The sequence below is a fragment of the Bradyrhizobium arachidis genome, from assembly GCF_024758505.1.
Lineage (GTDB): Bacteria > Pseudomonadota > Alphaproteobacteria > Rhizobiales > Xanthobacteraceae > Bradyrhizobium > Bradyrhizobium manausense_C.
On the sequence record NZ_CP077970.1, the window covers coordinates 6,018,110 to 6,075,780 of the forward strand.

At 65.9% G+C, this 57,671-nt stretch carries 40 protein-coding genes and 2 riboswitches (2 of these 42 running past the window's edge); of the genes, 14 read left to right on the top strand and 26 right to left on the bottom strand.

What is annotated here, in order from left to right; all coding sequences use genetic code 11:
* Together KUF59_RS27950 and KUF59_RS27955 are read right to left on the bottom strand one after the other, a co-directional pair.
* Positions 1-14,924, bottom strand: partial view of a leukotoxin LktA family filamentous adhesin gene (locus tag KUF59_RS27950; protein ID WP_258767250.1) — the 5' portion only. 1,936 nt of this gene lie to the left of the window's left edge; 14,924 of the gene's 16,860 nt are visible here — the first part of the coding sequence; its start codon is at positions 14,922-14,924; the stop codon falls past the left edge of the window.
* A 15-nt stretch (positions 14,925-14,939) separates the two neighbouring features.
* On the bottom strand, positions 14,940-15,707 hold the full coding sequence (locus KUF59_RS27955; RefSeq protein WP_212455419.1) for a hypothetical protein: 768 nt from the start codon (positions 15,705-15,707) through the stop codon (positions 14,940-14,942).
* A gap of 300 nt (positions 15,708-16,007) precedes the next feature.
* On the opposite strand from KUF59_RS27955, the gene KUF59_RS27960 reads away from it, so the two are divergent.
* The gene (locus tag KUF59_RS27960; protein ID WP_249139967.1) at positions 16,008-17,045 is read left to right on the top strand and encodes an ABC transporter substrate-binding protein; all 1,038 of its coding nucleotides are present in this window, start codon (positions 16,008-16,010) and stop codon (positions 17,043-17,045) included.
* The gene (locus tag KUF59_RS27965; RefSeq protein ID WP_212455420.1) at positions 17,042-19,717 is read left to right on the top strand and encodes a hybrid sensor histidine kinase/response regulator; all 2,676 of its coding nucleotides are present in this window, start codon (positions 17,042-17,044) and stop codon (positions 19,715-19,717) included. The genes KUF59_RS27960 and KUF59_RS27965 overlap by 4 nt, the downstream gene beginning before the upstream one ends.
* A 6-nt stretch (positions 19,718-19,723) precedes the next feature.
* Here the strand turns inward: KUF59_RS27965 and KUF59_RS27970 are convergent, their stop codons facing one another.
* The 3 genes from KUF59_RS27970 to KUF59_RS27980 form a co-directional block, all read right to left on the bottom strand.
* Positions 19,724-20,449 carry a response regulator gene (locus KUF59_RS27970; protein WP_309500869.1) on the bottom strand — a complete coding sequence of 242 codons (726 nt, stop codon included), beginning with the start codon at positions 20,447-20,449 and terminating at the stop codon, positions 19,724-19,726.
* Positions 20,450-20,657: 208 nt separating this feature from the next.
* Positions 20,658-22,079 carry a PepSY domain-containing protein gene (locus KUF59_RS27975; RefSeq protein WP_212455422.1) on the bottom strand — a complete coding sequence of 474 codons (1,422 nt, stop codon included), beginning with the start codon at positions 22,077-22,079 and terminating at the stop codon, positions 20,658-20,660.
* A gap of 9 nt (positions 22,080-22,088) precedes the next feature.
* Positions 22,089-24,449 carry a TonB-dependent receptor gene (locus KUF59_RS27980; protein WP_212455423.1) on the bottom strand — a complete coding sequence of 787 codons (2,361 nt, stop codon included), beginning with the start codon at positions 24,447-24,449 and terminating at the stop codon, positions 22,089-22,091.
* Between the two features lie 115 nt (positions 24,450-24,564).
* Positions 24,565-24,779, bottom strand: a riboswitch (cobalamin riboswitch).
* Positions 24,780-24,902: 123 nt separating this feature from the next.
* Between KUF59_RS27980 and KUF59_RS27985 the strand changes: the two genes are divergently transcribed.
* A complete protein-coding gene (locus KUF59_RS27985; protein ID WP_212455424.1) occupies positions 24,903-25,475 on the top strand; it encodes a histidine phosphatase family protein in 573 nt (190 codons plus the stop codon).
* A 10-nt stretch (positions 25,476-25,485) separates the two neighbouring features.
* Here KUF59_RS27985 and cobT read toward each other — a convergent pair whose 3' ends face one another.
* The 8 genes from cobT to cbiE form a co-directional block, all read right to left on the bottom strand.
* A complete protein-coding gene (gene cobT / locus KUF59_RS27990; protein ID WP_212455425.1) occupies positions 25,486-26,538 on the bottom strand; it encodes a nicotinate-nucleotide--dimethylbenzimidazole phosphoribosyltransferase in 1,053 nt (350 codons plus the stop codon).
* A gap of 33 nt (positions 26,539-26,571) precedes the next feature.
* Positions 26,572-27,321, bottom strand: coding sequence for a precorrin-6A synthase (deacetylating) (gene cobF / locus KUF59_RS27995; RefSeq protein ID WP_212455426.1), 750 nt, complete (start codon positions 27,319-27,321; stop codon positions 26,572-26,574).
* Between the two features lie 45 nt (positions 27,322-27,366).
* Positions 27,367-28,044 carry an energy-coupling factor ABC transporter permease gene (locus KUF59_RS28000; protein ID WP_212455427.1) on the bottom strand — a complete coding sequence of 226 codons (678 nt, stop codon included), beginning with the start codon at positions 28,042-28,044 and terminating at the stop codon, positions 27,367-27,369.
* An 81-nt stretch (positions 28,045-28,125) separates the two neighbouring features.
* The gene (gene cobA / locus KUF59_RS28005; RefSeq protein WP_212455428.1) at positions 28,126-28,857 is read right to left on the bottom strand and encodes a uroporphyrinogen-III C-methyltransferase; all 732 of its coding nucleotides are present in this window, start codon (positions 28,855-28,857) and stop codon (positions 28,126-28,128) included.
* Positions 28,854-30,164 (bottom strand): cobyrinic acid a,c-diamide synthase CobB, encoded by a 1,311-nt coding sequence (locus KUF59_RS28010; RefSeq protein ID WP_212455429.1) that lies wholly within the window; start codon positions 30,162-30,164, stop codon positions 28,854-28,856. The genes cobA and KUF59_RS28010 overlap by 4 nt, the downstream gene beginning before the upstream one ends.
* On the bottom strand, positions 30,161-30,946 hold the full coding sequence (cobM, locus tag KUF59_RS28015; protein ID WP_212455430.1) for a precorrin-4 C(11)-methyltransferase: 786 nt from the start codon (positions 30,944-30,946) through the stop codon (positions 30,161-30,163). The genes KUF59_RS28010 and cobM overlap by 4 nt, the downstream gene beginning before the upstream one ends.
* Positions 30,943-31,311 carry a cobalamin biosynthesis protein gene (locus KUF59_RS28020; protein ID WP_212455431.1) on the bottom strand — a complete coding sequence of 123 codons (369 nt, stop codon included), beginning with the start codon at positions 31,309-31,311 and terminating at the stop codon, positions 30,943-30,945. The genes cobM and KUF59_RS28020 overlap by 4 nt, the downstream gene beginning before the upstream one ends.
* Positions 31,308-32,489, bottom strand: coding sequence for a precorrin-6y C5,15-methyltransferase (decarboxylating) subunit CbiE (gene cbiE, locus KUF59_RS28025; protein WP_212455432.1), 1,182 nt, complete (start codon positions 32,487-32,489; stop codon positions 31,308-31,310). The genes KUF59_RS28020 and cbiE overlap by 4 nt, the downstream gene beginning before the upstream one ends.
* 1 nt (position 32,490) lies before the next feature.
* Between cbiE and KUF59_RS28030 the strand changes: the two genes are divergently transcribed.
* The gene (locus KUF59_RS28030; RefSeq protein ID WP_212455433.1) at positions 32,491-33,234 is read left to right on the top strand and encodes a cobalt-precorrin-6A reductase; all 744 of its coding nucleotides are present in this window, start codon (positions 32,491-32,493) and stop codon (positions 33,232-33,234) included.
* On the opposite strand, the gene cobJ is transcribed toward KUF59_RS28030, so the two are convergent.
* From cobJ to KUF59_RS28065, 7 genes are read right to left on the bottom strand one after another with little or no spacing between them, the layout of a single operon-like run.
* Positions 33,210-33,944: a precorrin-3B C(17)-methyltransferase gene (cobJ, locus tag KUF59_RS28035; protein ID WP_212455434.1), complete on the bottom strand. Its 735-nt coding sequence runs from the start codon at positions 33,942-33,944 to the stop codon at positions 33,210-33,212. The two genes, KUF59_RS28030 and cobJ, sit on opposite strands and share 25 nt — an antisense overlap.
* Positions 33,941-34,669 (bottom strand): precorrin-2 C(20)-methyltransferase, encoded by a 729-nt coding sequence (locus tag KUF59_RS28040; protein WP_212455998.1) that lies wholly within the window; start codon positions 34,667-34,669, stop codon positions 33,941-33,943. The genes cobJ and KUF59_RS28040 overlap by 4 nt, the downstream gene beginning before the upstream one ends.
* 2 nt (positions 34,670-34,671) lie before the next feature.
* The gene (locus KUF59_RS28045) at positions 34,672-35,301 is read right to left on the bottom strand and encodes a precorrin-8X methylmutase (protein ID WP_212455435.1); all 630 of its coding nucleotides are present in this window, start codon (positions 35,299-35,301) and stop codon (positions 34,672-34,674) included.
* Positions 35,301-36,449 carry a precorrin-3B synthase gene (cobG, locus tag KUF59_RS28050; RefSeq protein WP_258767251.1) on the bottom strand — a complete coding sequence of 383 codons (1,149 nt, stop codon included), beginning with the start codon at positions 36,447-36,449 and terminating at the stop codon, positions 35,301-35,303. Before cobG ends, KUF59_RS28045 begins: the two co-directional genes overlap by 1 nt.
* A complete protein-coding gene (gene cobN, locus KUF59_RS28055; protein WP_212455437.1) occupies positions 36,446-39,691 on the bottom strand; it encodes a cobaltochelatase subunit CobN in 3,246 nt (1,081 codons plus the stop codon). The genes cobG and cobN overlap by 4 nt, the downstream gene beginning before the upstream one ends.
* A complete protein-coding gene (gene cobW, locus KUF59_RS28060) occupies positions 39,691-40,725 on the bottom strand; it encodes a cobalamin biosynthesis protein CobW (protein WP_212455438.1) in 1,035 nt (344 codons plus the stop codon). The genes cobN and cobW overlap by 1 nt, the downstream gene beginning before the upstream one ends.
* Positions 40,722-41,096 (bottom strand): DUF1636 family protein, encoded by a 375-nt coding sequence (locus tag KUF59_RS28065; RefSeq protein WP_212455439.1) that lies wholly within the window; start codon positions 41,094-41,096, stop codon positions 40,722-40,724. The genes cobW and KUF59_RS28065 overlap by 4 nt, the downstream gene beginning before the upstream one ends.
* Before the next feature lie 93 nt (positions 41,097-41,189).
* Positions 41,190-41,410, bottom strand: a riboswitch (cobalamin riboswitch).
* 40 nt (positions 41,411-41,450) lie between these two features.
* Between KUF59_RS28065 and cobO the strand changes: the two genes are divergently transcribed.
* Positions 41,451-42,095 (top strand): cob(I)yrinic acid a,c-diamide adenosyltransferase, encoded by a 645-nt coding sequence (gene cobO / locus KUF59_RS28070; RefSeq protein ID WP_212455440.1) that lies wholly within the window; start codon positions 41,451-41,453, stop codon positions 42,093-42,095.
* 11 nt (positions 42,096-42,106) lie between these two features.
* The gene (locus KUF59_RS28075; RefSeq protein WP_212455441.1) at positions 42,107-43,555 is read left to right on the top strand and encodes a cobyric acid synthase; all 1,449 of its coding nucleotides are present in this window, start codon (positions 42,107-42,109) and stop codon (positions 43,553-43,555) included.
* Positions 43,556-43,557: 2 nt separating this feature from the next.
* Here the strand turns inward: KUF59_RS28075 and cobD are convergent, their stop codons facing one another.
* Together cobD and cbiB are read right to left on the bottom strand one after the other, a co-directional pair.
* The gene (gene cobD, locus KUF59_RS28080) at positions 43,558-44,523 is read right to left on the bottom strand and encodes a threonine-phosphate decarboxylase CobD (RefSeq protein WP_212455442.1); all 966 of its coding nucleotides are present in this window, start codon (positions 44,521-44,523) and stop codon (positions 43,558-43,560) included.
* An 11-nt stretch (positions 44,524-44,534) separates the two neighbouring features.
* Complete coding sequence (cbiB, locus tag KUF59_RS28085; RefSeq protein WP_258767252.1) at positions 44,535-45,476, bottom strand: adenosylcobinamide-phosphate synthase CbiB; 942 nt, start codon at positions 45,474-45,476, stop codon at positions 44,535-44,537.
* A gap of 129 nt (positions 45,477-45,605) precedes the next feature.
* Here cbiB and cobU point away from each other — a divergent pair, with 129 nt between their 5' ends.
* Genes cobU through bluB form a run of 3 tightly spaced genes read left to right on the top strand, consistent with a single transcriptional unit; the run spans position 45,606 to position 47,520 of the window.
* Positions 45,606-46,109: a bifunctional adenosylcobinamide kinase/adenosylcobinamide-phosphate guanylyltransferase gene (gene cobU / locus KUF59_RS28090; protein ID WP_212455443.1), complete on the top strand. Its 504-nt coding sequence runs from the start codon at positions 45,606-45,608 to the stop codon at positions 46,107-46,109.
* Positions 46,109-46,888, top strand: a complete 780-nt coding sequence (cobS, locus tag KUF59_RS28095) for an adenosylcobinamide-GDP ribazoletransferase (RefSeq protein ID WP_212455444.1) — start codon at positions 46,109-46,111, stop codon at positions 46,886-46,888. The genes cobU and cobS overlap by 1 nt, the downstream gene beginning before the upstream one ends.
* Complete coding sequence (gene bluB / locus KUF59_RS28100) at positions 46,888-47,520, top strand: 5,6-dimethylbenzimidazole synthase (protein WP_212455445.1); 633 nt, start codon at positions 46,888-46,890, stop codon at positions 47,518-47,520. Before cobS ends, bluB begins: the two co-directional genes overlap by 1 nt.
* On the opposite strand, the gene KUF59_RS28105 is transcribed toward bluB, so the two are convergent.
* From KUF59_RS28105 to hutI, 4 genes are read right to left on the bottom strand one after another with little or no spacing between them, the layout of a single operon-like run.
* On the bottom strand, positions 47,517-48,800 hold the full coding sequence (locus tag KUF59_RS28105) for a cystathionine gamma-synthase family protein (protein ID WP_212455446.1): 1,284 nt from the start codon (positions 48,798-48,800) through the stop codon (positions 47,517-47,519). The genes bluB and KUF59_RS28105 overlap by 4 nt on opposite strands.
* 60 nt (positions 48,801-48,860) lie before the next feature.
* Positions 48,861-50,531 carry a urocanate hydratase gene (gene hutU, locus KUF59_RS28110; RefSeq protein ID WP_212455447.1) on the bottom strand — a complete coding sequence of 557 codons (1,671 nt, stop codon included), beginning with the start codon at positions 50,529-50,531 and terminating at the stop codon, positions 48,861-48,863.
* Positions 50,528-52,105 carry a histidine ammonia-lyase gene (gene hutH, locus KUF59_RS28115; protein WP_212455448.1) on the bottom strand — a complete coding sequence of 526 codons (1,578 nt, stop codon included), beginning with the start codon at positions 52,103-52,105 and terminating at the stop codon, positions 50,528-50,530. The genes hutU and hutH overlap by 4 nt, the downstream gene beginning before the upstream one ends.
* The gene (gene hutI, locus KUF59_RS28120) at positions 52,102-53,316 is read right to left on the bottom strand and encodes an imidazolonepropionase (RefSeq protein ID WP_212455449.1); all 1,215 of its coding nucleotides are present in this window, start codon (positions 53,314-53,316) and stop codon (positions 52,102-52,104) included. The genes hutH and hutI overlap by 4 nt, the downstream gene beginning before the upstream one ends.
* Before the next feature lie 84 nt (positions 53,317-53,400).
* Here hutI and KUF59_RS28125 point away from each other — a divergent pair, with 84 nt between their 5' ends.
* The 5 genes from KUF59_RS28125 to KUF59_RS28145 all read left to right on the top strand — a co-directional run.
* A complete protein-coding gene (locus KUF59_RS28125; protein WP_212455450.1) occupies positions 53,401-54,759 on the top strand; it encodes a formimidoylglutamate deiminase in 1,359 nt (452 codons plus the stop codon).
* The gene (gene hutC / locus KUF59_RS28130) at positions 54,756-55,493 is read left to right on the top strand and encodes a histidine utilization repressor (RefSeq protein WP_212455451.1); all 738 of its coding nucleotides are present in this window, start codon (positions 54,756-54,758) and stop codon (positions 55,491-55,493) included. The genes KUF59_RS28125 and hutC overlap by 4 nt, the downstream gene beginning before the upstream one ends.
* A 122-nt stretch (positions 55,494-55,615) precedes the next feature.
* Positions 55,616-56,560 (top strand): ABC transporter substrate-binding protein, encoded by a 945-nt coding sequence (locus tag KUF59_RS28135; protein WP_212455452.1) that lies wholly within the window; start codon positions 55,616-55,618, stop codon positions 56,558-56,560.
* An 83-nt stretch (positions 56,561-56,643) separates the two neighbouring features.
* Positions 56,644-57,417, top strand: coding sequence for an ABC transporter permease (locus KUF59_RS28140; protein WP_258770037.1), 774 nt, complete (start codon positions 56,644-56,646; stop codon positions 57,415-57,417).
* Positions 57,414-57,671 carry the 5' end (the start) of an ABC transporter ATP-binding protein gene (locus tag KUF59_RS28145; protein ID WP_212455453.1) on the top strand. It continues 528 nt past the right edge of the window, so 258 of the gene's 786 nt are visible here — the first part of the coding sequence; its start codon is at positions 57,414-57,416; its stop codon lies beyond the right edge, outside the window. The genes KUF59_RS28140 and KUF59_RS28145 overlap by 4 nt, the downstream gene beginning before the upstream one ends.

The window sequence follows — 57,671 nt, forward strand, 5'->3', positions numbered from 1 at the left end:
GCGAGGATGAAGCCATTGTCGGCCGTGACGTCGATGTTGCCGGCGTCAAGCGTCGCACCGGTCGTGGTCAGCGCCTTGAACGTGACGTTCTGGCTGGCATGGACGGTCTGCGAGCCGCTGCTGTCGGCGGTGCCGATGACGATGCTGCCGCCATTGGTGACCGCACGGAAGCTGCCGGAGGCCCCGCTCGCCGTGCCGGCCAGCACCTGGTCCATCGTCAGGCCTGACGTGCCGAGCATGTCGACATTGCCCTTGACCGCCGAGAGCAGCGTCGCCTCGGTCCCGGTCAGGGCCTTGAGGTAGATGCCTCCATCGCTCGTGCTTGCCGATAACAGCGCCGCGTTGAAGTCGAGCCGCCTGGCCGAGCTGCCGATGCCGTTCGACGCCGAGAGCGAGAGACCGGCGCCGGTGCCGGACGCGATGAAGCTGGTCTGGCCGTCGCCGTTGCCGAGGATCGCACCCGGCGCACTGACGCCACCCGCGCTGACGACGATCGACGGCGCATTGCCGGCCGCGGCATAGGAGGCCTGCGAGTTGAGCTGGCCGATGGTCGCATCGCCCGTGGTCGCGACCGAGATCACGCCCGCGGCATCGATCGCCGACCAGGCGCCCATCGACAGCGTCGCCGAGGCCAACGTCACCGCGCCCGTGCTGCTGGACGCCACCACCGGCGCTGCGTTGGTGCCGGCTGCGAACGTGATGGCGCCGTTCGCCAGCAACTGCATCAGGCCGACGCTGGAGACATCGGCGTTGATGGCGAGCGCGCCGACCGTCACGTTCAGCGTCAGCGCGCCGCCCGCCGACAGCGTGCCCCAGGTGCCGGTCGCACCGATCGTGAGATCGCCCGACGGCGCCAAAATGCTGACGTTGCCGACGGCGGAGCCGGTGACGGCGCCTGAGATTTGCACCTGCAGGGGTTGAAAGGCCGAGCCGTTGAAGCCGATGCTGCCGCCGGCGCGCAGATCGAGCTCCGAACCCACCATATGCACCGCCGTGCGGTCGGTGAACCCGGCCTCGGCATAGATGCTACCGGTCGCCGTCAACTGGATCGCGCCGCTCGCCGAGATGTTGCCGAGGATGAGATCGCCGGTTGTCTGCTTCAGATAGATGCCCTGCCCGGCCGAGACCTGATCAAGCCGATCCGTCGTCGGGTTCGTGAATGCGACCTGGAGCGCGTTCGCGTTGGCCGCGGGGTCGCTGCCGGCGGTGCCCGCGCTTCCGATGTTGCCGTGCTCGGCGATCAGGGTCAGGTTGGGAATATCGCCCGAGATCACCGGCACGCCGGTCACACCGTTGGAAATGCTGCCGACGACATTGAGCTTGACGTCGCCGGTGCCGGTGACCTGGACGCCATTGGCCTGTGCGGCGCTCATCGAACCGTAGTTCGACGCCGTGATGCCGCCGAGCGCGAGATTGTGCAGGCTGCCGAGATAGATCTGCGACTGCGCCTTGGCCGAGACCGCCGTCGGGTCGTCGAGCACGACGAGGCTCTGCTGCGACACGCTGACCGAATAGGTCACGATGTGGCTCGTGGGATCCTCGACCGCGTGGACGGTGAGCTGCCCGGGACCGGCCGAGGCAAGCAGCCCCTTCTGCGCCGCCGTGAGCGACGAGGAATTGACGCTGGTGAAGCTGAAGGTCTCCGGCAGGGCCAGATTGCCGATCGAGCCGTTCGGCGCGTAGAGCATGACCTGGCTCGCCTGGATGTTCGGCTTGAGATCGTCGATCGGCGGCGGCGTCGCGCCGACGGCAGACGACGAGACCGTATAGGCGAGCTGGTCATGCGTCCACTGCGAGCCCGCCGTGATGATGGTGTAGACCTTCTCGGTCGACGCCAGCGTGTATCGGTAGTTCGCGTTGTAGCTCCCGAGCGCCGTTTGCAGCGCCGTATTGGTCGGCATGCGCTGATCGGCCGGAGCGACGTTCTGGAACAGATTGGAGAACAGGTTGGTTGCGAGCGTGGCGCCGAACAGGGTCGTCAGCGAGTCCGTGAGCTCGGCCGTTGACTTGATGCCCAGCAGGAACTGATCCCTCTGGAGCCGCGCCATGGCCTCGGCCTGCATGTCGGCCGCCTGGACGTTGGACGGATCGATGCCGAGCTTGGCGGCGACCTGCGCCCGCAGCACGGTCTGACCGATCGCGCTATAGACGCAGTCGGTGGCGCAGTTGGTGAAGACGACGTTCTTGAGCTGGAAGTAGTCATTGTAGGCCGCCGTGACCATCGACTGGTAGCTGTTGACGGCTGTCGTGGCGGCGTTGCCGCTGAGCAGATCGAGGCTGGTCCAGACGCTCTGGAGATGCGCGCTCTGCGCCGCGGTGAGACCGACCGCCGTTTGTCCGTTGAGGATGCTGGCGCGGTTGCCGTCGGAGCCCGCGGCCTCCAGGAAGACCGGGCCGCCGGTCGACGAAATCGTGCCGAGCCGCAGGTCGCCCTTCGACTGCACGATGTAGGTGCCGGTGGCCGACGCGCTGTTGAGAACGCCGCCGTCGACGCTGCCGTCGACCAGCGTCGTGCCCGTCGCCTGGATCACCAGCGGATTGATGTTGGTGAGCACGGTGGCGCCGTTGCTGACGCCGGTCTTCGCACCGATCGCTCCACCGGTGGAGTTGATCTCGATGTTCTTGCCGACCACGACGGGGTTGGCGACGTCGTAGGCGGACGCCGAATTGATGTCACCGGTCGCCGAGATGAAGACGCTGCCCTGCGGCGCGTTGCCGGACACCGTCGGAGCCACCTTCACCTGGTTGATCGAGAGCGCGCCTACCGCTGCGATCGCGATGTCGTTGTCGATCGAATTGGCGGTGAGGCTGCCACCATAGACCTGCACCTGGACGGGAGCCCCGCCCGCGCCGATCTTGCCGATGCCACCCGGAGCGGACAGCGTCACGCTCGTCCCCGATATCACCGGATTGTTGGCATTCGCACCGACCGTGATCGACGAGTTTGCGCCGGTCGCGGCGACCGTGGTCGTGCCCTGGAGATTGTTGATCGGACCGTTGATGACGATGCTGGAGTTCGAATTGACTGCAACCGTACTGGTGCCGCCGCCGTTGAACTGGATGTTGATCGGGTTCGACGCCTTGACCGTGTTGGTCAGGGTCAACGTGATGTGGTCCCAGATCTCCTGGTACCAGTCGTAGTGGCCGTCTGCGCCGCAGCACTTGCCGGCTGTCGTGTTGTAACCGCCGCCGTGATACGAGCCGCTCGCGGTGACGACCTCCTGGAAGTTGCTGCTCTGCAACTGGCCGGTGGTACCGCCACCGGTGGCCTGCTGCACGTTCGAAACCAGACTGTAGGTGCGGACGAAGGAGCTGCCGGTTACGGGATCGCGCGAGGTATAGTGCCAGCCATAGTCGAACTGCGTGCTGGTCGCCGGACGCTCGAGCGTCGCCGTATCGACCCACTGGTAATACATGTTGGCTTGCGGCGTGTATTGCAGGCCCGCCGTGCCGCTGACGCCGGTCAGCATCGAGGCGGTGTACTGGCTCGCATTGACGCTGTTGGTCTGATACGTCGACACCTGCTGGCCGCCGGCCGCGGCCGGATTGTACACGTACCACGTCGTCTGCTGCTTGAGCTGGTCGACGATCTGGATCACGCTGGCGGCGCTGACGCCGGTGTTGATGGTGTTGGTGACGAGCTGGAGACCGGTGGTGTTGTGCACGTTGATCGTGCCGGCGCCGCCGTTGATGATGATGTTGCCCTGCGAGACGTTGTTCTCGGTCGAAGTCGAGATGATCCTGCCGTTCAGGTAGACGTAGCCGCCCGAGCCCTGCACCACGCTGTTCAGTATGATCTGGTCGGTCGCGGCATTGTACTTGGCGCCAACCAGCACGTCGGTGCTGGTGTCCTTCGTCAGATATTGCGTCAGGTCGACATAGTTGCCGTGCTGGGCATTGGTCTGGGCCTGCGCAAAGGCCTTGCTGTCGCCCTTGAGCAAATTGATGGCGTTGAGCGCGGCGTTGTCGATATTGACCGAATAATTGCTGCTCGAGCCGCTCTGGATGGTGCCGTTGACGTTGAGCACCGACGCCGACAGGATGATCGCCTTGCCGACGATGAACGGCGCGTTGGCCGGCGGGCTGATCGCCGTGTTGGCGGTCTTCGGCGTGATTACGTCATTCTGGATGTTGATGACCTGGAAGTAGGCCGCGCATCCCGAGCAATTGAATGGGGTCTGGTAATCGCCGCTGTTGGTATAAACGCCCTGGTTATCGTAGGTCGTCTTCTCCCATGGCGCGGTGCTGATGGTCTGACGCGTCGGCCCCTCGATCGTCGCGAGCGTGCTGGTGCTGCCGACGCTGCCGCCGCCATTGTTCGGCGTACCGTTCCCCGTCGGCAGGAAGATCGCCGAATAGAGCGAACGTCCGTCGTAGTACAGTTCCAGCATGCGCGCGGTAAAGATCGTGCTGTTGGAGGCCGTGCCGGCAACACCCTCACTGCCGGACGCGCAGCAATAATAGAAATACGGGTGATTGCCGCCGCTGGCGATGTGCACGCCGGTGTCATAGGCGCCATAGGCGCCGAGATAGGTCGCCGCTGCCATCACCGCCGTCAGCGTGTCGTTGTCGTCCGGCTTGTACTGGACGTTGGCCCATTGCGAGGCCACGTCGTGGTTGGTGGTGAAGATGCTGCCGACGCCGCCATTGAAGGTGAACGAGCCGTTCGGCACCACCATCTGGATCGTCGCCGCATCGAGCGTCTGCGACGCCACGACGTTGCCAAGGCTGTTGGTGATCTTGAGCAGGCCGTTCTGGTTGGTGACGACGCCGTCGAAATAGATGTCGGGCGTGCGGGTCAGCGTGTTGCCGTTCTGGTCGACGCCAAGGCCGGTGTTGGGGTCCTTGCGGTTGTAGGTCGCGGAGATGTCGATGATCGGCGTCGCGCTGGGCGAGGCGTTGAAGGTGACATTGGAGTGCGAGTCCGGATCGACATGGTCGATCTGCCGGTAGGTGATGTTGCCGCCGGTCACGTTGGTGACCGTGAGGTTGCGCACGGCGACGAAGTCGAGGCCCTGGTTCTCGATCTTGATCATGGGCGAGCTGCGCGCGTTGACAGACGGCGCGGTGTGGCCCGCATCGCTGTTCCCGGTCAGCTTCTGCGCCAGGATCGAGACGTTGCCGGCGGACACCAGGATGTCGCCGAACGCGAAGGCGTTGCCGGACGCGTTGGCGGCGAACGGCGCCTGCTGGATCAGCGTGTTGATCTGGCGCTGGATGTCACCGGTCGGATCGGAGCCGGTAAACATGATCGCGGGCTGCCTCTGGGCGAGCGCGGTTTGAACCTGCGTTGTGGTCAATCCGCTCAGCGAGACGAGCTGGGACACGATCGTCTGGTAGGGATTGAAGCCGCCGACGATGGTATACTGGATCTTCTGGTTGTTCCAGCTCATCACCGGGCTGAAGTGATTGACGTCCTGGACGTACTGCAGTGAGAGCGGATCGTACGGGCTCGTGGTCGACAACGTCGGCGCGCTGGCGCCGAGCGCGATCGTGATGGTCTCGTCATTGTGGATGCCGGCGACCACGAGGCCGTTGAGCGCAACGTCGCCGGTGCCGCTAGTGTGGCTGTGGTTGTCGCTGTTCTTGGCGCTGAAAATGTCCAGGTACGGATTGTAATTGCTGCCATTGCCGGCGGCCGCGACCAGGCCCTGGGTTGCACCCAGAAAGATGTCGCGCGCGCCGAGCACCTTTGAGCTGTCGGCCAGCGTCAGGCTCGTGGTGTCGGCTGCATTGGCCGTGCCGCGATAGAGTGTGGAGATCGGAATCGCCGTGTTGTTGTAGACGACCGTCGTCGCGGTCGCCTGCACGCTGGAGTAGACGGTGCCGTCGCCGGCAAGGCCCGCATACATATTGATCTGGCCCCAGGCCTCGACCGTCGAGCTGGAGCCGAGGTTGACGGCCTGGGTCGCATGGACCCAGCTGTTGGTGCTGGCGCCGACGCCGGCGATCGCGCCGTAGAGGCTGGCATTGGCGTTGTTGGCCGCCGCCATCCGTGAAGCCGAGCCGATATAGATGTTGCCGGCACTGAACAGCTCGCGCGCCTGAATGTTGACCGTGAGCGTGGCATTCGCGGTCATGTCGGATTCGGCGCCGCCGCCGGCGAACAGGCTGGCCGTCGCCAGGCTCGCCGTATCGGTCGTGTTGAGCGTGTTGTAGGCCTCGATGTTGATCACCGCCGTCGACGACCGCGGATCGTCGTTGAGGCTCAAAATCGTGCCGGCGTCGATGTTGGTGTTGACGGTCTGGGTAACGTTGGAGCTGCTGAGCGCGGCAGCGCCCGAGAACGAGCCGCCGGAGCCCGAACGCGCGCCGCCGCCGGCCTGGTTGACGATGTCGTTGGCGATGACGACCATGTCGCCGCCCGCCGAATTGATGATGAGATGGGTCCCCACCTCGGCTGTCGTGGTCGAGGTGACGTCGTTCTGCGCCTTGCCGGCGGAGACGCCCGCCGTAGACGCCTGGTAGGCGTCTCCGCTCGCCGCATAATTCGTCGTGCGCGTGGCCTTGATGCTAAGGCCGCCGAAATAGAGCGTCTGGTCGGTCGTGTCGCCATTGATCATGGCGTCGGTCACGGCCGTGCTGCTGGTCGTCGCGACCGCAGCAGCGCCGGCATAAGTGCCGCCCGCGCCGACGATCGCATTGGCGACGTTGGTATCCGTGCCCGTGGCGGTGATCTGGAGAATGCCAGTATTGGACGCCGACGTGATCGCGTCAGCACCGAGATAGGCGTGGGTGTGGGCGTTGGACGAGGTCTGTGCGACGCTCGCGCCCAGGGCCAGGAACCCGGTCGAGAGGCCGGTCGCCTCGGCGTATTGGCTGCTGTCGTTCTGGGCCGCGATAACCACATCGGCGTTGGGAAGCGTGATCCCGGTCCCGCCATAGGCCTTGACAGTGACGTTCTGCGACGCCCTCGCGTAGCTTCCTTGCGCGCCGATCAGCGAGCCGCCGCCGCCCGCGAGCGACCAGGCGTAGGTGGTCGTGCCGCCGGTCGGAACCAGCGCCATGGCGGTCACCGCAAGTGCGCCGCCGGAGAAGACGGCATTGTCGCCGACATCGGCCGTGACCGTGGCTCCGACCACCGACTGGGCGATCGCAACGCCAACCGCACCGCCGCCGACCGAGACGCCGATCGCGCTGCTCGACAGATCGGGCGTGATCGACGCCGTCACCAGGGTGCCAACATTGCTCGCCGACGTGGTGATCGAGGAATTGGCCCCGATCTCGGCCAGCACGGTCGAGTTTTCCTTGGCCTCGGCATCGGCACCCACGCCTGCGAGGATGCCGCCGCCGAGCGCAGTGGCCGTCGTGGTCAGCTTGCCGGCGCCGGATGCACCAACCGCCAGCGTCGAGGTGTCGACGGTGGTGCCGTCCAGAACCTTTGCCGCGACCGAACTCGACCGTCCGGCCGTGGCGACCGACGCGCCGACAGCTGCGGCACCGCCGGTGACGCCGCCCGTAAAGACGACCTGCGTCGATGAGTCCAGCGCCATGACGGCAATACCATTGCCGCCGGTGCCGGTGACACTGCCGCCGAGCTGGGCCGTCACGGTGTTGGTCACGTTGCCGACAGCCACAGCGGCCTGCGCGCCGAAATAAAGCGCCGCACCGCCCGCAATCGCCTCGGTGTCGATGGTCTTGCCAGCATAAGGGCCGGTGTTGGCGTCCTTGACCAGAGCCGCAACGTTGACGGTCGGCGCGGAGACGATCGCGCTCAGGTTCGCGAGCACGCTGCTGTTGACGCTGGTGTAGCCGATGCCGGCACCGATGCCGACGTTCTTTGCAAAGCCGGCACCGAGCAGGTACATCTTGGCTGCGTTGGCACTGGTGGCGCCGACATTGACCTGCGTGCCCACAACATTGCCGCCCGCGATCTGCGCGGTGACGCCGTCATTGCCGCCGGTCAGCACTGTCGAGACATCGTAGGTCGAGCTGGCATTCGCCGAGCTCGGATCGCCGGACGTGCCGCTCGCCACCGCGTCGCTTCCATGCGTGGTGCTGGTCCTTGAGTTCACCGACGCAATCGTGCCGTTGCCATTCTGGTTGAGCTGGCCGGTCTGCTGCCCCTGCGTATCCGGGTCGGCGGTGTTGGTGCCGATGATGATGACGCCGACGGTCGCACCGATACCGACGCTGCCACCTATGCCGGCCGTCACCGCGTAGGACAGAACTTCCTTGGTGCTGAGCGCGCCGACATTGATCGCGCCGGCCGAATTGAGGTCGCTGTTGCGGCTTTCCGCAATGGTCTGGCTCTTGAAGACGATGACATTGGCTGCGGCACCGACACCGACACCCGCCCCGCTGGCGCCGACCGCGAGCGCGCCCGCGATCTCCTTGATCGCCACGTCCTCGGTCGCATTGATCGTGACCGCGCCGGCCGCGCCGCCCGTCGGCGACTGCAGCGTGGTGTCGTAGACGCCCGCGATCGTGGTGTTGTTGGCGATTTCGATGTTCGCCATGCCGGCGATCGCGGCCGTTCCCGTCGAGAGCGCGCCGCCGATCGCATAGGCCTCGAAGCGGTTCTTCGTGTTGGCCTCGACGTCCAGCGCGCCGCTCAGATTGAGCGCGGTCGTGTGCGCAGCGCCAGTGCCCTGATAGTGGTACTCATCGCCAACATAGGCCTCGGTGCGGTTCGAGGAGACCTGGACCAGGAACGCCGCGCCGATCGCGGCCTGGCTGCCATAGGCGCCGGAACCGTTCGCCGAAAAGATGCCGGTATTGTTGGTGGCGTTCACCGTCAGCGACGCGGCCGTCAACGCGCCGCCGTCGACATAGGCTTCCGTCGTCGCCTGGAACACGTTCAACCCGACCGAGCCGGTGTTGAAGCCGATGGCGATCGAGGACGCATCCTGCTCGGCATTGGCCTTCACCGTGACGGCGCCGACCGTCGCGCTCGACGACTGCACGCCGCCGACCGTGGCGTTGGTGATGTAAGCGAGGGTATCGCGCGCCATCGTCGTCGAGATGATGGTGGCGCCGCCGCCGCCATTGCCAGTGGGCGGGATGATGCCGGCGCCGAACGTGCCGGAATAGGAGAAGCTCGACGCGGCCACCTCGATCTGCGGTGCCAGCGTCGTGGAGGTCAGGCGCGTGTCGATGGATGCGCTGTCGATATAGGCCCGGGTCGCACCGCTCATCACATTGGTGATCGGGTTGATCATGATGGCTATGCCACTGCTCGCCGAGAGCGAGGCGACGTTGGCCACGACCGCCTGGTGCGAGCTCGCGACGACGGCAAGGCCGCGCACGGTGTCCTGGTTCTCGGACAGATCAGGCGTGCTATCGCTCGGCCGCTGCGCAGTGCCGAGATCGAAGGCATGGACGAGCGTGCCGTTGTTGACCGAGAGTGTATCGGTTGTGCTGGTGCCGAGCGCATCGACCTGGGTATTCGCACCGCTGATATAGGCTGCGGTGGTCCCGGTGATCTTGTTGGTCACCAGCGAGCCCGCGCCGCCAGCCGCGCCCTTGCTGATGGACACGGCGCCGGCGAATACGGCCGCCTTGTCGTTGTTGCCGGCGATCACGCCAACGTTGTTGGTTGCGGTGACGTCGGCGCCATTGATACCGTTGGTACCGGCAGCCGTGATGCTGGCGGTGACGTTGGTCCCCATCAGATTGGTGGCGACCGACCCTGCCAGCCCGACCTGCGAGGACATCGCAATACCAAGGGCTACGGTCGAGATGCTGGCGTTCGAGTTCGCGTTGACGGCAACGTTGCCCGATGCGGTCAGCCTGGAGCCGGTGACGCCGGCGCTGACATTATTGGCGATGCTGCTGTAGACGAGCGCAAGGCCCGCGGCGCTGCCCTGGGTTGAGGCGCCCGCGACCGCCGCGGTTCCGGTGATGCTGGAATTGTCGGTCGCGGAGACGGAGATATTGCGGCCCGTAACGCTCGATTGCGACGCGCTGGACAGGTTGTCGCCGATGGCCGCCGAAACGGTATTGGCGATGCTGCTGATCGTCATGCCGCCAACGCCGGCAAACTGTCCGGTGGCAAGGCCAAAGCCGATCGTGACCGACTGGATCTTCGAGGAGTCGACCGCGCTCACGCTGACATTGCCGCTGCCGGTCGACATCAGCACGTTGGCGATATAGGCCGAATGCGTCGTTGCGATAGTGTCGTAGATGATCGAGGCGCCGACATTGTTCTTGCCGGCCTGGATGAGGCCCGCAACGGAGATGATGCTGCCCCCCGGACCGTTACCCGTGCCGTCGTTGAGCGCGGCCGCGCTGAAATCAATACAGTTCTGTCCCCCCGTGCCACCGGCGACCGTGCAGGTATCCGAGGCGAGAAGATTGTTGTTGTTCTTCTTGACGAGGTTTCCGAGCGCCGTATCCAGCGCCGATACTGCGCCGCTGTCCGCCAGCACGGTGACGCGACCGACATTGATGTTCACCGTCGCGTTGCTGCTGATATAGGCCGTCGTGGTCGGCGTGATCTCGTTGACGACGATGGCGCCGGAGAGACCGTTGGCCCCTGCCCCGCCCGACGCCGCGCCGGAGGCGATGACGCTGGCGTTGTCGGCCATCACGAGCAATGTGTCGTAATTGCTGATCGAGGTCGACTTGATATGCGCGTCGGTGGCCTTGCCGTCCGTGGGATCGCCGATCGAGGCATAAGTCATGGCGACGCCGAACCCGGCCTGGCCACCCGACACATACAACGAACCGCCACCCACCGCGATGTTGGTGGTCTGATAGGCGTCGACCTCGAGGGCGCGATTGACGCCGGTCGAGACGCCCGTGATGGTCGAATTCTCGACATAGGCATTAGTGCTGTCGGTGAGGATACCGACCGACAGCGCGATCGAGACGGCATTGGATCGCGGCGCCGCGGCAAGGCCGATGGCCACGGCCATTTCCGATCCGCCGCTCAGCGCCTGCACAGTCACGGACTGCTGGTTGTTCATCGTGCTGTTCTTGATGAAGGCCAGCGTGCTGTTGTTCGAAATCGCCGCGGCGATCGTGCCGTCGACCGCTACGCTCGAGGAGCCGGAGGATCCAGCCAGGTTGGCGGCGGCACCGCCTGACCCGTTGTCGAGGATCGTATTGTTGAGCGCCTGCACCACCGTGCTGGCCGTCAGGCCATTGGTCGTATAGCGATTGACGGTGACGCCGGTGATCGAGGCGCTCGTCGCCAGATTGGTGTCGCTGACGGACGAGCTGCCGGCGATGTCGACCGTCATGCCGTCGCCGGAGGCGCCCGACGACGAGCTGATCTTGGTCAGCGCGCTCGAAATCCCGCTCAGTCCGCCCGTGGCGGCCGCGCCGGCCGCGCTTGCCTTGGTGCCGAAGTCAGAAACCGAAGGCTCCGAGATTGCGGCCGCGATCGACGCCGCTGTGATCCGGCCAGCGGTCGTCGCAGAAATCACCAGCTTGTCGCTGGCGATCGTGCCATTCCCGCCGCCGTTTCCGGAGAACGGATCATCAGCACTGAAGGGGCCAGGCCGGATGTCGGCGTGGTTGTCGCCGACATAAGCGGAGGTATCGGTGGTCGCACCGAGATAGGCGACGGCAAGGCCGACCGCCGAATTGCCACCGGCGGACACGGCGCCCGCGACCGACAGCATCGACAGATCCTGCTGCGCGAGCAGATTGACCGTCGGCGCCGACACATTGGCGCCCATGCCGATCGAGGCATGCGTCGTGTTGTGCACGAGCGCGATCGACGTGATGCCGTTCAGCGCCAGCGCGCCGGCTGCCTTGCCGGAGGTCGGCGCAACACCGAAGAACTGGTCGGTGGTCGACGCGGTGATGGAGATGTTGTCGGACGCACCGACCGAGGCACCCGACGCGACGCCGGCAATGGTGTTGTTCCAGAACTGCACCAGGTTGAGGGCGCCACCGAGCGACGAGCCACCTGACGTGTTGCCCGGAAGGAGGCCGAGCGTGCCGACATTGCCCGCAGCGTCGATCGAGGCCGAATAGGCGTTCGCCGAGATGGATAGTGTCGCGTCGAAGGCCTGCGTCGCGCCCGTATCAAGCGGGGCCGTCCAGGCGCCCGTGCCGCAAGTCGCGATCGAGCAGGTCGACGTCAGGCTGGCCCCGGTCGCAACCCACGCGGTCGTGTTGTTGTGGACCATGAAGTTGTTGACGGAGCCCGCGACGCCGAGCGTGTCGCCGGCATCCGCGGTCGCGTTGGCGTAGCTGGTCAAAATGCTGCCGCCGACGCCGAGATTGCCGTTGAGATGCCGCAGAACGTCGGTGAGCCCGTTCCACTGCAACCAGGTGTTGGTGATCGGCATGTAGGTGTTGGCGACGACCCCGATCTGCGGCGCGTTGATCAGGGTTCCGGCCCCGATATAGGCGTTGGAATTATGCGTGAAGTCGCCCCATGCGACCGCGGCCGCGACGGCTACCGACTGACCGTCGACCGGGCTCGAGGTGATCGCCGAGGCCGTCGCAATGCTGCGCACGCCGACGTCGATCACGTTCGAGATGACCGCGACGTTGCCTGACGTATAGATCGACGGCGCGCCGCCACTGGGATTTTGCGCAATCGCCGCCGTCGCGCTCTCTGTGCTGCGCGCGATCGAAAGGGCCGCAGCCGCCTTCAGATTCAAATCGGCGGTGAACAGCGTGCTCAGCTGCTGCGAGAACAGGCCAGGATTCATCGTGCCGACGACTGCCGCGCCCTGGAGGCCGGCGATCAGCGCCGGCGTGCCGGTGATGGTCGAGGACATCGTCGAGTTCGACGTCGTGTTGGAGGTCGCCTCCACCGTCAGCGCGCCGTTCATCCGGTTCGACGTGCCGGTGCCGAGCGAGCCACCCATCGTCGCGGTCGCCGACGTATTGACGTTGCTGATCGCAACGGCGCCGCCGACGCCACCATTGAGCGAAGGATTGTCCAGCCCGACGGAGGTCGCCGATGTCGAGAAACTGTTGTTGTTCAACGCTCGCAGGGCAAGTCCGCCCGCCGACCTGGTCCCGACGCTCAGGTTGGCGCCGGTCTCGACGTTCGCCGTCGTCGTCACGGATGCGGTCGAATAGGCCACCGTCGCCACGAGAACTGCGCTCGAGGTCAGCGACACCGCAGCGACGTTCATATTGGCGTCGTTGATGGCCTTGATGTTCAGGTAGCCGCCGGCACTGATCGTCGCGTTGTTTGCGATGTTGGTGGATACGTTGCCGGCGATGTTGCCGACCACGACCGCAGCGCCGACCGGCGATACACCCAGGAGCGTCGAGGCGATCACGGGATCTTCGGCTCTCTCCGAGCCGTGCGCGTTGATCGAGATGTCGCCGCTGCCGGAGATGTTGGCATGGCCGTTGATGGCAATATTCGCGGTTGCGCTCGCTGCGACATAGCCGCCATTGAGGCCGAGGATCAGCCCCGGCACGGATTCGCCAACCAGGGCAAAAGTCCCGGCAATCGAGCTGGTGAAGCTCGCCGTGGCGGTCGACGTCGCGTTGATCGAGATAGCGCCGCCGGTGATCTTGCCGTCGACCGTGATGCCGGTGGTCGCATAGGCATGACCGGACAGCAACGTCTGGCTGGCGGTGGCGGTCAGCGTCACATCGCCGTCGACGTAGTTCGTTCCGCCGAAATTGACCACCTGGGCCAGGATCTGCGCACCATTCTTGATGTCTATGTTCGGCGCCTGGATGGTGACGCTGTTGGCGTTACCCGTCGAATGGCCGGAGCCATCGAGACGGCGCGCGTCGATCAGCGCATGCGCAGCCAGCGTAACAGAATCATCAGCCTGGATGAGGTAGTTGGCACCTGCGCTGAGTCCGGCGAGCGCAGCCGCGACAGAGCTGTTCGACAGCGTCACGCCGGTGTCGCCTTGGGCAGCATCACCGACGACCACGTCGGTCGGATCGATCAGCAGCGTGCCCGCCTTGCCGTTCGGCGCGGCTACGTTGACCTTGATGCCTTGGCCGATGTCGATGATGCCGTATGCGCTCAGCTCGACAAGACCGGCATTGCCGGTCTTCGAGCTGGCGTTGAACCGGGCGCCGCCCTTGACGGTCAGGTTCTCGGTGGCCTTGAGGCGGATATCGCCGGCATCGCCCGTCTTGCTGGCGGCGCTGAGTCTGGCGTTCTTGCCGATATCGATGTTCTTGCCGGCATCGACGATGATGGTGCTCGGCGTCGTGGTCTTGCTGCGTGCCGAAAGCCGTCCGTTGACGGTCGCGTTGTTGGCGGCGCCGATATGAATCGAGCCGTTGCGCACGGTGATCGCTGCCGCGCTGCGCAGTCCCTTGGAATTGACCGATGCGGCGAATTTTGCGGCGTGATCGAGATTGGCGATGTCGCGCTGGCTTGCACCGCCGCCGACGAGGACGTTCTGCCCGGTCAGGCGGACGCCATCCTGGGCGTTGATCCGACCGAAGATCCTGATGTTGCCGTCCGGCGAGACCGGGAACGAGCCGGCCATCAGATTGCCGACGGCCGAACCATTGATCTGCCCCTGTGCGCCGATCAGGCTGTCGGTGAACTCTCGCGTCGGCGTCGACACGTTGAGGCTACCGACATTCACTATGCCGCTGCGGCCGACGACAAAGCCCTTGGGATCGGCGAAGAAGACGTTACCGCCGATCTGGCCGTTCATGTAGGAATTGAGCGTGCCGTTGACGTAGACGGGCGCGTCACGGACGATGTTGACGAGGTTTTGCGTGCCGGTCGGCAGTTGCAGGTTGACCGTGTTGCCCTGGCCGACGCTGAACTGCGAGAACGAGTTGAAGGCGTTGACGCCAGAGACCGTCGACGTCGTGACGTTGGTGACGTTGCCCGAGGTCTGCAGGCTGGTGCCGGTGCGGCCGTCCGGGATGATCACATTGGCCGTCTGCGCCTGCAGCCTGACGCTGAAGACGGGCAGAAACACCATCTGCATGGCGCACAGCAGCGCGGTCCCACGCAGGCGCGCGAACGCCCGCAGTGTCAGACCATCATCGTCTCGCGTTGCAACCGGCCCGCGCATTTCAAAGCCTCGTCGTCAGAATTGACCGGGCGGAAGCTTGAAGATGTCGGGGCTCTTGGCGTCGGCGACGTAGAACAGCAAGAGGCCGGTCGGCGTAAGCACGCGCTGATTGTTCTCCTTGGTCTCGAAGGTCCCCTGGAGCAGGAGGATCACCGAGCGATCCTTGGCGTCGCTGCCGCGGAACATCACGATGCCGCCGTTGACGGGCATGTTGACGGCGATGGAGTCGGCCTTGAAGCCTTCGTTGAGGAAATGGGCGCGCAGGATATTGGCGTTGGAGAACAGTTTTTCCGGCGTCATCGCCGCATCCGTCGCCTTCGACCAGACCGCGCCGACCTGGATCAGCGACTTGGACTTGTAGCCGAACACGTAGGAGAGTTCGGCAGTGCCGCCGTTCGGCAGCAACTCCGGCACGGGGAGCAGCACGCTGTGCGTCAGTTCGGCGGGATTGTCCTGGGTCTTGATCGCCTCAGGCTTCGCGGCAAAATCCTTTGATATCGCGGCGCGGACATCGGCTTCGTTCATTCCGAACTTGGCGGAACGGAAGCCATCGATGGCCTTGCCCGCCTTGTCCTCGCCACCAGGCGCTTCCGTGGCTGGTGGCGCGGAGGTCGCCGCGGTGCCGGCACCGGCGGCAACCGCCTTCGGAGCAGGGGCAGCCTTCTGTCTCGGTGCGCCTTGATTCGCCGTGCCCTGGTTTGCCGGTCCCTGTGCGATCGCCGGGCTGACCAAAAGGGACGTCAGAAGGCCGCTCGCGGCCAGCATGGAATGGAGTCTGCGCATCTCAAACCTTTAAAAAACGTCGGCAACCGAAGCCCGAAAGACGAAAATCAAGAAACGGTTGGCTCACCAGGAGCAGCCGTTGGGACCACACAACAAATGCTGCAACGCCACAGAGATCAGGCCGAACGAGAGCCGGTTCAGGCGCGGCGAGTCTTCAGCAACATCGCAGCAACACAGCGATACGGTATTCGGCTCCTCAAAGCTGCGAATGCAGGTTCACATGTGCCCTATTTTCATCAATTGTGATTACCGGGCTTTCAGGCTATGCACGCGGTGAGAAGCCATCGTGCAATCCGTTCCATGACCGAGCCATTCGCTCGCACATCTTCCCCGACAACGGTCGACCGCCGTGCCTTCATCCGCCTCGCCGGCGCCTCGGCGGCGGGGTGGTTCGCACTGGGCGCATCGGAGCGGATGCGAATCGTCGGCTCGCTGGTGGGGCTGCCCTTGTCGGACACATTGACACGCAGGACGCCGGAGAACGTAAACTCGCGGACGAGTGCACTCGTCCAGGGCATGCATGAACGCGGCTGGGTCGAAGGGGTCAATGTCCGCTACGAGATCCGGTCGAGCTTCGGCGGGCCGGAGAACAGGGCGACCGCGATCAAGGAGTTGCTCGATCTCAATCCCGACGTGATCCTGACCTCCTCGACGGTCGAGACTGCGGCGATGATGGCTGCGACCAAGACGATTCCGATCGTATTCGCGACCGCCAACGATCCCGTGGGCAACGGTTTCGTCGAAAGCCTGACGCGTCCCGGCGGCAACGTCACGGGTTTTACCAGCAGCACCCCCGAGATGGGCGGCAAATGGCTGGAGCTGCTGCGCGAGGCTGCGCCGCAGATCGAGCGCGTCGGCGCGCTGTTCAATCCACAATCCACGCCGCGCGCGGGCCGCTTCTATCTCGACTCGATCCAGAGTGAAGCCGCGGCGACGGGCGTGACCGTTACGCCCGTGCCGATCACCGAGCCCAATGCGATCGACGAGGCCATACGCGCCTATGCCGGCGCACCGTCCGCCGGAATGATCGTGCTCGTCGACCCCTTCCTCGTGATCAACCGCCTGGCCATCGTCGACGCGGCGGCGAAATATCGCGTGCCGATGATCTATCCGTTCCACTACTTCATCGACGCCGGCGGGCTGATGAGCTACGGCGCCTCGCTTGAGATCCGCTCGGCCGCCTATATCGACCTCATCCTGCGCGGCACCAGGGCCGGCGACCTGCCGGTGCAGTCGCCGCGAAAATACGAGCTGTTGATCAATCGCAAGGTTGCTGAAACGCTTGGGTTGAAGCTGCCCGCCAGCCTGCTCGCGCGCGCCGACGAGATCCGCGAGTGAACGAGACGAACGACCAGGGACGTGCTACTCCGCCTCCCAGCCGGCTGTTCCGAAAATATCTCTACTCGTTCGTGGCGCTCGCCTTCGCCGCGCTCGCTATCAACACCACGCTCGACGTCTGGTTCTCGTACCGGGAGCAGAAGCAGCTTCTGGCCGCCATCCAGCGCGAGCAGGCGGCATCCGCCGCCATCCAGATCGGACAGTTCATCAGCCAGATCGAGAGCCAGCTCAGATGGATGTCACGCCTGCCCCCCGACCTGTCGGCGCGTGAAGACAACCGCCTGAACGCGATCCGCCTGTTGCGCCTGTCGCCGGCCATCGCCGAAATCGCCCAGCTCGATTCACGCGGCCGCGAGCAGGTCCGCGTGTCGCGCCGCGTAGCGGACAGGATCGGCAGCAATGAGGATCTCTCGGCCTCGCCGACGTTCCGCGCCACACGGGCGAGCGGCGTCTATTACGGGCCGGTGTATTTCGTCGGCGAGACCGAACCGTTCATGACGCTCGCCATCGCCGGCAGCGGAAGCGAACCCGACGTGGCAATCGCCGAGGTCAATTTGCGCTTCATCTGGGACCTCGTCGCCCGGATCAAGGTCGGCAACACCGGCAAGGCCTATGTGGTCGACCGCAAGGGGCAACTGATCGCGCATCCGGATCTGTGGCCGGCGTTGCGTCAGACCGACCTCTCCGCCGATCCCGACGTCAAGAGCGGGCTTGCCGGCATAGCCCCACCCGCAAGCGGGATGGTAAAGGAAGATCTGTCGCACCAGCAGGTGCTGTCGACCTATGCGACCGTCGCCCCGCTCGGCTGGCTGGTGTTCGTCGAGCTGCCGCTCAGCGAAGCCTACGCGCCGATCTACGCCTCGATCGGACGGTCGGCGTTCCTGCTCGTCGTGCTGCTGGGTTTTGCGGTGCTCGCCGCACTCCTGCTCAGCCGTCGCATGGTGGTTCCGATCCGGATGCTGACGCAAGGGGCGAAACGCATCGGCAGCGGCGATCTCGAGCAGCAGCTCGCGATCAAGACCGATGACGAGCTGGAAGCGCTCGGCGACCAGTTCAACCGGATGGCCGCGCATCTGCGCGAGTCCTACGCGACGCTCGAACGCAAGGTGACTGAGCGGACCGCCGAGCTCGAAAAGGCCCGCGACCAGGCGCTTGCGGAGCACAGCGCGGCCGAGCGCGCACGCCGCGCGGCCGTGCACGCCAACGAAACCAAATCGCGATTTCTGGCCGTGGTCAGCCACGAGCTGCGCACGCCGCTGAACGGCGTGATGGGCGTGCTGCAACTGCTCGACGACGGCACCCTCTCGGAGGCGCAGCGCCGCTCGCTGGCGACCGCGGCGACATCGGGCGAAACGCTGATCGCGCTGGTCGACGCGATCCTTGAATATGCTCGCCTCGAAGCGAGCACCGAGGCGCTGGAGCGGCGCGATTTCCGCCTCGACCAGCTGGTCGAAGCCGCAGCCGAGCTGATGCGCCCGCAGGCGCAGGCCAAGGGGCTCGCGTTCAACCTGTCGTGCGATGCGGGCGTCGATGCCTATGTGCACGGCGATCCAGTGCGGCTCAACCGCGTGCTGCTCAACCTGATCGGCAACGCGGTCAAATTCACTCCGAAGGGCACGATCGACCTGACGGCCTCCGTTGCGCCAAATGACGGCGCGCTCCTGCTCCGCTTCACCGTGGCCGATACCGGGATCGGCATTGCGCCCGACATGCACGAGCGCATTTTCGAGGACTTTGTGCAGGCGGACGACAGCATCGCCCGCCGCTTCGGCGGCACCGGGCTTGGCCTCGCAATCGCGCGCCGCCTCACCCGCCTGATGGGCGGCGAGCTGACGGTGGAGAGCGCACCCGGCTCGGGCAGCACCTTCCACCTCACGGTGCCGCTCGCGCCGGCCGAGCATAATGACGCCGCGCACGTTGCGCGCGATCCGTCCCACTCCTTCCGCGTGCTGCTGGTCGACGACGATCCCGTCAACTGCGAGGTCGGCGAAGCCATGCTGCAACGGCTCGGCCATCGCCCGACGGTTGCGCGCAACGGCTCCTCCGCCGTCGCGCTCGCCGCGAGCGAGCCGTTCGACATCATCCTGATGGATCTGCACATGCCCGACATGGACGGCGTGGCGGCGGCAACCGAGATCCAGAAGCTCAAGCTGCAGCCCGCGCCGCGGATCATCGCGCTGACCGCCGATGTCTCAAAAGGCGCGCGCGAACGGCTCGCGGGCGCCGGCATCACCAAAATCCTTGGCAAGCCCCTGCTGCTCAACAATTTGCGGGAGACGATCGAGAGCGACCACGACGAGGCATCGGTGACGGCGCGACCGGCGGCAGGCGCGCTGATCGACCAGACCTATCTCCGCGACCAGACCGAGCTGCTGGGCGCCGCGCAGATCGCAAGGCTGCACGGCCTGCTGGAGCGCACCGGCGCAACGCTCATCGGCGAGATCGCGAAGGCCGCAGAGGCCGGCGACCGTGGACGGCTCGCCCGATCCACGCATCAGCTCGGCAGCGCCGCCAGCGCGCTCGGTCTGGTGCGTCTGTCCGAGCGCTGCAGTGAAGTTGAACTGTCGGCCGCTGCGATGTCGAGCGCGGAATGCCGGACGGCCGCGCTGGAATTGGCCGCGCTGTTCGAGGCCTCGTTGCACGCGCTGGACCGACTGCTTCAGCCGTCCTAGCAACCCTTATTCTTCGAGCACGAGCTTGTAGCCGACGCCGGTGACCGTCGCGATCACCGGACGCTCGCTGCGGCTGATCAGCTTGCGGCGCAGCCGCGCCACCAGTGCATCGACCGTGCGGATGTCGACTTCCGCATGCCGGTTGCTGATGACCTCGATCAGATATTCACGGGTCAACGCCCGCCCGCGCGCGTCGACCAGCGCGGCCAGCAGATCGAACTCGCCGCGCGTCAGGTTGATCTGCATGTCCTCCGGCGCGGTCAGCTCGCGCCGCACGAGGTCGATGGTCCAGTCGCGAAAGCGGATGGTCGAGGCGGCGGCCGGCGCCGGGCCATCGGATGTGCGCCGGCGCAACAGCGAGCGCGACCGCGCCAGGAGATCGCGCAGGTCGATCGGCTTGGTGACGTAGTGGTCGCCGGCGGCTTCCAATCCGCGAATACGGTCCGCGTCCGAGTTGCGGCGCGTCACGAAGATGATGCCGACCTGGCTCGCGGCGCGGATCTCCTGTGCCAGCTCGATGCCGTCGCCGTCGGGCAACTGGATATCGACGAACAACAGATCGGGCGCCCGGTTGCGCAAGAGCTCGCGGCAACGCTTGCAGCTATCGACGACCGTGACGTCGAAAGCATGCTCGGAAAAATAGGCCGCGATCATCTGGCCGGTGACCGGATCATCTTCCAGCACCATCAACTGCTGACGGCGCGTCGGCGCGATGTTTGATAGTGACGACAAGACCTGTCCACTCGACTGGGAGAGCCGCAGGCCCACCGCCCGGAGAGGGCTCGCGGCTTTGCATGCGGGCGATAGCATCATAGCGCAATCCGGGGCGAAGGAAACGGCGCTTCCCCTCCTCAATTTCTTCCGCTTTGTGAATTGGTTACTTGACTTCTGCGGCGCGCATTTCGGCCCGGATTCACGTCCCGCTATCGCACCCGGCGGTTCACCCGCCGAAGGCGTGGCGCAGGCGACGCCAGCCGATCACGATTCCGGTCAGCGAGAACAGCAGGCCGAGCGCGCAGAGGCTCACGATCAAGATGCTGCGGAGGCCCGGATGTGCCAGCAGGATCGGCAAATCCAGTGTATGCAGCGCGCCGTAAAGCCAGCGATAGGCGCGCCGCGAGGCGTCCCATCGCTGCAGCACGCGGCCGTCAGCGCCGTCGACGTCGAACCACACTTCGCCGCACCGCGCGCGATAGACCGGCGCACCCGGCAGGCTCGACTGCGCAGGATAGGCATCGTCTGCCGCCAGTACCGACGGCACGTCGCAGCTGGTCGCGAGACGTGCCACGAATTCCCGAACCCCAAGGGAACTCAGCGATCCCGTTCCATCGCCGAGGTTTTCACCGGCGCTGAACATGATCTGCCCGTCGAGGCTGATCCGATCCCGCCGATAGAACTTTCCGTTGAGCGCAAACCATTCGACCTCACGCGCGGACGGTGACATCGGCGGCCATGCGTTCGACCGAACCGCAGCCCAGTCCGGCAGCAGCGTCATGACCTGGTGCTTGGTCAATTCTCCGCGCGAGAACAGGCGGCCATGGTCCATGGAAAGCCAGCCGCTGAAAATCCAGGTCAGGACGAAGGCCGCTGCGACCACGCCTGCGATGTGATGCAGCGCATGCCAGCCGCGAAAGGGCGAGAGCGCTGCGCCCTGCCCGATCCTGATCCGCACGACGCCCAGCACCGCACCGAGCACTGCTCCGATCAGCGCAAGCAGCGACAGCGTCCACACCACGCGATCCCAGAGCGCCCAGTTGCTCCTGAGGATCGTCGGATAGATCCAGTGCAGGACGCTGCCCGCAAAATTCCAGGCACGTTCGCCCCTGTTGGTTTTGAGCACCACCTCGCCGGTGACGGACGAAACGTAGATTTGCGTTCCCCCGGCATCATCGAACGCGATACGAAACAGTGGACGGTGGCGATCAAAGCCGTTCGGGACGCTCCATTGATCGTAGTCCGCGAGCTGAAGGACAGACGCGCGCGAAGCATCCAGCCCACGCCGGCTGGCGTGGTCTCTGGCTGCAGCGAGCGCCATCTCGGGCGAGTTCACCGGGGCATCGGTGCCATCGGACGCACGGACCGCGCGCAGCAGCGACGATCCTGACACAATATAGGTCGGCCCGTCGCTCCGCTGGATCAGGCGAATTCGTTCAACATTCGCGATCCCGCTGACCCGAACGGCGTCCACTGGGCCGATCGCCGCGCGCGCGGTGTCGATCGGCGCAAGGCCGGCAAAGCGCTCCGCTTCCGAGAGAGACGGAAACGGAACGAAGTGCATGACGATGCCGGTTGCAAACCACATCGCGAACAGCAGGCAGAACGCGATGCCCATCCACCGGTGCAGGAAGACGATCGCGCCCATGCTGCCGTATCACCATTTGAACGCGGCCGACACCTCATAGGTGCGGGGCGCGCCGAGCAAGATCTGGTCGGGATAGAACGGATCGCCCCAAATCGCGTAGCGCTTGTCGGTCAGATTGCGCACGCGGAAGGTCAGCCGCGTCTGCTCGACGGCGGCAAACACCGATTTTGGGATGTCCACGAAGGCGTAGACGTCAGCGACGGTATACGCGTTCATCGTCACGGTGTTCGCATCGGTGTTGTAGCGATCGCCGACGTGACGGCCGACGACGCCGAGTTCGACCGGCCAGGGCGTGAAGAACCGGTAGGCCGCGCCGGCATTGGCAACGATGCGCGGCACGTTCGGCGGCGTATTGCCGGAGAACGAGCCGCCGGCAAAATTGTAGTCGGCATAGCGCGCGTCGACATAGGCGATGTTGCCCCAGAGACGCAGGGCATCGGTGACGCGCACCGCAGCAGCAAGCTCCACGCCCTTCGACTCCTGCCGCCCGGCAATGTTGAGTGCCATGCCGCCGGCCGCCGCATAGACGTTCTTGCGCTGGATGTCGTAGGCCGCGAACGACCACTCCGCCCGGCTGTCCCAGAACAGATGCTTGACGCCGGTCTCATAGGTGCGCGACGTCGTCAGGTCCAGCGGCTGGGTTGGCAACAGCAGGAAGATGTTGTTGGCGGAAACGTCGGCGCCGGTGGCGTACTGGCTGAAGAAGGTCAGGCCGGGCACGGCTTCCCAGGTGTAGCCGAGGCGGCCGGTGACGGGCGCCCAATCCTTCGTGAACGGGAAGCCCGCTTTCACAAGCCCGGCGGGGTCAGTCGAATTGCGATCGAGCCCGATATGCTCGACGCGCAGGCCACCGACCAGCGCGAAAGTCCGCGTCAGCTTCAGCCGGTCCTCAACCGACAGCGCCTCGTTGTCAATGCGCGCTGTCTGCTGCTGGATCGTGAGCGGACCGTAGAAGCCGCGGTCGAAATCGACCAGCGGGACAGAATCGCCAAGAGGTTTGAAGGCACCCGGCCTGACGAAGTCGAGATAGCTCGACGACAGCGTCGTGACGAAACGATTGTCGAAGCCCGCGATGTTCGCATCCCAGGTCAGGTCGGTGATGTTGCCGACCAGGCGCTGGCTGTGCGCCACGTAGAAGCGACTGCGATCGACCGTGTTCGTGGTCGTGTTGAACGCCTCGACCTCGTTGTTGAACCAACTGCGCTCCGCGCCGTAAGCATAGGCTTGGCTCTTCAGCGTCAGGTCGGGCGCCAGTTTCAACTCGAAGCCGCCGCGCAGCCACACCTCTTGCGCCACATTGCGATTGTCGAGCACGTTGTAGTTGGTGTTGAAGGTGCGATCGTCGATGGTGATCGGCCCGAGGTTCGATCCGTTGGAGGCGACATAGGTGCCCGAGACGATCCCCGTCGTCGCATGCGAGCCGCTGAAGGCGATCGGCACCAGTGGCGCGCCCCAATAGGCCTTCGAGCGGTCTTCGCGATATTCGATCGCACCCCAGACCTTGAGGCTGTCGGAGATGCGGTAATTGAGCTGGCCCGACACGTCCAGCGTCTTGGTGCCGGTGTCATCGGCAAAGCCGTTGAGCGAGGAGCGGCTGATGTCGAAGCGGTAGTCGAGCCCCTGAACGTTGGTGCTGCCGCCGGAGCCATAGTAGCTGCGGAACGAATTCAGGGAGTCATAGGAGAAGAAGGCCTCGTTCCGGATCGGTCCGGTATGCGGCTGCTTGGTGACGACATTGACCGCGCCGCCGCTGGCGCCCTCGCCCGACATGACCGAGGCCGGGCCCTTCACGAATTCCACGGCCTCGAGATTGGCCGTGTCCATGATGCGCGACGTCATGTTCTGCGGGCCGATCTTGATGCCGTTGTAGAGCGTGTTGATCTGGCTGTTGGTAAAGCCGCGCATCGAGAACGCAGCGGGCTCGGCCGGATTGTCGCCGGAGGTGACGCCGACCGCGCCCTGCGCGACTTCCGACGTGGTTCGATAGCCCTGCTCGCGCATGGTCTCGGCCGAGATCACCTCGACGGTTGCCGGGATTTCGTGCACGGTCAGGCCGAGCCGCGAGGCGCTTTCGGCAACCACATTCGTGTTGAGCGGCGTCTGCGCGGGCTGGTCGCCCGGCTTCGGGGCCGTCGCCGGCGATGCGGCACGATTGGCTGGCGCGCGCCGTGCGACGCGCTCGTCGCGGTTGGCCGGCCTTGCCTGCTTGCGCTTCTGGTCGGGGCGCGGGGCAATCTCGACGGGTGGCAATTGCTCGCGCGGGCCCGCCTGTTGCGCAAAGGCGGTGGAGATGTCGATGGCAGCAAAGGACGCGAGAACGCCGGATGCGAGCAGAAGGCTGCGCGGCAGGCCGGCATGAAGACGAGACATGGTTGAGACCTCGGTATGACGTCAGTGGCACGTCACAGCGAACCAGGTCTCAGCCTTCGGCCTGTGAAGCCTCAGGAGAAGCCGAATGTCTGTACTCCCCGACCGACATCTTCGCGTGTGACCACGGCTGACGGCAGGTCTCCTGGCTTGCGGGTCGTTACCTTGCATCGCCTTCCCGGGACCGAGATGCCCAGTGGCTATTGACGCAAGATTCTCCGCTCACAGTTGCGGGGGCAGCTACGGCATTGAGGACAAGTCTCTAAAGACTCAGCCTCGCACCGCATTCCCTTTTCATCCCCTTACGGGGAAACCGTCGGAACCATCTAGGATTAAGACAAAGGTGGAGTCAATGTGCAGCTCCAGTTCGTGTCGCAGTGATTGACAACCGGTCGGCCACGGGGGCAATCGCAGAGCTCACGGCGCCGCCGTACTGACATCCATGGAGAGGCAAAAATGGAAGGGGACGCCTTCCTCTGGCTGGTGCGTCATGCCGTTGTCGACGGCGTCGCAGGGACCATCCATGCATCGGACGCACCGGCCGATCTCAGCGACCGGCCGCAACTCGACGCGCTCCGTCGCCATCTGCCGCAGGATGCGGCGAGCTATGCGAGCCCCTCGCGGCGCACCGTCGATACGGCGCGCGCGCTCGGGCTCGATCCGGTCCTCGTCGACGAATTTCGCGAGCAGGATTTTGGCGACTGGACCGGACAGCGCCATGACGATCTCGCCGCGACCGGCGGGCATGAATACGCGACCTTCTGGAACGAGCCCGCCCGCTCGCGACCGCCGCGCGGCGAGAGTTTTGAAGATCAAATCGCGCGGGTTCGACGTGGCCTGGACCGGATCACAGCCGGCCCGGCAACCCTCGTGGTCCATTCCGGCACCATCCGCGCAGCGCTCTCTGTCGCGCTCGACCTCACGCCCGAGGCCGGCTTGCGCTTCGTCATCCAGCCGCTCTCGCTCACCCGGATCGACCGGCTGTCCAAGGGGTGGCGCGTGGTATCGGTCAATCAGCGGCTGGCTTGAGCCATCCTCATCAGGCCGGACGATCCGGCACGTGGGCTTGCGCAAACGTCGCCATGCCGTTGTGCAGGGCGCAGGCGAGGCGCACCAGCGGCAGCGCGATTGCCGCTCCCGAGCCTTCGCCGAGCCTGAGATCGAGACTGACCAGCGGTTGCGCATTCAAGCCACGCAGCACCAAACGATGCCCCTGCTCCGCCGATTGATGTGACGACAAGAGATAAGGCTGGCACGACGGATTGATCCGCACCGCTGCGAGCGCCGCCACCGAGACGATGAATCCATCGACGAGGACCGGAATGCGCCGCTGCGCGGCCGCGATGATGGCGCCCGTGATCGCCGCGATTTCGAGACCGCCGACAGTGCACAGGATTTTTTCTGCGGATGCACCGGCAAGCTCATGACGCGTCAGCGCCGCTTCGATCAGCCGTGCCTTGCGGGCCCGGCCGGCGGCATCGACGCCGGTACCGCTGCCTGCGATCTCCTCCGCGCTCACGCCAAGCAGCGCCGAGGCGATCGCGGCCGATGTCGTCGTGTTGCCGATCCCCATCTCGCCGAAGATAAGAAGATCAGGCGCGCCGGCCTCCGCGCGCAACACCGCGCGCTTTCCGCAGTCTAACGCGAAGGCCAGCTCATCGGTCGTGAGCGCCGGCTCCACGCTGAAATCGCGGCTGCCGCAACGCGGCTTGTCCGTGACGATGCCAGGCAGCGGCGATTGCGCCAGCGTGCCGGCATCGACGACCTCGAGGCTCGAGCCCAATTCGCGCGCCAGCACCGATATAGCCGCTCCGCCACCGGCGAAGTTTGCTAGCATCGCAATCGTCACCTCCTGCGGATAGGCGGAGACGCCTTGCACCACGATGCCGTGGTCGCCGGCAAAGATGACGATCGGGACATGCGCTGCACGCGGTTGCTCGGTCTCCTGCAAACCTGCGAGATCGACCGCAATTTGCTCCAGCCTGCCAAGCGCACCGGCCGGCTTTGTGAGTTGCGCCTGCCTCGCCAGCGCCGCCTCGCGATGGACGGCCGAGGCGTCGGGGCATTCTTGGGTGACCCAATCAGGGAGCATGTCGTTCTGCCTTTATATGACGCGCCGGCCGTCTCACGGCCTGCGCTTGAGAATGTAGCTGTCCATGATCCAGCCATGGCGTTCGCGTGCGGCCTCGCGGGCCGCTACGATGCGCGGGCCCGCCTCAGCCAGCTCGCCGGACATCATGATTTCATCGGGCATGCCGAGATAGGCGCCCCACCAGATCTGCAGCCCCTTTGGCTCCAGCGCCTGAAAGGCCGTGCCGCCATCGAGCATCACCACGACCGTGTCCACACCTGCCGGCCAGCCGCCTTCGCGCAGCCGCCGCCCGGTCGTAACCAAAAACGGCTCGCCAATGTCGTTGAGCGGCAGCGCATGCGCCGCGCACAGGGCCTGGATCGACGTGACGCCGGGGACGACCTCGATCGTCGGCAGCGGATCGAGCCGGCGCGCGATGCGCAGCGAGGAATCATAGAGCGACGGATCGCCCCAGATCAGCAGTGCGACGCGCCCTGCCCCACCAACATGCGATGCGATCTCCCGCGACCAGGTCGCAGCGATCGCATCGTGCCAGTCGTCGACGCCCCTGCGATAGTCCGCATCGCCGGCATCGCGCACCGGCAGATCGAACTCCGCGATCCGCGTCGCCGCGTTGGTCAGCACGTCGGCGCAGATCGCCCGCCGCAACTCCGCGAGATCGGACTTTGCCACTCCCTTGCGCGGAATGAGGATCAGGTCGGCGGCGTTGATGGCACCGATCGCGGCCAGCGTGAGCTGGCCGGGATCGCCGCAACCGATGCCTATCAAAGAGAGCGTCAACATGCTCTGGACGAAGGCCGGCCGTTGGGCCGTCCGTCAGCCTCTTCGCTACGCCGCGTGATGCAGGCGCGGCGTGACCATGCCCTCGGCTGTGACGCCGCGCAGCGATTTCGCCAGCGCGAGCACGGCAAGATCGGCCAGCGGCTCGATCACGATGACCAGCGCATAGGATCCGGCGAAGGTCGCGATGTTGGCGAGATTGGTCGCACCAAAGCCCTGGCCATAGATGGCCCAGAACGCGACCCAGGCCACGATACCGGACTGATAGGCAGTAGAGATCGCCAGCGTCTGGCGATATTGCAGGTCCACATAGGCGGTGTTGCGCGGAATGATACGCTGGGCGAGCGCATGGATCCCGAACAGCGGCACCAGCAGCGTCGTCACGTTCATGCTGTATTGCGGCAGGTCGATCGGCGAGAAGAACACGCCTTGCAGCAACAGGCCGAACGCCAGCCCAAGCGCGGCCGGCGCAGCGCCGAACAAGAGGAACAGCGTCGAGCCGAGGATGAAGTGCACCTCGGAAACCCCGACGCGGAAATGCGGCAGGATCTCGAAGAACGCGAACACCAGCGCGGTCGTCACGACCGTGCGGACGACCAGGGACACAACGCCCTGCTCGCGGACGGTATCCACCGCAAGCTTGAGGGCAACGCCGCCTGCGGCAATGCCGGTTGCATAGCTGAGCGTGAGTTTTGCACCCGTCACGATTTCCGGTTCGATATGCATGGCTTCAGGTCCTTCCTGCCGTCAGCGACGGCCTTCTTCTAGAGTTTGGCTTCAGCAAATTTGCGAGAGTGTATCGCGGCCTCATGACGGATGATCTCCGGCCAGTGGACCGAACAGGATGATGGCCGCGGTCGTCGCCGCGCCGCCGCGCCCGAGCTGCTCGGCGAGCTCTGCAATGGTCGTGCGCACCACGTGCTCGTCGGGCCGGCCCAGCGATTCCGCGAACAGCGCGGGCGTCGTCGGTGCAAGACCATGCTCGATCAGTCTTGCCGCGAGCAACGGGAACGTGCGGCGACCCATATAGACCACGGTGGTCGCGTCCGCGTCCGCCAGCGCCGCCCAATTCAGATCCGTGGGCAACTCGCCGGTGACGTCGGCGCCGGTGATGAACTGGACCCGGCGCGAGGTGTGGCGCCGCGTCAGGGGAATGCCCGCCTGCGCAGCCGCGGCGCTGGCCGAGGTCACGCCGGGAATGATCTCGTAGCTGATGCGTGCCTCACGTAGCGTCTCGATCTCCTCTTCGAGACGGCCAAAGATGCCGGCATCACCCGACTTCAGGCGCACGACGCGCGCGCCGGTCGCGGCGTAGTCGACCAAGAGGCGGTTGACGTGCTGCTGCTTGGTCGAGGGACGGCCGGCCCGCTTGCCGACCGCGACGAGGTTGGCATCGTTGCGCGCAAGGTCGAGGATCGCGCCCGAGGCCAGATCGTCATAGAGCACGACGTCGGCCTCGCGCAGCCGCGCGGCCCCCTTCAGCGTCAAGAGCTCGGGATCGCCGGGACCGGCGGAAATGAAAGTGACAAAACCGCTCACCGGTCCTCCGCAATCAGATGGAAGAAGGTACCAGTTGCGCGGCCGCGCCGCGAGCCCGTTTCGGCGACGATCGCGCCGGTCGCGTCGCGCACGGTGGCGAGCGGCGTGTCCGGCTGGGCAACGATCGTGGAATAATGAAACTCGTGTCCGCGCAGGCGGGCGCCGGCGGCGTGTCCCGGCATCGGCTCGACGAGCTCGGCGAGACGGTAACCCAGATGCATGCGGCGTTTGGCAAAGCTGGTTTCGAGACCGAGCAGGCCGAGCATCTCGTGTCGCATCCCCTCGGCGTCCGTCAGGGCGGTGCCGAGCGCCATATAGCCCCCGCATTCGCCATGCACGGCCTTCGTCTCGGCAAAGGCGCGCAAGCTCCGGTGAAACCGTGAATTGGCCGCGAGCCGGCCGGCGTGCAGCTCGGGATAGCCGCCGGGCAGCCAGCAGATATCGGCGCTCGCATCCGGCCCTTCATCCGCGAGCGGCGAGAACGGCACGATCTCGGCGCCGGCGGCGCGCCAGGCTTCGAGCATGTGCGGATAGACGAAGGAGAATGCCGCGTCGCGCGCGAGCGCAATGCGCTGGCCGGGCGGCGTGACGGTGAGGTTGCGCGAGGCATGTGGCGGCGACCAGGCGCAGGCCGAGCGCAGCACGGCATCGAGGTCGACATGTTCGGTGACGAAGCGCGCGGCCTCGGCGATGAGACCGCCGACCTCCGTCTGCTCCTCGGCCTGCACCAGGCCGAGATGCCGCTTGGGCAAGGCAATCTCGGCATGGCGCGGCAGCGCGCCGAACACGGCAATGCCGGCATCCGCCATGGCGCGGCGCACGAGATCCTCGTGGCGCGGGCTTGCGACGCGATTGAGCACCACGCCGGCAAGGCGGACGCCTTTGCGGAAATCGCGCAAGCCGGCAGCGATCGCCGCCGCGGTCTGCGCCTGCCCGGAGGGATCAATCACCAGCAGCACCGGCCATCCCATCATCTCGGCGATGTCGGCGCTGGCGCCGGTTCCGGCGCGGCCGCGGGCGGCGACGCCGTCGAACAGGCCCATGGAGCCTTCGGCCAGCACGAGATCCGCATCCGCGCCGCGCCCGACCAGATTTGCGATCGTCGCGTCATCCATCGCCCAACTGTCGAGATTGACGGAGGCGCGCCCGGTAGCAACCGCATGAAAGGCGGGATCGATATAATCAGGACCGCTCTTGAAGCATTGCACCTGTAGGCCGCGGTCACGGCAGGCGCGCGCGAGCGCCAGCGTCAGCGTCGTCTTGCCGACGCCGGAGGCCGGTGCAGAGATGACGAGCCCCACCGTCACTTGGTCGTCTCCGGAAAGCGTGGCGCAGCCCCGACCGGACGATAGCGGCGGTCGTAATCCGCTGCATAAAGGCGGCTCTCGGCAAACTCTTCCGAGCCGAGGGTGCGGCCTACCAGAATGAGCGCGGTGCGTTCGAGCTCGGCGCCGACAGCGGCATCGAGCGTGGCGAGCGTCGCGCGCACGATGCGCTGGTCGGGCCAGCTCGCGCGCCAGACGATCGCGACCGGACAATCGGCGCCGTAATGCGGCGTGAGCTCGGCGACGACCTTGTCGAGCAAGTGAATCGACAGATGGATTGCGAGCACGGCGCCCGTTGCGGCAAAGGCTGCGAGCGTCTCGCCCTCGGGCATTGCACTCGCCCGCCCCGGCGTGCGCGTCAGCACCACCGATTGCGCGAGGCCCGGCAGCGTCAGCTCGGCTTCGAGCGCGGCGGCCGCAGCGGAAAACGAGGGCACGCCGGGCGTGACGTCGTAGGGAATGCCGAGTGCGCGCAGGCGCCGCAACTGCTCGCCCATTGCCGACCAGATCGAGAGATCGCCGGAATGCAGCCGCGCGACGTCCTTGCCATCGGCATGCGCAGCGGCGATCTCGGCGATGATGTCGTCGAGCGACAGCGGCGCGGTGTTGACGATCCGTGCACCCGGCGGGCAATGCGCCAGCACGCCCTCGGGCACGAGCGATCCCGCATAGAGGCACACCGGACAGGCCGCGATCAGGTCGCGACCGCGCAGGGTGAGCAGATCGGCGGCGCCCGGCCCGGCGCCGATAAAATGCACCGTCATTCGCCGTCTCCTTCCGCAATCGCCGCGGTCGCCGTTCTATCTCTTGAGACGACTCGTGTTGCAACCAGCCGCGCAGAGCGGCCGGCGGCTGCGAGCGCCACAGCTTCGGCCACCGATCCCGTGCCGAATGTTTCATTGATGCGCTCGGATTGGGTTGGCGTCGCGATGTCGGTCAGTCGTTCCGCCGGAACAGCCCTGATCGGGAGGCCTAGCTCGCGCGCGAGCAACGCCAAAGCATCGTCTTTCGCTTTGTCGCTGACGGTCGCGATGGCCGCGACACCTTCGGCCCCGCCGGCAGCGATGAGCGCCTCGCGTAGCGAAGCGACCGTCACATCGCGCCTGAATCCGAAGCCTGCGACCCTCATCGGACCACGCTCCATTGCACGACCGGCCGCACCGCCTCCCAGGAGCGGTAGCGGCCGAGCGGCGCGGCATGGGCGATGTCGACCCGCATCAACTCGCCGCCATGGCGCCGATGCAGGTCGGTCAGAAGCGTTTCGGTCTCCAAGGTCACGCTATGCGCTACCAGTCGCGCCCCTGTCGCGGAGCGCGACCAGACCACATCGAACAGCGTGACATCGAGGCCGCCGCCGATGAACACCGCGTCCGGCGCCGCGAGACCGGCGAGCGCATCCGGTGCAGTTCCCTCAATCACGGTGATCCGATGCGCGAGACCAAAGGTCTCGGCATTGCGCTGGATGTTTTCGGCGCGGTCAGCGCGCGCCTCGACCGCGACCGCCGTTCCCCCGCACAGCGACCACTCTACGGAGATCGAGCCGGAGCCGGCGCCGATGTCCCACAGGCTTTCGCCGGGACGCGGCGACAGCGCCGACAGCGCCAGCGCGCGCATCGGCCGCTTGGTGATCTGGCCGTCATGGACGAAGAGATCGTCCGATAGCCCCGAGCTGCGCGCGAGCCCCTGCGCCCCCCTCGCCTCCAGCGCGACCGCGACGAGGTTGTCGCCGGTCTCGACTGTGTAGCTGTCGGCCCGATGCTGTCTGATGGATTCGCGCGTGCCGCCAAGCGCCGAGAGGCTCCACATCGACGATGCGCCCCAGCCACGGTCCGTCAGCCATCGTGCGAGATCGCCCGCCGCCTTGCCGTCACGCACGAGACAGATGATTTGTGCTCCGCGTGTCAGATGCGGCATCAGGCGTTCGAAGGGCGCAGCATGCAAACCAAGACACACGGCGTTCTCCAGGCGCCAGCCCAGCCGTGCCGCCACGAGTGAAAATGTGGAGGGCGCGGGGCGCGCGACCCACTCATCCGCTCCCAGCTTCTCCGCCAATACCGCGCCGACGCCATGCCAGAACGGATCACCGGAGGCGAGCACGGCCGTTGGATGGCCGCGACGGCTCAGCACGCAGTCCACATCGAACGGCACGGACCATGCCCGGCCGCGGCTCGTCACGCCCGCGAGCGCGAGATGGCGCTCGCCGCCAAACACGGTTTCGGCGTCGGAGAGTGCCTTTCGACTTGCTTCGGACAGCCCCGCAAGGCCATCTTCCCCGATGCCGATGATGGTCAACCAGGGACTAGCCACGATGCGCGCCCTCATTCTGGGCGGAACGCGCGATGCCAATCTGCTCGCAGACGAGGTTGCGCGCGCTGGACTCGACGCCGTCTATTCCTACGGCGGGCGCACCCGTGCGCCGGCCGATCAGAAGCTGCCGACCCGCATCGGCGGCTTTGGCGGACCGAACGGCCTCGCCAACTACATCCGCGAGGCCGGCATCACGCATATCGTCGACGCGACGCATCCCTTTGCGGCCGAGATGAGCCGCAATGCGGCGGCGGCTTGCGCAGAGACCGGCACGCCGCTGCTCGCGCTCGAACGTGCGCCATGGGCGAGGACAACCGGAGACAACTGGATCGAGGTCGCCGATATCGACGCCGCGGTTGCGGCGTTGCCGGAAACCAGGACGCGCGTGTTCCTCGCCATCGGACGGCAGCATATCGCGCCGTTCAGCGCGAAGCCGCAGCATGCCTATACGTTGCGGTTCGTCGATCCGCCGGAAGGCCCGTTGCCGTTCGACGCCGATGTCATCGTGTCGCGTGGCCCGTTCACGCTGGAGGCCGAGCTCGACATGATGCGCACGCGCGGCATCGCGTGGGTCGTCGCCCGCAATTCGGGCGGCGACGGCGCGCGCGCCAAGATCGACGCGGCGCGCGCCCTGGGACTGCCTGTCATCCTGCTGTCGCGGCCAAAGCTGCCCGAGCGATTGCGGGTGGAAAGCGTTGGCGAGGTCATGCAATGGCTCGGTCATCGGGCCTGCCTCGGCGCATAGACGAAACGGCCGACGCGGCGCGTCGACGAATTGCCGACGATCACCAGCGTCCGCATGTCGGCCATCTCGGGCCTCGCATCACGTAGGGCAACCGTCTCGATCCGCTCATCGGGTGTGCTGACTGCGCGTGCGAAGATCGCGATCCGTTCGCCGCAACCCGCATCATTCAGGATCTCTAATGCGCGACCAAATCCCTCGGGCCGGCTCGCCGAGCGCGGATTGTATAGCGCGATGGCGAAATCGGCTTCAGCCGCAAGCCGCAGCCGCCTCTCGATCACAGCCCATGGCTTGAGATTGTCGGAGAGATTGATCGCGCAAAAATCATGGCCGAGCGGCGCGCCTGCGCGCGCCGCCGCCGCCAGCATCGCGGTCACGCCGGGCAGCACGCGGATCGTAAGCGCCTGCCATTGCGGCTTATGCTCCAGCGCCTCGAAGACGGCTGACGCCATCGCAAAAACGCCGGGATCGCCCGAGGACACCACGACGACGTGGCGACCTTCGGACGCCAGCCGCAGCGCCTCGCTTGCGCGCTGCAGCTCGACGCGATTGTCGGAAGGGTGCAGCGTCAGCCCATCGCGCAGTTGCACGCGAGCGACATAGGGCCCGTAGCCGACGATGTCGGTCGCGACCGCGAGCGCCGCGGTGACCTCGGGCGTGACCATGGCGTCGTCGCCCGGGCCAAGTCCCGCGATGGTCAGCGTGCCCGTCATTCAGTGACCTCGCTCCGCCCCTGCCCGTGCACCAGCACGATCGCAAAATAGGGACAGTCGGCTTCGTCAACGTCGACCAGCCGCGCGACGCGCTCGCCGGGCATGGTGCCGCGCTCGACCAGCCATGCGTCCGGCAACCGGCCCGCCGAGGCGAGCGCACGGCGAACCTTTGCGAGGTTGCGCCCGGTCTTCATGACGACGAGCGCGTCGGAACTTCGCATCCGTCGCTCGAGTTCGTCTTCGGCCAACGTGCCCATCAGCACCGTCGTCACGTCGTCGCCCAGCGCGATCGGCCGGCCGACGGCGTTCCAGCAGCCCGCCATCCCCGGAATCCCTGCGATCACCTCGATCTCGACGCGGCCCTGCAGGCGGGCGTGCAGATGCATGAACGAACCGTAGAAATAGGGATCGCCCTCGCAGAGCACGACGACGTCGACCGCCCGCGCCAGCCGCGCCAGACGTTCCGCCCATTCGTCGTAAAAACCCGCAAGCAGCCGGATGTAATCGGGATGATCGAAAGCGATTTCGGTCGTGACCGGATACTCCATCGGGTATTCTGCGACGTCGGCCGCCAGCATGCCCTCGACGATGCGCCGTGCCTGGCCGGGACGCCCTTTCTTGCGGAAATAGGCGACGTGCTTGGCCGTGCGCACCGTGCGATCGGCGCGCACGCTCATCAGATCCGGATCGCCTGGCCCGAGGCCGCAGCAGATGATACGGCCCATCACTATTCGCTCCGGCTCGCGAGTGCATTGACGGCGGCAACAGTGATCGCGGAGCCACCGAGCCGGCCTTCGACGGTGAGCGCAGGCGCCGGCGGATTTTGCATCAATGCCGCCTTGGACTCGGCCGCGCCGACGAAACCGACGGGGCAGCCGATAATCGCCGCCGGCCTCGGACAGCTTTGGTCCTCGAGCATGTTGAGCAGGTGAAACAGCGCGGTCGGCGCGTTGCCGATGGCGACGATTGCGCCCTCGAGGCGCGGCCGCCACAGTTCGAGCGCGGCCGCGGACCGCGTGTTGCCCATGGATTTTGCGAGATCTGGCACGGCGGGATCGCCGAGGGTGCAGATCACGGCGTTCCCGGCCGGCAGGCGCGCGCGCGTAATCCCTTCCGACACCATGCGCGCGTCGCAGAGGATCGGCGCGCCCCTCTGCAACGCCGCGCGCGCGGCCGCCGCCATATCAGGCGTAAAACGGACATGAGCCTCCAGCCCGATCATTCCGGCCGCATGAATCATGCGCACGACCACCGGCTCCTCGTCCGGCGTGAAGCGGCCGAGATGCGCCTCGGACCGGATAGTCGCAAAGGACTTTTGGTAGATCGCAGCGCCGTCGGTTTCGTAAACATGCGGCATCAGCATCCTCCGACGATCGAGGGGCTTGCGAGGATGCTGTCGGCGCTCAGCCCGCGCAGGACGGGCGCATCGCGCGTCGTGCCGTTGCTGACGAGGTCGTATCCGGCGCCGGTCGCAACCAGCGTAATCGAGGCCGGACCGGAATGCGCGCAGCCCTTGGCGCAGCCGGAGACGTGCAGATGCGCATCGGGCGCAATGTGCGGCGCCAGCGTGACCGCCAGCTCGCGCGTATCGGCATGCGCCTCACGGCAGCGGGGGGCACCGCTACAGGCGATTGCGCGCAGCAAGGGATCATCCGAGCGTGTGATGAGGTCATCATGGCTGCGCATCGCGTGCAGCCCTTCGAGCAACAGCATCCGCCACGGCGTCATACGCAGCGCGGGCGCAAGACGCGCGAGATGATGAAGCGCGGAAGGTGTCAGTTGTCCGAAGGCTGCGCCGACCAGCGCGCCTTGCGGACAAAGGCCGGGCAGTGCACTGGCCATCACCGGTGCGGGTTCAGCATGGCCACGCAACGCGTCAGGCAATTTTGCGCCATCGCGAAGATGTGCCGCCATCCGCCCTCGCCCGCCCGACGCTATGAACCACTCCGCCAGCGCCAGCACCGCAGCGACTGCGTCCGCCCGTGAAACCGGACAACCAAATTCCGCGCCATCCGCGCGCACGATCAGGTGCCCCGCGGGATCGCGTTCGATCCGTACATCGGCTGATGCGGCCGCGAGCGCGCCTTCTGTCCCCTCGTCGATCGCAAAGCCGAACTTGGTCGGAAGGTCGAGAGCGCAATCGCTGAGTGCCTGTTCGAATTCGGCCGCCAGCGAAGGCGTGTCGTCGCCAACACGCCAGAACGGCGACACCAGCACGTTGCGCCGCCGCTCGGTCTCTGTGTCAGCGTCGAGCAGCCCCAGTCGCGCAAGGCCGTCGAGCAGAGGGCGATGCCCGGCATCGCCGACGCCGCGGATCTGGAGATTGGCACGACTGGTCAGGTCGATCAGGCCATTGCCATGGCGCTCGGCCAGATCGGCGATGCCGGCTGCCTGCTGCGCCGAAAGCCTGCCGCCATAGGGGCGGACGCGGACCACGAGCCCATCGCCCGAGAGCATCGGCCGCAGCGCGCCGGGGCACCAGCCCTTGATCGCGGCGTCGCTCATGAGGCCTCCCGCAGCGCGGCCGCAATCGAGTTGCGGCGTGTCTTCCAGAGCGAAGCCTCATGCAGGCGGCTGAAGCAGGTTTCCATCGCGGCCAGCGCCGCAGGGTTCTCCCGCGCCATGAACGTGCGGACCTCGTCGGCGGCGAGCGTCGCGTCAAAATAGAGATCGAACAGATGCGGCGGCACGGCGCCGGCGAGATGCGCGAACGCCGCCATGTGCTCCAGCGTCGCCGCAATTTCGGCCGCGCCCCGAAAACCGTGGCGCATCATGCCGGCGATCCAGTCCGGATTGGCGGCCCGCGCCCGCACCACGCGCGCGATCTCCTCGGGCAACGCGCGCGCCCGCGGCTGATCGGGGCGCGTAGAGTCCAGATGATAGAGCGCGGGGGTGGCGCCGCCGAGCCGCGCGGCCGCGGCGGCAATGCCGGCTTCATGCGCGGCATAGTCCGCGGCCAACAGCAGGTCGGTTTCCGGCAGATCCTGGGTATGAACGAATGTATCGGCCGAAGCGAGACGCGCCTCGATGCCGGCGCGGTCCGCCTGTATCGCGCCGTCCGACGAGAACGCCCAGGACGACGCCGACAGCCAGGCCTCGCCGGCCGCGTCGCGCGACTCCGGCGTAAAGATATCAGGCACCGAAGCTGCGCCGACACCGTAATGTCCGGGACGCGGGCCGAACACGCGTGCGGCGCGATGACGATAAGGATTCTCCTCGCCCTCATCCTCGCGCGCGGACAGCACTTCAGCCGCGGCCTCGAACAATTGTGCGAGCGTGGAGAAAACATCGCGGAACAGGCCGGAGACGCGCAGGGTGACGTCGATGCGGGGACGGCCGAGTTCGGCCGGCGCGATGATGTCAAAACCCGTCACCCGCCCCGATCCGTGGTCCCAGCGCGGCGTGAGACCCGCCAGATGCAGGGCCATCGCAAAATCCTCGCCCGCCGTGCGCATCGTAGAGGAGCCCCAGAGATCGACGACGATCCCTTTTGGCCAGTCACCATGATCCTGCAGGTGACGGCGCAGCAATTCTTCCGCGAGCTTGATGCCCTGCGCATGCGCGGACGGCGTCGGCACCGCGCGCGGATCGACGGCGAACAAATTGCGCCCGGTGGGCAGCACGTCCTGTCGCCCGCGATAGGGCGAACCCGACGGTCCCGGCGCAACACGCCCGCCCGCGAGCGCAGCGAGCAACGCGCCCTTCTCCGCCTCCCCGCACGCGCCGCGGCCGAACACGTGGAGGCCGTCGCCAAACTGGCTTTCCTTGAGATCGCAGACGAAGCGATCGATCCGTGGAATGGCCTCCGCCGATGCGGCTGACGCATCGAGACCCAGATCGTCTTCGAGGCCCGCAGCACGCGCTTCGTCGCGGATCGCTCCGATCAGGCGCTGGCGGCGCGCGGGATCGAGGCCATCGGCGGTCGAATATTCGTCGAGCAGCCGCTCCAGCCGGCGCAGGTCTTCCGGCACGGCGGCCTCGACCAAGGGCGGCGGCAGATGGCCGATCGTGACGGCACTGATCCGCCGCTTGGCCTGTGCCGCTTCGCCGGGATCGTTGACAATGAAGGGATAGATGACCGGCAGATCGCCGGTCAGCGCATCCGGCCAGCAGGCCGACGACAGCGCGACGGACTTGCCGGGCAGCCATTCCAGCGTGCCATGCGCGCCCATGTGGATGACCGCATCGATCCCCGGATGCCGGAGCCACAGATAGAACGCGACATAAGCGTGGCGCGGCGTACGTGCGAGATCATGATAGTCGGCATCGCGATGCCCGACCTCTCCGCGCTCCGGCTGGACCGCGATGAGCGCGTTGCCGGAGCGGATCGCAGCGAAACGGAATTCGCCATCACGACAAGCCGGGTCGTCCTCAGGCGCGCCCCAGGCACTGGCGAGATCGTCCTGCAACTGGCGCGGAAGGCGGGACAGCGCTTCGCGATAGTCGGCGACGTCCCAAGTCAAATGTTGCTGCAACAGGGCATCGCCGAGCGCACCCGCCGCTTCGATCTCGAAACCGGCCTCACCGAGATCAGTGAGCAGCGCCTCGACGGAGGCGAGCGCGTCGAGCCCGACGGCATGTGCAATCTGGTGCGGACGGCCCGGATAATTCGAGAGCACGATCGCCAGCCGCTTCTCGCCGGCTTGTTTTGTCGCAAGGCGATGCCAGGCCGCGACCTTGGCCGCGACCGCATCGACCCTCTCGTCATCGGCTTGATGCGCCAGGTGCGCAAACTGCAGATCGGGATCGCGCGTGCCTGATGACTTGAAGCTGACCACGCCGGCAAACAGACGGCCGTCCACTTCCGGCAGCACCACATGCATTGCAAGGTCGCCCGGCGAGAGACCGCGCTGTGATGAGGCCCAATCGTCACGGCGAGCCGTGGACAACGCGACCTGGAAGACCGGGCAGGCTGCAGCGTCAAACGGCGTCCGGCCGTCGTCGCCGATCGCGGAGAATGCGGTCGCATTCACGATCACCGCCGGCGGATGTTTTTCGACATGCGCGCGCAGCCAGTCCGCCACATCAGGCGCCTTCAGCGAAGTGACGAAGAGGCCGTAGGCGTCAAATCCCTTTTGCCTCAACGCTGCGATCAACGCGTCGATCGGTCCCGTATCGGCGGCCGTGAGATAGGAGCGATAGAAGCTGACCAGTGCGCGAGGCCGGCCATCGAATGCCGGAGTGGTCACGCGACCGCGAGCTGGGTCGTAGAAGCCGATCTCGGGAACATCCAATTCGCCGACGACGGGTCCCGCATAAAGTCCCGACGCCAGCGCGAGCTGCGCGATGGCTGCCTGTGCCGCGACCGGCCCGCCCTTGTCACAGAGTGCCTTGAGCCGCCTGAGCGTCGAAGCCGGCAGGGTCGAAAATGCATCCAGCCGCTCGTCGTCACGGCCATCTCCCGGCAGCACGGCGAGCACGATGTTGCGGTCCTTTGCCAGGCGATGCAGCGCCGCCAGCCCATACGGCCAATAGGACTCGCCGCCGATCAGCCGCACGAGAATGCCGCGCGCCTGCGACAGGGTCCGCTCAATATAGGTATCGACCGACAGCGGATGGCGCAGCTCGGCAAGATTGGCAAGCCGCAGCGACGGCAGGCTGTTCCGCCCTCGCCGCCAGCCCACAGCGAAGGCCGCAAGATCGCTGTCCGAGAACGAGAGCACCACGAGATCGGCCGCGTCCTGGCCGATGTCTCGTGGCGTTGCGGTCTCCTCGAGACCGCGGCTCTCGCGGAAGACGACGTGCATCAGATACCAAGTCCCGCCTTGATCGCGGCCTCGTCGATATCGCCGTGCTCGCCAATCACGACCAGTTTTGATTGCCTCGCGCGGCTGCCCCATGGCCGATCGAACTGATGCCGCACGCGCTCCCCGACCGACTGCAGCAAGAGCCGCATCGGCTTGCCTTCGACGGCGATGTAGCCCTTGGCGCGCAGCACGTTCTGCTCGCGCGCCAACCGCTGGACGGACGCGACCAATGCATCGATATCGGTAACTTCAGGAAGATCGATCACGACGGAGTTGAAATCATTGTGCTCGTGCTCATCCTCGCCGTCGTGATGTGACGGCCGCGCAGCGAGATCGTCCTCCGCGGCTGCCTCAAGGCCCAGGATCACGCGCAAATCGACCACGCCTTCGGTCACCGGCAGCATCGGCACCCGCCGCGGCATCTCGGCCTCGATCGCGGCCTTGGCGGCTTCGAGACCGGACGCGCCTGCCAGATCGGCCTTGGTCAACAGCACGATGTCGGCGCAGGCAATCTGGTCCTCGAACACCTCCGAGAGCGGCGTCTCGTGATCGACATTATCGTCGGCCGCGCGCTGCGCTTCGACGGCATCCGGATCCGGCGCGAAGCGACCGGCGGCCACGGCTTCGGCGTCGGCGAGCGCGATCACGCCATCCACCGTAATCCGCGACCGGATCTCCGGCCAGTCGAACGCCTTCAGAAGCGGCTTCGGCAACGCCAGGCCCGACGTCTCGATCACGATGTGATCGGGTTTCACCGGGCGCGCGAGCAGTTGCTCCATCGCCGGAATGAAATCATCGGCCACGGTGCAGCAGATGCAGCCATTGGCGAGCTCGACGATGTTTTCTTCCGGGCAGTCGGCATCGGCGCAGGATTTCAGGATCTCGCCGTCAACGCCCTCGCTGCCGAACTCGTTGACGAGCACCGCGAGCTTCTTGCCGTTGGCGTTGGTGATGAGATGCCGGATCAGCGTCGTCTTGCCCGAGCCGAGAAAGCCGGTGACGACGGTGACGGGGACTTTTGCGAGCGAGTTCATTCGGCGGCCTCTGGAACTGCGGCAATGGGTGGAATGCGGGCGAGCGATTGCTTGCGAAAGATTTCCGGGCGGCTGCGCCACGGCACGATGCCGTCGGGCGCCCCGGCGTAGGCCGACGCGCCGGCAACCACGTCCTTCGCGTTAGCCTCGGACAGCCGGCCGTAGACATAGGACCAGCGGCCGGGCGCGCTCAGCGCGACCGAGCAGCCCTGGCTGCACGCGGACAGGCACTCGACGGGAACCACGCTGACGCCATCAGGCACGCCGGCGTCGAGAATCGCGGCGTGCAGGCGTTTGCCGGGCGTCGTCTCGCCCTCACCGATCGTCTGACCGGCACGGCAGGTAATGCAGACGTGAAGTGTGACAGTCATCGCCCTTCCCAAGGAAACAACGGGAGGCGATGAGGTGTGCGAACCGATTCGGCATGGGTTCGCTTCCCCGTCGCGGAACACCCCGTCCGCCGGTCCAAAACGTTTGCGCTGGCAGGTCTCCCGGCTTGCGGAGCAGGACTTTCGTCCTTCGATCCCCGCCTTCCCAACCCCCTCAGGGATCAGTGGCTCTGGGCATCTCTCCGGTCACGGTCGCGGGGGCGGCTGCTTTTCGAACTCGAATCTTCCCGATTCGAGGCCTATCGCATTCCCTCTTCGCCTGTCATAGGACAGGAACCAACGCAGGCCCACCATTTGCCCAAGGCCGCCGCTTGTCAAGCCAAAGGACCACGTCAGATGACGTCTGAACAGGACACCGCCGAGGACGCCGACACCGTCGCTTCCGACGCGCGTCACGCCGCGAAAATGGCCAAGAAAAAGGTCGCACGCGACAAGATCATGGCGACCAAGAGCGGCGAGAAGGGCCTGATCGTCGTCCACACCGGCGCGGGCAAGGGAAAGTCATCCTCCGCCTTCGGCATGATCGTGCGCTGTGTCGCGCATGGCTTTCCCTGTGCGGTCGTCCAGTTCATCAAGGGCGCCTGGGACACCGGCGAACGCCGCCTGCTCACCGGGCATTTCGGCGACCTCTGCCAGTTCCATGCAATGGGCGAAGGTTTTACCTGGGAAACGCAGGACCGCGCCCGCGATATCGCTGCCGCAAAGGCCGGCTGGGAGAAAGCGAAGGAGCTGATCCTGGATCAGCACCTGCGCATGGTCGTGCTCGACGAGATCAACATCGCACTGCGCTACGACTATCTTGATATCGCCGAAATCGTCGAATTTTTGCGGGATCACAAACCGCCGATGACGCATGTCGTTCTCACCGGGCGCAATGCCAAGGAAGAACTGATCGAGATCGCCGACCTCGTCACCGAGATGACGCTTGTGAAGCATCCATTTCGCTCCGGCATCAAGGCGCAAGCGGGCGTCGAGTTCTGAAGACTGTAACGATGGCGCGGGCATTGATGATCCAGGGTGCAGGCTCGGACGTGGGCAAGTCGCTCGTCGTCGCGGGCCTTGCGCGCGTCGCGAGGCGACGCGGCCTGCGCGTGCTGCCGTTCAAGCCGCAGAACATGTCGAACAATGCGGCCGTCACCGTCGACGGCGGCGAGATCGGCCGCGCGCAGGCCTTGCAGGCGCTCGCCGCCGGCGTCGAGCCGCACACTGACATGAACCCGGTTCTCCTGAAGCCGGAGACCGATGTCGGCGCGCAGATCATCGTGCACGGCAAGCGCATCGCCACGGCCCGCGCCCGCGAATATGCCTCGCTAAAACCTTCGCTGATGGGCGCGGTGCTGGAGAGCTTTGAGCGACTGAAGCAACGCGCCGATCTCGTGCTGGTCGAAGGCGCCGGCAGCCCGGCCGAAGTCAACCTGCGCAAATCCGACATCGCCAACATGGGTTTTGCGCGGCGAGCCGATGTCCCCGTCGTGCTGATCGGCGACATCGACCGCGGCGGCGTGATCGCGCAGCTCGTCGGCATCAAGACCGTGATCGACCCCGATGATGCCGCCATGATCCAGGGGTTTGTCATCAACAAGTTCCGCGGCGATCCCACGCTGTTCGATGACGGCTATCGAACGATCGAGGCCAGCACGTCGTGGCGGGGTTTTGGCGTGCTGCCCTACTTTACCCGCGCGATCGAGCTTCCTGCCGAGGATGCCCTTGGGCTCGCCGACGCGCGAAAGCCAGGCCAATGCAAGATTGCGTTTCTCGCGCAGTCACGGATCGCGAATTTCGACGACCTCGATCCGCTCAAGCTCGAACCCGGTGTCGATCTCGTAATGATCCGTCCCGGAGAAGCCATTCCCGGCGACTGCAGACTCGTCATCATTCCCGGCTCGAAATCGACACGCGGCGACCTCGCCTTCCTGCGCGCGCAGGGCTGGGACATCGATCTCCTCGCGCATCACCGCCGCGGCGGCCACGTGCTCGGCGTCTGTGGTGGCTATCAGATGCTCGGGCGTAGCGTGGCCGATCCGGAAGGCATCGAGGGGCCCGCCGGCGAAACGCCGGGACTTGGGCTACTGGATGTGACAACGGTCATGACCGGAGACAAGACGCTCACGCGCGTGACCGCGCAACACGCGGAGACCAAGCAGCCGATCGATGCCTATGAGATCCACATCGGGCGAACCGAGGGGCCCGACCGCGAACGCCCGTTCGCCCTGCTCGACGGCGTGTCGGAAGGCGCGATTTCACGCGACGGTCGCGTCTACGGCAGCTATCTGCATGGGCTGTTTGCGTCGGACGCGTTCCGTCGTTCGTTCCTTGCGCGGCTCGATATTCCCGTGACGGATCAGCGCTACGGCACGCGTGTCGAGGACGCGCTGGATGCGCTGGCCGATCACATCGAAGCCCACCTCGATGTCCAAGGGCTGTTTGCGCTGGCGCGCTGAGCTCAGCGCGATAGCGCGTCGGTGAGCCGCGCCCATTCGCTTTCGTCGCCCGGCAATCCCAGCCGCAGCCAGCCCGGCTGTTGCGCGAAGATGCGTGACCAGATGCGTGCGCCGCCAAGGCCGGCTTGTGCCGCATGCGCATCGCCGGTTTCGTAGAGACGAAACAACGGCGTGCCGCCGACGAGCTGCCAGCCCTGTGCTTTGACGGTGGTGTCAAGGCGCAGGCAATCCCCTTCGAGACGCTTTGCTGTCGCTTTGGCCCATTCACGATCGCGCAAGGCGCGTCGCCCCACCGCAATCGCCGCGCCGGATACCGGCCACGGGCCCGCCATCGCCGACAGCGTTCCGATGTCCTCTTCCCCGCCGAGCACGAAGCCGAGCCGCAAGCCCGCAAGGCCGTAAAACTTTCCGAATGAGCGCAGGATCAGGAGGCCGGGCCGTCCCGCCTCCGCAGCGAGCGATTGTTGAGGCACGGCGTCGGCGAAGCTTTCGTCGATGACGAGACGGCCGACGCGCGGCAGCAACGCAAGCAACGCAGCCTTATCGTAACGCCGGCCGTCGGGATTGTTGGGATTGACCGCCACGGCGAGTTCCGCGCCTGCGAGCGCATCCAGCGTAGAAACTTCCGTTACCTCCCAGCCGGCGGCCGAGAGCGCGGCGGCGTACTCATTGTATGTGGGTGCGAGCACGCGGGCCCGGCCGGGGGGCGCGAGGCGCGGCAGAAGCTGGATCGCAGCCTGCGCACCCGCCATGGCGAGGACTGGAGCATTGGTCGCATAAGCCTGCCGTGCGGCCTCAAGCAGCGTTTCGATATCGGATCGCGACGGCAGCGCAGCCCAGTATCGCGGCTCAATATCGCCGACCGGATAAGGCTGCCGATTGATGCCGGTCGAGAGGTCGATCCAGTCTTCGACCCGCCCGCCGAAGCGCTGAACCGCCAGATCCAGATTGCCACCGTGCTCGCGCATCATCAGCTCCGTCACGCCAGTGCCAGTGTGATGAGCAGACCGCCGAGCACCAGCATCGCGCGGACGTAGAGGCGCAAGCCCTGCCGGAGATCGGCGGCTTGCGGATCGCGCGCGGTTTCGTTCAGCCAGGGTTCTGCGATCACGTGGCCATGATAGCTGCGCGGCCCGCTCAGGCGCACGCCGAGCGCGCCGGCCATCGCGGCTTCCGGCCAGCCGGCATTGACCGAACGATGGCGGGTCGCGTCCCGCACCATGCAGGACAGCGCCTTCGTGACGCGCGAAGAGACCAGCACGAAGAGACAACCGGTCAGACGCGCCGGAATAAAATTCGCGACGTCGTCGATGCGCGCCGCCGCCCAGCCGAACCGCAAATGACGCTCGGAGCGATGGCCGATCATGGAGTCCAGCGTGTTGATCGCCTTGTAACCGAATATGCCGGGCAGACCGAGCAGCGCACCCCAGAACATGGGCGCGACGATGCCGTCGGACGCATTCTCGGCGAGACTTTCGATCGCTGCGCGCGCGATGCCTGCCTCGTCCAGCGTCGCGGGATCTCGGCCGACGATCTGCGCGACCGCGAGCCGTGCCGCATCGATGTCATCAGCTTGCAGCGGCGCCGCCACCGCATCGACATGGTCATAGAGCGAGCGCAGCGCGACCATGGGCCATGCGAGGAGCCCGACGAACAGAATGCTGCTCCATCCCGACGGCAGCAAGCCCTGCACGATCCAGCCCGCTCCAACGCAAATCCCGATCACCAGCAGCGCGGCGGCCAGGCCCGCGAGACGCCGGATCAAAGGCGTGTCGCCGGATCTGTTCCAATCGCGATCAAGCCTGCTGATCAGCCTGCCGATCCAGGTCACGGGGTGCCCAATCCTCGCAAACAGCGCGGCGGGCCAGCCCAACAGGGCGTCCACCATCATCGCGACCGCCATTGCTCCGGCAAAACCCACGCCACCTCTCCTGCTGCGTCCCGCCCTGATGCGCAAGAATTGCGGCGAAGCGCAAGCCCCCTTGGGCGTGAATTCGGCTTTGTCTTTGCCTGCGATTGATGGTTAGTGCGGGATTTGAGCGGAGGCCGTATGGCAATTGTCCTGATCACGGGAGGCGCACGGTCCGGCAAGAGCCGGCGCGCGGAGGCGCGCGCCCGCGCCTGCCCCGGCCGGCCCGTCTATATCGCGACCGCCGAGGCGCTGGATGCCGAGATGGAAGCGCGGATCGCGCAACACCGCTCGCGTCGCGGCAATGACTGGATCGAGCGCGAGGCCCCGCTCGATCTCGCGCAGGCATTGACCGAGACGGATGGCGGCGGCGCCCGCCTCGTCGATTGTCTGACATTGTGGCTCTCCAATTTGCTCCACGCGGGGCGCAATTGGTCGGACGAGACCGCGCTCCTCACGGCCGCGCTCAGCCGCCAGCAGAGTCCCGTAATCCTCGTAACCAATGAGGTCGGGCTCGGCATCGTTCCTGACAATGCGCTGGCGCGCACCTTTCGCGACGCCGCCGGCCTGTTGAACCAGCGCGTCGCCGAGGTCGCCGACGAGGTCGAGTTCGTGGTCGCGGGCCTGCCGATGAAGGTCAAGTGATGCTGCGCGTCGAAGAGCTCGTCCGGGATTTGCGGATCGGCATTTCCTTCGCCACGATTCTTCCGTTCGGTCCGTCGACGCCGGTCGAAGACGGCGAGATGACCCGGGCGAGCTGGTCGCTGCCGGTCGCGGGATTGGTCGTCGGGGTCGTTGGTGCCGCCGTCTATGGCATCGCCCATGCGGTTGGCCTTTCGCCGGGTCCCGCCGCGATGCTGGCGCTTGCGAGCACCATCGTCGTGACCGGAGCGCTGCACGAGGACGGGCTTGCCGACACCGCCGATGGACTCGGCGGCGGGCGGACGCGCGAGCGCAAGCTCGAGATCATGCGCGACTGCCGCATCGGGACCTATGGCGCCTGCGCGCTGGTCACTTCGTTGATCCTGCGCTGGAGTGCGCTCGCGGCGATCGCCGCGCCGCGGTCGGTGATGATCGCGCTATTGCTCGCGCACGCAGCCTCCCGCGCAGCTCTGCCGACCTTTTCGGCCTTCGTGCCGCCGGCGCGAAAGGATGGACTTTCGGCCAGCGCCGGCCAGCCGGCATTGCAAAGCGCCGCCATTCCCCTCGGCCTCGGCGCCCTCGTGCTGGCCCTCGGTTTTGGACCCAGCAAGGCGATCCTGATCGTGATCCTGCTCGCGGCAACCGGACTGATGATGGCGCGGCTCTGCATCAAACAGATCGGCGGACAGACCGGCGACATTCTCGGCGCTTTTCAGCAACTGGCCGAGACGGCCGTCCTGCTCATGGCGGCGGCCATCGCTCAGTCGAGCGTGCAACTCTGATGACAGCCTTCGACGATAGCTTCCGCCAACAATTGCGCGAGCTCTTCGTCTGGCGGCGCGACGTGCGGCGCTTCCGCACCGATCCGCTGCCCGAAGGTGCGCTGGATCGGCTGATCGACATCGCCTGCCTGTCGCCGTCGGTCGGCCTGAGCCAGCCCTGGCGGTTCGTCATCGTCGAGGAGCGCGCGCGACGGGACGCCGTGATCGAAGATTTCAAGGCGTGCAATGCCGCTGCCCTCTCATCCTATTCAGGCGATCGCGCCGCGCGCTATGCGTCCCTCAAGCTCTCAGGTCTCATCGAAGCTCCGGTTCATCTTGCCGTCTTCGCCGACAAGACGAGCGATATCGGCCACGGCCTCGGGCGCGCGACGATGCCGGAGACGACCGAATATTCCGTCGTCGCGGCCATCACCGCAATGTGGCTCGCGGCGCGCGCCGACGGCATCGGGCTTGGCTGGGTCTCGATCCTGACGCCGGCGCGGATGCACGACATTCTCGATGTGCCGGCGTCATGGAAGTTCATCGGCTATTTCTGCCTCGGCTATCCGCAGGAAGAATGCGCCCGGCCTGAGCTTGAACGCGCGGACTGGGAGCATCGGCGTCCGGCGGCTGAGTTCACGATCCGGCGCTAGGCGCCGGTCAACGCCTGCGCGATGTCGGCGACGAGATCGGACGGATGCTCGATGCCGATCGACAGCCGGATCGTGGAATCGAGCACGCCGATGCGCTTGCGGATGTCGGCGGGAACACCGGAATGCGTCATGGTGGCCGGCAGGCTCGCCAGCGACTCGGTGCCGCCGAGGCTGACCGCGAGCTTGAAGATCTGCAGCGCATTGAGGAATTTTTCCGCAGCCGCCCGGCCGCCGATGATGTCGAACGAAAAGGTCGAGCCCGCACCGCTGCACTGCGCCGCGAACACCCGTCCCGCCGGCGACGCTTCGTCGTGATGCCCAAGGTAATGAACCTTCGCCACCTTTGCATGGTCGCGCAGAAAGTCCGCCACCACCCGCGCGTTGCGGTCGGCCTTTTCCATGCGCAGGCTGAGCGTTTCGAGCGAGCGGCTGATCATCCAGCAGGAATGTGGATCGAGCTGGGTGCCGATGGCGCCACGCAGCGCCTTGACGTCCTTCATCACGGCCTTCGCGCCGAGCGCGGCGCCCGCGATCAGATCGGAATGACCGCCGACATATTTTGTCAGCGAGTACAGCGAGAGATCGGCGCCGTGCTCGATCGGCCTCTGAAACACCGGCCCGAGCAGCGTGTTGTCGCAGGCGATGATCGGTCTGTGTCCCTGTGCCTTGCCGATCATCTCGGCGACGCGGCGCGTCAGTGCGATATCGACCAGCCCGTTGGTCGGATTGGCTGGCGTTTCGATGAAGATCATCGCAACGCGTCCCTTGCGCATGGCCTCCTCGGCCGCTGCCGTGACGACGGCCTCGTCAAGGGCATCGGCAAAGCCGACGGCGCCAATGTTGAGATTTGCCAGCGTCTTCGTGAACAGCGTTTCCGTGCCGCCATAGAGCGGCTGGGAATGCAGGATCACGTCGCCGGGCCGTGTGAACGCCAGGATCGTCGTCGAGATCGCCGACATGCCCGACGAGAACAATGCGCAGGCTTCCGTGCGTTCGTAGATCGCGAGCCGGTCCTCCACGATCTCGCTGTTGGGATGATTGAAGCGGGAATAGACCAGGCCCGCCCCCATCCCCTCCGGCGGCTCGCGGCGGCCCGCGACGAAGTCGAAAAAGTCCTTGCCGTCCTCGGCGGTCCTGAACACGAAGGTCGAGGTCAAAAACACCGGCGGCTTGACGGCTCCCTCCGACAATTGCGGATCGTAGCCGTAGTTCAGCATCAGGGTTTCCGGATGCAGCGTGTGATTGCCGATCTTGGTTTTTGACGGAAACGGTTTCACCACGGCGTGTCTCCTTGGCTTGAAGGACCATCGAACCAGCGGCGGTTTGAATATATCCCGTCGCTATAACGCCAAACTCGGCAGATCGAGCCCGCTGGTGCGGGCACATTCCACGGCCGTCTCATAGCCGGCATCGGCATGACGCATGACGCCTGTGGCCGGATCGTTCCACAGCACGCGTTCGAGGCGGCGCGCGGCCTCTGGCGTGCCGTCGGCGACGATGACCATGCCGGCATGCTGAGAATAACCGATTCCAACGCCGCCGCCGTGATGCAATGACACCCAGGTGGCGCCGCTCGCGCAGTTGAGCAGCGCATTGAGCAGCGGCCAGTCGGACACCGCGTCCGATCCGTCGCGCATCGCCTCGGTCTCGCGATTCGGGCTCGCGACCGAGCCGCTATCGAGGTGATCGCGCCCGATCACGACCGGTGCCTTCAATTCGCCGCGCGCGACCATCTCGTTGAAGGCGAGCCCGAGACGGTGACGGTCACCGAGGCCGACCCAGCAGATCCGCGCCGGCAGGCCCTGGAACTTGATTCGCGCCTTCGCCATGTCGAGCCAATTGTGCAGATGCGTGTCGTGCGGCATCAGTTCCTTCACCTTGGCGTCGGTGCGGAAGATGTCCTCGGGATCGCCCGACAGCGCCGCCCAGCGGAACGGGCCGACGCCGCGGCAGAACAGCGGACGGATATAGGCCGGAACGAAGCCGGGAAAATCGAACGCGTTCTTCAGCCCCATGTCCTGCGCCATCTGGCGGATGTTGTTGCCATAGTCGAGCGTCGGAATGCCCTGGGCATGGAAGTCCAGCATGGCCCGGACGTGATCAACCATGGAGCGTTTTGACGCTGCCTCGACCGCCTTGGGATCGGAAGCGCGCTTGGTCTCCCATTCGGCGAGCGTCCATCCCTTCGGCAAGTACCCGTTGATTGGATCGTGCGCGCTGGTCTGATCGGTCACGATGTCGGGCTTGACGCCACGCCGCACCAGTTCCGGGAAAATCTCGGCGGCATTGCCGAGCAGGCCGACCGAAACCGCCTTCTTCGTCTTCGCGGCATCCGCCATGATCGCGAGCGCCTCGTCGAGCGTCGCCGCCTGGCGGTCGAGATAGCCGGTGCGCAGCCGCATTTCGATGCGGCTCGGCTGGCATTCGACGGCGAGCATCGAGGCGCCGGCCATCGTCGCGGCCAGCGGCTGCGCGCCGCCCATGCCGCCGAGGCCGGCGGTCAAGATCCATTTGCCCGCGAGGCTGCCGCCATAATGGCGCCGGCCAACCTCGACGAAGGTCTCGTACGTGCCCTGCACGATGCCCTGGCTTCCGATGTAGATCCAGGAGCCCGCCGTCATCTGCCCGAACATCATCAGGCCCTGGCGATCGAGCTCGTTGAAATGATCGAGCGTCGCCCAATGCGGCACGATGTTGGAGTTCGCGATCAGCACACGCGGCGCATCCGCATGGGTGCGGAAAATGCCGACCGGCTTGCCGGATTGCACCAGCAGCGTCTGGTCGCCCTCGAGCTTGCGCAAGGACGCGACGATGCGGTCAAAACTCTCCCAGTCGCGCGCCGCACGGCCGATGCCGCCATAGACGACGAGCTCGCTCGGACGCTCGGCGACCTCGGCGTCGAGATTGTTCATGAGCATGCGCAGCGGCGCTTCGGTCAGCCAGCTCTTTGCGCTGATCTCGCTGCCGCGGGGGGCCCGGATCGCGCGGTCATTGTCCAGTCGGCGGCTCATGATAAAGCACCCTTTTCGGCAAGCGTCGGAAACGGATTGTCAGATAGCGTCGACAGCGCGGCGGCAGGCAATGCGCCGGCGTCGACCAGCGCAGCGGCCTTGGTGATGTCGTCGGCCATGTAGCGATCGGCGCCGAGCGCCGGCACCTGCTCGCGCAATTTTGCGATGACGGCGGCGAGCGGCGCGCTGGTCGAATGCGGCGCGCGCAGCGTGATGCCTTGCGCGGCGACCAGAAGCTCGATGCCCAGGATGGTGGCGAGATTGTCCGCCATGTCGGACAGCCGGCGCGCGGCGTGCGCGGCCATGGAGACGTGGTCTTCCTGGTTCGCGCTGGTCGGGGTCGAATCGATCGAGCACGCCAGCGCCCGCTGCTTGTTCTCGGCGAACAGTGCGGCAGCCGTCACCTCGGCAATCATGAAGCCGGAATTGAGACCGGGCTCGGGCGTCAGGAACGGAGGCAGGCCAAAATTGAGCGCGGGATCGACCAGCGTGGCGATGCGCCGCTCGCTGATCGCGCCGATCTCGGAGAGGGCCAGCGCGATCTGATCGGCCGCGAAGGCCACCGGCTCGGCATGAAAATTACCGCCCGAGACGATCTCGCCGGTCTCGACCAGCACCAGCGGATTGTCGGTGACGGCATTGGCCTCTGTCGTCAGCGTGCGCGCAGCCTGCGTGATCAGATCGAGCGCGGCACCCGCAACCTGCGGCTGGCAGCGCAGACAATAGGGATCCTGCACGCGCTCGTCGCCGTCGAGATGCGATTGCCTGATGTCGCTGCCATCGAGCAGTGCCATCAGGGCGCGACCTGCGGCAGCTTGCCCGGCATGTCCGCGCAACGCGTGGATCTCGGGGCGGAACGGCGCCGTCGAGGCCATGGCGGCATCGACCGACAAGGCCCCGGTCACGAGCGCCGCGCAGGCCAGACGATGGGCGCGCAGCACGCTCGCAATGGCGTAGGCCGTCGAGAATTGTGTGCCATTGATCAGCGCGAGACCTTCCTTCGGGCCCAGCGTCAACGGTGAGAGCCCTGCGGTGCTGAGCGCCTCGCGGCCGGGCACGGCCTCGCCGTCGACAAGTGCCTGCCCCTCCCCGATCATCACGGCCGTCATATGCGCAAGCGGCGCGAGATCGCCGGAGGCGCCGACCGACCCCTGCTGCGGCACCAGCGGACACACGCCGCGCGCCAGCATTTTCTGCAACTGCTCGATCACCTCGCGGCGCACGCCCGATGCACCGCGCCCGAGCGAGATGATCTTGAGCGCCATCATCAGCCGCACGATCGGCGCGGGCGTAGGCAGCCCGACGCCGCAGCAATGCGAGACGATGAGATTGCGCTGGAGAGCCGCGGTCTGGTCGGGCGCGATGCGGGTAGAGGCTAGCTTGCCAAAACCGGTGTTGATGCCATAGGCGGGAACATCCGCGCGGGCCGCTTTCGCGACGATCTGCGCGGCAGCCTCAACCCGCGGCCAGAAGGCCGGATCGAGTTCGACGGAGCTGCCGGCAAGCACACGCGCAAAATCGTCGAGCCCGACCTTGCCGGGCACAACGACAATCGGCGCCTCCGAAGCGTTCATTGCCCTCTCCACACCCTTGCATGCAGCGGGTTGAAGCCGATCCGGTAGACGAGCTCGGCCGGACGCTCGATGTCCCAGATCGCGAGATCGCACCATTTGCCCACTTCGAGCGTGCCGGTCTCGGCCAGCACACCGAGCGCACGTGCGCCTTCCCGCGTCACGCCGGCAAGGCATTCGGCCACGGTCATGCGGAACAGCGTCGCACCCATATTCATGGCAAGCAGCAGCGAGGTCAGCGGCGAAGAGCCGGGGTTGCAGTCGGTCGCAAGCGCGATGTTGACGCCGTGGGTGCGGAACAGTTCGACCGGCGGTTTTTGGGTCTCGCGGATAAAATAGAAGGCGCCGGGCAGCAGCACCGCAACGGTCCCAGCCTTCGCCATCGCGGCGGCGCCGGCGGCGTCAGTGTGCTCGAGATGATCGGCGGATAGCGCAGAGAACTGCGCGGCGAGTGCGGCACCGCCGAGATTGGAGAGTTGATCCGCATGCAGCTTGACCGGCAGGCCGAGCGCCGTTGCCGCCTCGAACACGCGCGCCGTCTGCTCACCCGAAAACGCAATGCCTTCCATGAAGGCATCGACGGCGTCGGCAAGGCCGGCTTTCGCGATCGCCGGCAGCATCTCCCGGCACACGAGATCGATGTATCGATCCTTGTCGCCCCCGGCTTCCGGCGGCAGCGCATGCGCGCCGAGGAACGAGGTCTTGACCGTCACCTTCCGATCGCGGCCGAGCGCGCGCGCGGCGGCCAGTTGGCGCATCTCGGTCCCGGTATCGAGGCCATAACCGGACTTGATCTCGATCGTCGTCACGCCTTCGGCAATCAGGGCGTCGAGCCGCGGCAGCGCGCCCGCGACGAGTTCGGCTTCGCCCGCCTTACGCGTCGCGGCCACCGTCGAAACGATGCCGCCGCCCGCACGCGCGATTTCCTCGTAGCTCGCGCCCTTCAGCCGCAGCTCGAATTCATGCGCGCGGTTGCCGCCGTAGACGAGATGGGTATGACAGTCGACGAGCCCCGGCGTGATCCACCGTCCCGCGCAATCGATCCTTTGGGGTGCATCGGCATCTGACGGGAAGTCGGCACGGGGGCCTGCAAAGACGATCCGGCCATCGCGTGCCGCGATCACGCCGTCCTCGACCGCACCGAGATCGGCCGTATCCTGTCGCATCAAAGCGAGCCGGGCATTGTGCCAGATCCGATCGAAGCGCTCTGCCATGCGGCCTTCCCTGACGTGCCGGAAGCTTGACTTATATGTCTAGACATATAATCGTGGCGAGGTTCTGTCCAGCCGGCATGAAACATGACGCGCCTGCATTTCACATCCGCGCTGCTGCCCTCGGGTTGGGCCGACGACGTGCGGCTCGACGTCGCGGACGGAACTATTGCTGGGATCAAGGTCGGCGTGGCGCCTGATGGCAAGGACGAACGCCACGGGCTGGCGGTTCCCGGAATCGCGAGCCTGCACAGCCACGCATTCCAGCGCGGCATGGCGGGACTAGCGGAAACGCGCGGCGACAGCGCCGATACGTTCTGGACCTGGCGTGAGACGATGTACCGTTTTGCGCTGGCGATGACGCCTGACGACGTCGAGAGCGTGGCAACCCTGCTCTATGTCGAAATGCTCGAGCAGGGTTTTACCCGCGTCGGCGAATTCCACTACCTCCATCACGATCACGACGGCAGGCCCTATGCCGACATCGCCGAGATGGCGACGCGCATCGCGCACGCGGCCGAGACCAGCGGTATCGGACTGACCCTGCTGCCGAGCTTTTACGCGCATGGCGGCCTTGGCGGCGCAGCGCCTCATGCCGGGCAACGCCGCTTCATCTGCTCGGTCGATCTGTTCGCCAAGCTAATGGCGGCCTCGCGCAAGGCTATCGGCACGTTGCGCGGTGCCAATATCGGGATCGCCCCGCACAGCCTGCGCGCCGTGTCGCCGGACGAACTCGCCGCAATCATTCCACTCGCAGACGGCGGACCTGTTCATATCCACGCCGCTGAGCAGACGCAGGAGGTCGAGGACTGTCTCGCCTGGTCGGGTCAGCCGCCGGTCGAATGGCTGCTTGACCATGCGCCCGTCGATCGGCGCTGGTGCCTCATTCATGCGACCCACACCACGCCGGCGGAGATCACCGCGTTTGCCGAGGCTGGCGCCGTCGCGGGCCTCTGCCCCATCACCGAAGGAAGCCTCGGCGACGGCATCTTTCCGGCACGCGAATTCGTCAGCGCCGGCGGCCGCTTCGGCGTCGGCACGGATTCCAATGTACTGGTCGGCGTCGCGGATGAGTTGCGCCAGCTCGAATATGGTCAGCGGCTGACGCATCGCGAACGCAATGTGCTATCGGGCGGCCCCGGCGTTTCGACGGGACGCGCGCTGCTCGATGGTGCGCTCGCCGGCGGCGCGCAGGCGCTGGCGCAACCGATCGTGGGGCTCGCGGTCGGCGCACGTGCCGATATCGTCACGCTCGACACCAACCATCCCTCCCTTGCCGGGCGTCGCCGCGACGCCGTGCTCGACGGCTGGATCTTTGGCACCCAGGCCGGCGCGATCGACTGCGTCTGGGCCGATGGCAAGAAGCTCGTCGAGGGCGGACAGCATCGGCTGCGCGGCACGGCGCGCGAGAGGTTCGCAACGACGGTGCGGAGGCTCGTCGCATGAGCCTCAGCCTCGATCGCGACAAGGCCGCGGACAAGCCGACGCTCTACAAGAAAATCCGGCAGGACATCGAGAGCCGCATCCTGACCGGCGAGTGGCCACCCGGCCATCGCATCCCCTTCGAGCATCAGCTGATGGCGCGCTACGGCTGCTCGCGCATGACCGTCAACAAGGCGCTGTCGGAGCTCGCGCAGGCCGATCTGATCGAGCGCCGGCGGCGCGCCGGCAGCTTTGTGCGCCGTCCGCAACATTTGTCGGCTGTGCTCAAGATCGCTGACATCCGCGCCGAGATCACCGCACTCGGGCGCGCTTACGGTTACGAGTTGATCCGCTGCACGCGCCGCGCGGCCAATGCCGCCGATCGCGAACGCCTCGGCGTGCGCAAGACCGGCAAGGTGATCGCGATTTCCTGCCGCCACTGCGCCGATGACGTGCCCTTCGCCGTCGAGGATCGCCTGATCGACCTTGAATCCGTGCCCGAAGCCGCCAAAGCCGATTTCGCGGCCGAGCCGCCCGGCTCCTGGCTGCTTCACCATGTCCCATGGACCGAGGCCGAACACACGATCAGCGCTATTGTTGCAGACGACCACACGGCAGCAGCACTCGATATCGCTGTTGGCGCGCCCTGCCTCGTGATCGATCGCCACACCTGGCGCAGCGCGCGCACGATCACCGCTGTGCGCTTGCTCTATCCCGGTGACTCCCACCGCCTCACCGCTCGCTTCAAGGGAGGCTGAGAGACGCAAGAGTGCGGCACAGATTATGCAACAGCGGATCACACAAAACGGCGCAGACATTCGCTGACACGGAAGAAGACAAGCAGGACGACAAACCAGAGTTCGGCAAGAGGACCATCATCATGCGTAGTACCAAGATCGTTGCGACAATCATTGCACTCGGCGTATCCGCCCCAGCGCTCGCCGACGACGTCAAGGTCGGCATCGGCATTTCCGGCTGGACCGGCTTTGCGCCGCTGACGCTGGCGAACCAGGCCGGCATCTTCAAGAAGAACGGGCTCGACGTCACCATCAAGAAGATCCCGCAGAAGGATCGCCATCTCGCCATCGCGTCGGGCGACATCCAGTGCGCGGCCACGACGGTCGAGACCTGGATTTCCTGGAACGCCAACGGCGTTGCGACCAAGCAGATTTTCCAGCTCGACAAGAGCTTTGGCGCCGACGGCATGGCCGTGCGCAACGACGTTGCCGCGATCAAGGATCTGAAGGGCAAGACGGTTGCGGCATCCGCGCCGGGCACCTCGCCCTATTTCGCGCTCGCCTGGATTCTGAAGAAGAACGGGCTGACGGTGAAGGACGTGACGGTCGTGAACCTCGAGCCCGCCGCAGCCGCGCAGGCCTTCGTCTCCGGTCAGAACGACGCCGCGATGACCTATGAGCCCTATCTCTCCACGGTGCGCGCCGCTCCCGACAAGGGCAAGATCATCGCCACCACGCTCGACTATCCCATGGTCATGGACACCTTTGGCTGCACGCCAAAATTCCTGAGCGAGAACCCGAAGGCCGCCCAGGCGCTCGCCAACAGCTACTTCGAGGCGCTCGACATGATCGCCAAGGACCAGGCCAAGTCCTACGAGATCATGGGCGCCGACGTGAAGCAGACCGGCGAGCAGTTCGGCAACTCGGCAAAATATCTGCGCTGGCAGGACAAGGCCGCCAACCAGAAGTTCTTCGCGAGCGAGTTCCTGACCTTCAACAAGGAAGCCGCCGACCTCCTGCTCGAGATCGGTATCATCAAGTCCGCGCCGAAGGTCGAAGACCTCTTCGACGCTAGCTTCATCAAGTAACGCCGGCCGCGTCTTCGTCCTGCTTCACACTCCGTGAAGCGGGACCTGCGCGTTCGATCCACGCTCTCGGAACCTCTCCCGTGATACGCCCCCTGGATCCTGTCACCTCTCGGCAACGCGCGGCTTATGGCCTCGCGTTCTTCATTCTTTTCGTCCTCCTCTGGTCATGGGCAACGTTCGGCGGCTACGTCTCGAAGACGTTTCTCGCCAATCCCCTGACCATGGTGCAGGAGAGTTTTGAGCTTCTCACAAAGCATGGTTTCCTGTTCGACATCGGCATGACGATCTGGCGCGTGGTCGGCGGCTTTGCGCTGGCGGCGCTCATCGCAGTACCGATCGGCGTTTTGATGGGCGCCTACAAGCCGATCGAGGCCTTCCTCGAACCTTTCGTGTCCTTTGCGCGTTATCTGCCCGCCTCCGCCTTCATTCCGCTGTTGATCCTGTGGGCGGGCATCGGCGAACTGCAAAAGCTGCTCGTCATCTTCATCGGTGCGGTGTTCCAGATCATCCTGATGATCGCGGTCACCGTTGGCGGCACACGGCGCGACCTGGTCGAAGCCGCCTATACGCTCGGCGCCGGCGACGGCGGCATCATCCGCCGCGTGCTGCTGCCCTCCTCCGCGCCGGAGATCGCCGAAATCCTTCGCCTGGTACTCGGCTGGGCCTGGACCTATGTCATCGTCGCCGAGTTGATCGGCTCGTCGTCCGGCATCGGCCACATGATCACCGACAGCCAGGCGTTGCTCAACACCGGGCAGATCATTTTCGGCATCATCGTGATCGGGTTGATCGGCCTGATCTCGGACTTCCTGTTCAAGGCCTTCAACGCCTGGCTGTTCCCGTGGAAGCTCGCATGACGAAGCTCAGGATCGACCAGGTCTCCCGCACCTTCCCCGCCCGCGCCGGCCACGCGCCGACGCGCGCGCTCGAGCCGACCAATCTCGACGTCGGCGACAACGACTTTGTCACGATCCTCGGCCCCTCCGGGTGCGGAAAATCCACGCTGCTGCGCATCGTTGCCGGCCTCGACCGTCCGACCAGCGGGCGCGTCACGCTTGACGGGCGCGAGGTCACCGGCCCCGGCGCGGATCGCGGCATGGTGTTCCAGTCC

Coding starts and splice junctions, on each gene's coding strand:
- KUF59_RS27955 (WP_212455419.1), bottom strand. CDS start 15,707: ATGCGCAGACTCCATTCCATGCTGGCCGCGAGCGGCCTTCTGACGTCC.
- KUF59_RS27960 (WP_249139967.1), top strand. CDS start 16,008: ATGACCGAGCCATTCGCTCGCACATCTTCCCCGACAACGGTCGACCGC.
- KUF59_RS27975 (WP_212455422.1), bottom strand. CDS start 22,079: ATGGGCGCGATCGTCTTCCTGCACCGGTGGATGGGCATCGCGTTCTGC.
- KUF59_RS27980 (WP_212455423.1), bottom strand. CDS start 24,449: ATGTCTCGTCTTCATGCCGGCCTGCCGCGCAGCCTTCTGCTCGCATCC.
- KUF59_RS27985 (WP_212455424.1), top strand. CDS start 24,903: ATGGAAGGGGACGCCTTCCTCTGGCTGGTGCGTCATGCCGTTGTCGAC.
- cobT (WP_212455425.1), bottom strand. CDS start 26,538: ATGCTCCCTGATTGGGTCACCCAAGAATGCCCCGACGCCTCGGCCGTC.
- cobF (WP_212455426.1), bottom strand. CDS start 27,321: ATGTTGACGCTCTCTTTGATAGGCATCGGTTGCGGCGATCCCGGCCAG.
- KUF59_RS28000 (WP_212455427.1), bottom strand. CDS start 28,044: ATGCATATCGAACCGGAAATCGTGACGGGTGCAAAACTCACGCTCAGC.
- cobM (WP_212455430.1), bottom strand. CDS start 30,946: ATGACGGTGCATTTTATCGGCGCCGGGCCGGGCGCCGCCGATCTGCTC.
- KUF59_RS28020 (WP_212455431.1), bottom strand. CDS start 31,311: ATGAGGGTCGCAGGCTTCGGATTCAGGCGCGATGTGACGGTCGCTTCG.
- KUF59_RS28030 (WP_212455433.1), top strand. CDS start 32,491: ATGCGCGCCCTCATTCTGGGCGGAACGCGCGATGCCAATCTGCTCGCA.
- cobJ (WP_212455434.1), bottom strand. CDS start 33,944: ATGACGGGCACGCTGACCATCGCGGGACTTGGCCCGGGCGACGACGCC.
- KUF59_RS28040 (WP_212455998.1), bottom strand. CDS start 34,669: ATGGGCCGTATCATCTGCTGCGGCCTCGGGCCAGGCGATCCGGATCTG.
- KUF59_RS28045 (WP_212455435.1), bottom strand. CDS start 35,301: ATGCCGCATGTTTACGAAACCGACGGCGCTGCGATCTACCAAAAGTCC.
- cobG (WP_258767251.1), bottom strand. CDS start 36,449: ATGAGCGACGCCGCGATCAAGGGCTGGTGCCCCGGCGCGCTGCGGCCG.
- cobN (WP_212455437.1), bottom strand. CDS start 39,691: ATGCACGTCGTCTTCCGCGAGAGCCGCGGTCTCGAGGAGACCGCAACG.
- cobW (WP_212455438.1), bottom strand. CDS start 40,725: ATGAACTCGCTCGCAAAAGTCCCCGTCACCGTCGTCACCGGCTTTCTC.
- KUF59_RS28065 (WP_212455439.1), bottom strand. CDS start 41,096: ATGACTGTCACACTTCACGTCTGCATTACCTGCCGTGCCGGTCAGACG.
- cobO (WP_212455440.1), top strand. CDS start 41,451: ATGACGTCTGAACAGGACACCGCCGAGGACGCCGACACCGTCGCTTCC.
- KUF59_RS28075 (WP_212455441.1), top strand. CDS start 42,107: ATGGCGCGGGCATTGATGATCCAGGGTGCAGGCTCGGACGTGGGCAAG.
- cobD (WP_212455442.1), bottom strand. CDS start 44,523: ATGCGCGAGCACGGTGGCAATCTGGATCTGGCGGTTCAGCGCTTCGGC.
- cobU (WP_212455443.1), top strand. CDS start 45,606: ATGGCAATTGTCCTGATCACGGGAGGCGCACGGTCCGGCAAGAGCCGG.
- cobS (WP_212455444.1), top strand. CDS start 46,109: ATGCTGCGCGTCGAAGAGCTCGTCCGGGATTTGCGGATCGGCATTTCC.
- bluB (WP_212455445.1), top strand. CDS start 46,888: ATGACAGCCTTCGACGATAGCTTCCGCCAACAATTGCGCGAGCTCTTC.
- hutU (WP_212455447.1), bottom strand. CDS start 50,531: ATGAGCCGCCGACTGGACAATGACCGCGCGATCCGGGCCCCCCGCGGC.
- hutH (WP_212455448.1), bottom strand. CDS start 52,105: ATGAACGCTTCGGAGGCGCCGATTGTCGTTGTGCCCGGCAAGGTCGGG.
- hutI (WP_212455449.1), bottom strand. CDS start 53,316: ATGGCAGAGCGCTTCGATCGGATCTGGCACAATGCCCGGCTCGCTTTG.
- KUF59_RS28125 (WP_212455450.1), top strand. CDS start 53,401: ATGACGCGCCTGCATTTCACATCCGCGCTGCTGCCCTCGGGTTGGGCC.
- hutC (WP_212455451.1), top strand. CDS start 54,756: ATGAGCCTCAGCCTCGATCGCGACAAGGCCGCGGACAAGCCGACGCTC.
- KUF59_RS28135 (WP_212455452.1), top strand. CDS start 55,616: ATGCGTAGTACCAAGATCGTTGCGACAATCATTGCACTCGGCGTATCC.